Source organism: Campylobacter sp. W0014, from assembly GCF_020135975.1.
Taxonomy (GTDB): domain Bacteria; phylum Campylobacterota; class Campylobacteria; order Campylobacterales; family Campylobacteraceae; genus Campylobacter_D.
Genome location: NZ_JACHTR010000008.1, coordinates 1 through 57671, shown reverse-complemented (window position 1 = coordinate 57671; position 57671 = coordinate 1). Strand labels below are relative to the sequence as shown.

At 31.1% G+C, this 57671-nt stretch carries 57 protein-coding genes, 4 tRNA genes and 2 pseudogenes (1 of these 63 running past the window's edge); 42 read left to right on the top strand and 21 right to left on the bottom strand.

Going from position 1 to position 57671, the window contains the following annotated elements; all coding sequences use genetic code 11:
- Positions 1–658: the 5' portion of a UDP-3-O-acyl-N-acetylglucosamine deacetylase gene (gene lpxC / locus H2277_RS04085; RefSeq protein WP_137623901.1), read on the bottom strand. 227 nt of this gene lie to the left of the window's left edge; 658 of the gene's 885 nt are visible here — the first part of the coding sequence; it begins with the start codon at positions 656–658; its stop codon lies beyond the left edge, outside the window.
- Entirely contained in the window at positions 655–2025 is a 1371-nt protein-coding gene (locus tag H2277_RS04080; RefSeq protein ID WP_337201095.1) for a M23 family metallopeptidase, read from the bottom strand. The genes lpxC and H2277_RS04080 overlap by 4 nt, the downstream gene beginning before the upstream one ends.
- Before the next feature lie 205 nt (positions 2026–2230).
- On the opposite strand from H2277_RS04080, the gene bamA reads away from it, so the two are divergent.
- From bamA to H2277_RS04050, 6 genes are all read left to right on the top strand, one after another.
- Complete coding sequence (gene bamA, locus H2277_RS04075; RefSeq protein ID WP_337201094.1) at positions 2231–4447, top strand: outer membrane protein assembly factor BamA; 2217 nt, start codon at positions 2231–2233, stop codon at positions 4445–4447.
- Positions 4448–4603: 156 nt separating this feature from the next.
- Positions 4604–5446 (top strand): acetyl-CoA carboxylase, carboxyltransferase subunit beta, encoded by an 843-nt coding sequence (accD, locus tag H2277_RS04070; RefSeq protein ID WP_337201093.1) that lies wholly within the window; start codon positions 4604–4606, stop codon positions 5444–5446.
- 1 nt (position 5447) lies between these two features.
- Positions 5448–5900: a 23S rRNA (pseudouridine(1915)-N(3))-methyltransferase RlmH gene (locus H2277_RS04065; RefSeq protein ID WP_337201092.1), complete on the top strand. Its 453-nt coding sequence runs from the start codon at positions 5448–5450 to the stop codon at positions 5898–5900.
- A 13-nt stretch (positions 5901–5913) separates the two neighbouring features.
- On the top strand, positions 5914–6270 hold the full coding sequence (dksA, locus tag H2277_RS04060) for an RNA polymerase-binding protein DksA (RefSeq protein WP_337201091.1): 357 nt from the start codon (positions 5914–5916) through the stop codon (positions 6268–6270).
- Complete coding sequence (locus H2277_RS04055; protein ID WP_337201090.1) at positions 6267–7253, top strand: hypothetical protein; 987 nt, start codon at positions 6267–6269, stop codon at positions 7251–7253. Before dksA ends, H2277_RS04055 begins: the two co-directional genes overlap by 4 nt.
- Positions 7250–8167: a tRNA-dihydrouridine synthase gene (locus H2277_RS04050; protein WP_337201089.1), complete on the top strand. Its 918-nt coding sequence runs from the start codon at positions 7250–7252 to the stop codon at positions 8165–8167. The genes H2277_RS04055 and H2277_RS04050 overlap by 4 nt, the downstream gene beginning before the upstream one ends.
- Positions 8168–8216: 49 nt before the next feature.
- On the opposite strand, the gene H2277_RS04045 is transcribed toward H2277_RS04050, so the two are convergent.
- Together H2277_RS04045 and purB are read right to left on the bottom strand one after the other, a co-directional pair.
- Positions 8217–10586 carry a ribonucleoside-diphosphate reductase subunit alpha gene (locus tag H2277_RS04045; protein ID WP_337201088.1) on the bottom strand — a complete coding sequence of 790 codons (2370 nt, stop codon included), beginning with the start codon at positions 10584–10586 and terminating at the stop codon, positions 8217–8219.
- A gap of 16 nt (positions 10587–10602) precedes the next feature.
- Positions 10603–11931: an adenylosuccinate lyase gene (gene purB, locus H2277_RS04040; RefSeq protein ID WP_337201087.1), complete on the bottom strand. Its 1329-nt coding sequence runs from the start codon at positions 11929–11931 to the stop codon at positions 10603–10605.
- A gap of 77 nt (positions 11932–12008) precedes the next feature.
- Here purB and H2277_RS04035 point away from each other — a divergent pair, with 77 nt between their 5' ends.
- From H2277_RS04035 to H2277_RS04015, 6 genes and pseudogenes are all read left to right on the top strand, one after another.
- On the top strand, positions 12009–12914 hold the full coding sequence (locus H2277_RS04035; protein ID WP_337201086.1) for an RluA family pseudouridine synthase: 906 nt from the start codon (positions 12009–12011) through the stop codon (positions 12912–12914).
- An 88-nt stretch (positions 12915–13002) separates the two neighbouring features.
- A complete protein-coding gene (locus H2277_RS04030) occupies positions 13003–13914 on the top strand; it encodes a cytochrome-c peroxidase (RefSeq protein WP_337201085.1) in 912 nt (303 codons plus the stop codon).
- Positions 13898–14581 (top strand): annotated as a pseudogene (locus H2277_RS09290) (DAHL domain-containing protein); the annotation flags it as partial. The gene H2277_RS04030 and the pseudogene H2277_RS09290, both read left to right, overlap by 17 nt.
- A 564-nt stretch (positions 14582–15145) precedes the next feature.
- Positions 15146–15688, top strand: coding sequence for a methyl-accepting chemotaxis protein (locus tag H2277_RS09285; RefSeq protein ID WP_407928557.1), 543 nt, complete (start codon positions 15146–15148; stop codon positions 15686–15688).
- A gap of 95 nt (positions 15689–15783) precedes the next feature.
- Positions 15784–15951 (top strand): dihydroneopterin aldolase, encoded by a 168-nt coding sequence (locus tag H2277_RS04020; RefSeq protein WP_137623888.1) that lies wholly within the window; start codon positions 15784–15786, stop codon positions 15949–15951.
- 12 nt (positions 15952–15963) lie between these two features.
- Positions 15964–17481, top strand: coding sequence for a disulfide bond formation protein B (locus tag H2277_RS04015; protein WP_337201083.1), 1518 nt, complete (start codon positions 15964–15966; stop codon positions 17479–17481).
- A gap of 19 nt (positions 17482–17500) precedes the next feature.
- Here the strand turns inward: H2277_RS04015 and H2277_RS04010 are convergent, their stop codons facing one another.
- Both H2277_RS04010 and queC read right to left on the bottom strand, forming a co-directional pair.
- A complete protein-coding gene (locus H2277_RS04010) occupies positions 17501–17929 on the bottom strand; it encodes a GNAT family N-acetyltransferase (protein ID WP_337201082.1) in 429 nt (142 codons plus the stop codon).
- A complete protein-coding gene (queC, locus tag H2277_RS04005; protein ID WP_337201081.1) occupies positions 17922–18602 on the bottom strand; it encodes a 7-cyano-7-deazaguanine synthase QueC in 681 nt (226 codons plus the stop codon). Before queC ends, H2277_RS04010 begins: the two co-directional genes overlap by 8 nt.
- A gap of 74 nt (positions 18603–18676) precedes the next feature.
- Between queC and H2277_RS04000 the strand changes: the two genes are divergently transcribed.
- The 4 genes and pseudogenes from H2277_RS04000 (at position 18677) to H2277_RS03985 (ending at position 21919) form a co-directional block, all read left to right on the top strand.
- Positions 18677–19903: an HD domain-containing protein gene (locus H2277_RS04000; protein ID WP_337201080.1), complete on the top strand. Its 1227-nt coding sequence runs from the start codon at positions 18677–18679 to the stop codon at positions 19901–19903.
- A gap of 73 nt (positions 19904–19976) precedes the next feature.
- A pseudogene (locus H2277_RS03995) lies at positions 19977–20496 on the top strand (YagU family protein).
- A gap of 121 nt (positions 20497–20617) precedes the next feature.
- Entirely contained in the window at positions 20618–21265 is a 648-nt protein-coding gene (locus tag H2277_RS03990) for a ferritin family protein (protein ID WP_200281489.1), read from the top strand.
- A gap of 75 nt (positions 21266–21340) precedes the next feature.
- Entirely contained in the window at positions 21341–21919 is a 579-nt protein-coding gene (locus tag H2277_RS03985) for a ribonuclease HII (protein WP_337201079.1), read from the top strand.
- A gap of 5 nt (positions 21920–21924) precedes the next feature.
- On the opposite strand, the gene gltB is transcribed toward H2277_RS03985, so the two are convergent.
- The gene (gene gltB / locus H2277_RS03980) at positions 21925–26352 is read right to left on the bottom strand and encodes a glutamate synthase large subunit (RefSeq protein WP_337201078.1); all 4428 of its coding nucleotides are present in this window, start codon (positions 26350–26352) and stop codon (positions 21925–21927) included.
- A 69-nt stretch (positions 26353–26421) separates the two neighbouring features.
- The gene (locus H2277_RS03975) at positions 26422–27723 is read right to left on the bottom strand and encodes a Na+/H+ antiporter NhaC family protein (protein ID WP_337201077.1); all 1302 of its coding nucleotides are present in this window, start codon (positions 27721–27723) and stop codon (positions 26422–26424) included.
- Positions 27724–27932: 209 nt separating this feature from the next.
- On the opposite strand from H2277_RS03975, the gene H2277_RS03970 reads away from it, so the two are divergent.
- Positions 27933–29174, top strand: coding sequence for a sulfite oxidase (locus H2277_RS03970; RefSeq protein ID WP_137623879.1), 1242 nt, complete (start codon positions 27933–27935; stop codon positions 29172–29174).
- Between the two features lie 2 nt (positions 29175–29176).
- Positions 29177–29515 (top strand): cytochrome C, encoded by a 339-nt coding sequence (locus tag H2277_RS03965; RefSeq protein WP_137623878.1) that lies wholly within the window; start codon positions 29177–29179, stop codon positions 29513–29515.
- A 47-nt stretch (positions 29516–29562) separates the two neighbouring features.
- On the opposite strand, the gene H2277_RS03960 is transcribed toward H2277_RS03965, so the two are convergent.
- The 4 genes from H2277_RS03960 to dnaA form a co-directional block, all read right to left on the bottom strand.
- Positions 29563–30522, bottom strand: a complete 960-nt coding sequence (locus H2277_RS03960) for an HTH domain-containing protein (protein WP_337201076.1) — start codon at positions 30520–30522, stop codon at positions 29563–29565.
- Between the two features lie 51 nt (positions 30523–30573).
- Positions 30574–32886: a DNA topoisomerase (ATP-hydrolyzing) subunit B gene (gene gyrB, locus H2277_RS03955; protein ID WP_337201075.1), complete on the bottom strand. Its 2313-nt coding sequence runs from the start codon at positions 32884–32886 to the stop codon at positions 30574–30576.
- A gap of 36 nt (positions 32887–32922) precedes the next feature.
- Positions 32923–33990: a DNA polymerase III subunit beta gene (gene dnaN / locus H2277_RS03950; RefSeq protein WP_337201074.1), complete on the bottom strand. Its 1068-nt coding sequence runs from the start codon at positions 33988–33990 to the stop codon at positions 32923–32925.
- Positions 33991–34151: 161 nt separating this feature from the next.
- Positions 34152–35474 carry a chromosomal replication initiator protein DnaA gene (gene dnaA / locus H2277_RS03945; RefSeq protein ID WP_337201073.1) on the bottom strand — a complete coding sequence of 441 codons (1323 nt, stop codon included), beginning with the start codon at positions 35472–35474 and terminating at the stop codon, positions 34152–34154.
- Positions 35475–35567: 93 nt separating this feature from the next.
- Between dnaA and ruvC the strand changes: the two genes are divergently transcribed.
- From ruvC to H2277_RS03920, 5 genes are all read left to right on the top strand, one after another.
- A complete protein-coding gene (ruvC, locus tag H2277_RS03940; protein ID WP_337201072.1) occupies positions 35568–36044 on the top strand; it encodes a crossover junction endodeoxyribonuclease RuvC in 477 nt (158 codons plus the stop codon).
- Between the two features lie 123 nt (positions 36045–36167).
- Positions 36168–38720, top strand: coding sequence for a flagellar hook protein FlgE (gene flgE / locus H2277_RS03935; protein WP_337201071.1), 2553 nt, complete (start codon positions 36168–36170; stop codon positions 38718–38720).
- Between the two features lie 302 nt (positions 38721–39022).
- Positions 39023–39406: a preQ(1) synthase gene (gene queF, locus H2277_RS03930; RefSeq protein WP_337195798.1), complete on the top strand. Its 384-nt coding sequence runs from the start codon at positions 39023–39025 to the stop codon at positions 39404–39406.
- A 128-nt stretch (positions 39407–39534) separates the two neighbouring features.
- Positions 39535–40185 carry an outer membrane beta-barrel protein gene (locus tag H2277_RS03925; protein ID WP_337201070.1) on the top strand — a complete coding sequence of 217 codons (651 nt, stop codon included), beginning with the start codon at positions 39535–39537 and terminating at the stop codon, positions 40183–40185.
- Positions 40167–41150, top strand: coding sequence for a Gfo/Idh/MocA family oxidoreductase (locus tag H2277_RS03920; protein ID WP_337201108.1), 984 nt, complete (start codon positions 40167–40169; stop codon positions 41148–41150). Before H2277_RS03925 ends, H2277_RS03920 begins: the two co-directional genes overlap by 19 nt.
- On the opposite strand, the gene H2277_RS03915 is transcribed toward H2277_RS03920, so the two are convergent.
- The 6 genes from H2277_RS03915 to H2277_RS03890 all read right to left on the bottom strand — a co-directional run bounded on the left by H2277_RS03915 (position 41151) and on the right by H2277_RS03890 (position 43270).
- Positions 41151–41780 carry a hypothetical protein gene (locus tag H2277_RS03915; RefSeq protein ID WP_337201069.1) on the bottom strand — a complete coding sequence of 210 codons (630 nt, stop codon included), beginning with the start codon at positions 41778–41780 and terminating at the stop codon, positions 41151–41153.
- Positions 41781–41964: 184 nt separating this feature from the next.
- Positions 41965–42040, bottom strand: a tRNA-Val gene (locus H2277_RS03910).
- Between the two features lies 1 nt (position 42041).
- Positions 42042–42117: transfer RNA gene (locus H2277_RS03905), tRNA-Ala, on the bottom strand.
- A gap of 83 nt (positions 42118–42200) precedes the next feature.
- Positions 42201–42506, bottom strand: a complete 306-nt coding sequence (locus H2277_RS03900) for a hypothetical protein (protein ID WP_337201068.1) — start codon at positions 42504–42506, stop codon at positions 42201–42203.
- A gap of 347 nt (positions 42507–42853) precedes the next feature.
- The gene (locus tag H2277_RS03895) at positions 42854–43156 is read right to left on the bottom strand and encodes a hypothetical protein (protein ID WP_337201067.1); all 303 of its coding nucleotides are present in this window, start codon (positions 43154–43156) and stop codon (positions 42854–42856) included.
- Positions 43157–43182: 26 nt separating this feature from the next.
- A tRNA-Ser gene (locus tag H2277_RS03890) sits at positions 43183–43270 on the bottom strand.
- An 83-nt stretch (positions 43271–43353) separates the two neighbouring features.
- On the opposite strand from H2277_RS03890, the gene H2277_RS03885 reads away from it, so the two are divergent.
- The 3 genes from H2277_RS03885 (at position 43354) to H2277_RS03875 (ending at position 44141) form a co-directional block, all read left to right on the top strand.
- Positions 43354–43430, top strand: a tRNA-Met gene (locus H2277_RS03885).
- Positions 43431–43538: 108 nt separating this feature from the next.
- A complete protein-coding gene (locus H2277_RS03880; protein ID WP_337201066.1) occupies positions 43539–43784 on the top strand; it encodes a hypothetical protein in 246 nt (81 codons plus the stop codon).
- Positions 43785–43865: 81 nt separating this feature from the next.
- Positions 43866–44141: a hypothetical protein gene (locus tag H2277_RS03875; protein WP_337201065.1), complete on the top strand. Its 276-nt coding sequence runs from the start codon at positions 43866–43868 to the stop codon at positions 44139–44141.
- 179 nt (positions 44142–44320) lie between these two features.
- Here the strand turns inward: H2277_RS03875 and rlmN are convergent, their stop codons facing one another.
- Both rlmN and H2277_RS03860 read right to left on the bottom strand, forming a co-directional pair.
- Positions 44321–45391, bottom strand: coding sequence for a 23S rRNA (adenine(2503)-C(2))-methyltransferase RlmN (gene rlmN, locus H2277_RS03865; RefSeq protein ID WP_337201063.1), 1071 nt, complete (start codon positions 45389–45391; stop codon positions 44321–44323).
- A 14-nt stretch (positions 45392–45405) separates the two neighbouring features.
- The gene (locus tag H2277_RS03860) at positions 45406–45951 is read right to left on the bottom strand and encodes a purine-nucleoside phosphorylase (RefSeq protein WP_337201062.1); all 546 of its coding nucleotides are present in this window, start codon (positions 45949–45951) and stop codon (positions 45406–45408) included.
- Between the two features lie 87 nt (positions 45952–46038).
- Here H2277_RS03860 and rsmA point away from each other — a divergent pair, with 87 nt between their 5' ends.
- The 3 genes from rsmA to H2277_RS03845 are packed head-to-tail and all read left to right on the top strand — an operon-like array spanning position 46039 to position 49564.
- Positions 46039–46827: a 16S rRNA (adenine(1518)-N(6)/adenine(1519)-N(6))-dimethyltransferase RsmA gene (gene rsmA, locus H2277_RS03855; protein WP_337201061.1), complete on the top strand. Its 789-nt coding sequence runs from the start codon at positions 46039–46041 to the stop codon at positions 46825–46827.
- Complete coding sequence (locus H2277_RS03850; RefSeq protein WP_337201060.1) at positions 46808–48799, top strand: ribonuclease J; 1992 nt, start codon at positions 46808–46810, stop codon at positions 48797–48799. Before rsmA ends, H2277_RS03850 begins: the two co-directional genes overlap by 20 nt.
- A 3-nt stretch (positions 48800–48802) precedes the next feature.
- The gene (locus H2277_RS03845; RefSeq protein WP_337201059.1) at positions 48803–49564 is read left to right on the top strand and encodes a pseudouridine synthase; all 762 of its coding nucleotides are present in this window, start codon (positions 48803–48805) and stop codon (positions 49562–49564) included.
- 26 nt (positions 49565–49590) lie between these two features.
- On the opposite strand, the gene H2277_RS03840 is transcribed toward H2277_RS03845, so the two are convergent.
- On the bottom strand, positions 49591–50598 hold the full coding sequence (locus H2277_RS03840; RefSeq protein WP_337201107.1) for a type II asparaginase: 1008 nt from the start codon (positions 50596–50598) through the stop codon (positions 49591–49593).
- 236 nt (positions 50599–50834) lie between these two features.
- On the opposite strand from H2277_RS03840, the gene H2277_RS03835 reads away from it, so the two are divergent.
- From H2277_RS03835 to rplN, 13 genes are all read left to right on the top strand, one after another.
- The gene (locus H2277_RS03835) at positions 50835–52217 is read left to right on the top strand and encodes a cation:dicarboxylate symporter family transporter (RefSeq protein ID WP_337201058.1); all 1383 of its coding nucleotides are present in this window, start codon (positions 50835–50837) and stop codon (positions 52215–52217) included.
- A 153-nt stretch (positions 52218–52370) separates the two neighbouring features.
- Entirely contained in the window at positions 52371–52682 is a 312-nt protein-coding gene (gene rpsJ / locus H2277_RS03830; RefSeq protein WP_002779353.1) for a 30S ribosomal protein S10, read from the top strand.
- A 10-nt stretch (positions 52683–52692) separates the two neighbouring features.
- The gene (gene rplC / locus H2277_RS03825) at positions 52693–53268 is read left to right on the top strand and encodes a 50S ribosomal protein L3 (protein ID WP_137623855.1); all 576 of its coding nucleotides are present in this window, start codon (positions 52693–52695) and stop codon (positions 53266–53268) included.
- Positions 53265–53879, top strand: coding sequence for a 50S ribosomal protein L4 (gene rplD / locus H2277_RS03820; RefSeq protein ID WP_337195808.1), 615 nt, complete (start codon positions 53265–53267; stop codon positions 53877–53879). Before rplC ends, rplD begins: the two co-directional genes overlap by 4 nt.
- A 2-nt stretch (positions 53880–53881) precedes the next feature.
- Positions 53882–54163 carry a 50S ribosomal protein L23 gene (locus tag H2277_RS03815; RefSeq protein WP_137623853.1) on the top strand — a complete coding sequence of 94 codons (282 nt, stop codon included), beginning with the start codon at positions 53882–53884 and terminating at the stop codon, positions 54161–54163.
- Between the two features lies 1 nt (position 54164).
- The gene (rplB, locus tag H2277_RS03810; protein WP_337195809.1) at positions 54165–54995 is read left to right on the top strand and encodes a 50S ribosomal protein L2; all 831 of its coding nucleotides are present in this window, start codon (positions 54165–54167) and stop codon (positions 54993–54995) included.
- Between the two features lies 1 nt (position 54996).
- Positions 54997–55278 carry a 30S ribosomal protein S19 gene (rpsS, locus tag H2277_RS03805; protein WP_337201057.1) on the top strand — a complete coding sequence of 94 codons (282 nt, stop codon included), beginning with the start codon at positions 54997–54999 and terminating at the stop codon, positions 55276–55278.
- 14 nt (positions 55279–55292) lie between these two features.
- A complete protein-coding gene (gene rplV, locus H2277_RS03800) occupies positions 55293–55715 on the top strand; it encodes a 50S ribosomal protein L22 (RefSeq protein ID WP_137623851.1) in 423 nt (140 codons plus the stop codon).
- Entirely contained in the window at positions 55715–56416 is a 702-nt protein-coding gene (gene rpsC / locus H2277_RS03795; RefSeq protein WP_137623850.1) for a 30S ribosomal protein S3, read from the top strand. Before rplV ends, rpsC begins: the two co-directional genes overlap by 1 nt.
- A 2-nt stretch (positions 56417–56418) precedes the next feature.
- Complete coding sequence (rplP, locus tag H2277_RS03790; protein WP_137623849.1) at positions 56419–56844, top strand: 50S ribosomal protein L16; 426 nt, start codon at positions 56419–56421, stop codon at positions 56842–56844.
- Positions 56831–57016, top strand: a complete 186-nt coding sequence (gene rpmC / locus H2277_RS03785) for a 50S ribosomal protein L29 (protein ID WP_337201056.1) — start codon at positions 56831–56833, stop codon at positions 57014–57016. The genes rplP and rpmC overlap by 14 nt, the downstream gene beginning before the upstream one ends.
- 9 nt (positions 57017–57025) lie before the next feature.
- A complete protein-coding gene (gene rpsQ / locus H2277_RS03780; RefSeq protein ID WP_337201055.1) occupies positions 57026–57277 on the top strand; it encodes a 30S ribosomal protein S17 in 252 nt (83 codons plus the stop codon).
- On the top strand, positions 57277–57645 hold the full coding sequence (gene rplN, locus H2277_RS03775; RefSeq protein WP_137623847.1) for a 50S ribosomal protein L14: 369 nt from the start codon (positions 57277–57279) through the stop codon (positions 57643–57645). Before rpsQ ends, rplN begins: the two co-directional genes overlap by 1 nt.
- Positions 57646–57671 lie beyond the last annotated feature (26 nt).

Here is a 57671-nt window from a genome sequence, read left to right as displayed (position 1 = left end):
GATTTAAAATTCGACTCTCATCTACAACTATAGTATTTTCCAAACTGCCGCCAAGCGCTAAATTTTTATCTCTAAGCATTTGAACATCTTTTAAAAAACCAAAAGTTCTAGCCCTTGCGATATTTTCTATATAATTTTTTTTACTGAATTCAAAATTATAAGTTTGCTCACCTATAACCGCATTATCAAATTTGATTGTATAATTAATTCTAGGCTCTTTAGTCGGTATCAATCTTACAAATTTATTCCCATCTCTTACTTCTATTGGTTTTTTAATAACCATAATTTTTTTAGGTGCATCCAGTTCTACAACTCCTGCCTCATCAAGCATCATGCAAAAACTAATACTTGATCCATCCATAACAGGAGCTTCGTTCGCATTTAAAACAATACGCACATTATCAATTCCATAGGCATTTATGGCACTCATTAAATGTTCTATCGTTGAAATAAAACCACGATCATCTCCTAAAACAGTGGCCATTTGAGTATTGATTACATTTTCAGGAATCGCTTTGTAACTTGCATTTAAATCACTTCTAAAAAAAACTATGCCGCTATCAGCCTCTAAAGGCTCAAGAGTAATTTCAATAGGTTCGCCTTTGTGTAGTCCTATTCCTACACCTTTTACTGATCTTGCTAAGGTCAATTGTTTCATTGTTTTTGTCCTAAAATTATTTTTTTTCCATTATTTAAAACTTTATAAATGTTTTCCTCGATCCATTTTCTATCTTGCCATTGCTCCGGACGTGTTTCTACTCCTTGAACCAAAACCCCAAAATGCAAATGATCTCCAAGAGCTAAACCACTTTTTCCTGTTCTTGCGATCACACTTTGACTGGCTATTTTTTCACCAACATCAATATCTTTAGATGAGCAATGTCCATAAAGACTATAAACACCAAAGCCATGATAAACAATCAAATTAAGCCCATAAATTCCATTTTTTTGTGCAAATACAACTTTTCCAGAATTATTGCTAAAGATTGGAGCTTCTCTAACACTAGCCAAATCTATACCCATATGGTAAGAATCGCTAACAAACTGACCATTATAAGAATAATATCTATGATCAGCAAAATCTCCAACTTTTAACGCATGCTTAAGCGGCAAAAACAAATTAAGAGAAAAATCATTAATTTTATCTTCTAAAACATTTGAAGTGATTTCATGTATAAGTTTTTCATTATCATTTCTTAAAGTTTCATTGACGAATTTAAATTTATCAAAACGCGTAAAATTATTATCTTTTGGAGCGTATTCTTGAGCCAAATTTTTAATTTTACCATCTAAGAAACTATCTGTAAGATTAATATTAGAGACTTTATACTTTCTATTTAAAAAATAATACCTTATGCGCTCTTTGGAAGTATTTCCAGCCTTATCCGTTGCAACCACATAAGCCCTAAATTCATCATCCCTTGCATCCCAAGCAATAAGGGATGCATAATAACCATCTTTAACATAAGGAGTTACTTTAAAGATCTTTCCTCTATTTGTCTCGATATAAACTTGGTCTAAGTTAGCATCTTTTGCAGAAAATACAACACTAGCTGTCCCGCCTTGCTCAATTTGGTAAGAATTGCTTAAAATATTTATTTTAGGAGAAGCATTATCGACTATAATCGCGATTTGTTTTTTTGCTTTATCTTTATCAAAGATATTCCAAAAACAATCATTTTTAGCAATAATTTCCATGATAAAAGACTTTGACTTTTCGCTATTTTTTGGCAAATCAACTTGCAAAGTAATATCATTTAATTTTTGTATCTTTTCATCCGCGATTAACGTTCCAGAATCTTGATCATCTTTTTTTAAGATAATTTTCACATTTTCAATAGAATGATTCTTGTCTTTAATATGAACAAAAATAGGTTTTTCAAGATTGGTATAGATAATATCAGGCATAAGAATTTGAGGTAAGCTTTTTCTAACCATATCCTCTTTTTTTATAACAAAAAAAGCTATCAAAACAATAAAAATTAAAAAATACAGATAAAAAGCTCTTTTCTTTCTTCTTGCCATTTTTCTTTCCTAAAAAATTAAATCTTAATTACAGTTTTTAAAAATTTTATAAAAATATGGTAAACACTAAATATAAGATAGATTAAAAATCTTATAAGAAGTTTGACTGAGCTAAAAACAATAATTAATACATCATTTTTGTTAAAATTTTTCTGATATAATCATAATTTTGTAATTTAAAGCTTATTTTTTAGGTAAAAAATCAATGAAAAAAATTATCAGTGTTTGTTTGTTGGCTACTTTAAGTAGCGCTACTGTTGTAAAAGAAATTAAATTCACCGGTTTAAATCATCTTTCAAATACAAGTGCGCTTAATCTTACTGGTTTAAAAATTGGAGAAAAGCTAGATCTTTCTAAAGTTAATCAAGCTATACTCAATCTTTATAAGCAAAATTATTTCGATAATATTGCCGTAGAAGAAAATAATGGCATTTTAAACATTATTGTTACGGAAAAACCAAGTATTGCTAAAATCACAGTTACAGGGATTGCTTCTAATGATCGTAAACAAATTGAAAGCATGCTTGGAATTAAAAAGGGAAATTTATTTGATGAATCAAGTGCTAAAGAAGCATGCGAACGCATTAAAAACTACTATGAAGCAAGAAGTTATTTTGACACCATTGTAGAATATAAAACAAAAACCCTAAACAATACAGACGGTTTAGAACTTGAATTTATAGTAAATCGCGGAGAAAATATTATTATTGATAATGTTTATTTAAGCGGAGCTAAAAAGCTATCTTACTCTGATATAGAACCTGCTGTTATCAACAAAGAAAAAGAATTTATGGGCTGGATGTGGGGAAGAAATGACGGAAAGCTTAAAATATTTGAATTAAACAATGATAGCGCAAGAATCAGCGATGAATACATGAAAAAAGGATATTTGGATGTACAAGTTTCAGCCCCTTATCTAAAAACTTATACAGATTTATATCAAGCTGATTTAACTTATTTTATCAAAGAAGGTAAACCGTATAAAATTAAAAATATCTCTATAGAAAATCCTTTATTTGAAGAGAAACAGAATTTAAAAACAGTTAAAAATCTGCGCTCTAGTGTTGGTAAAATTATCAATATCGAAGATGTTAGAAAAGATGTAAAAACTTTAGAAACACAAAGTGCTGATTTAGGTTATGCTTTTGTTGAAGTTTATCCAGATATCCAAAAAAATGATGAAACCCATGAAGTTACAATTAATTTTAAAGTTATTCCTCATGAAAAAGTTTATATTAGAAATGTAATTATTGCAAATAATTCTCGCACAGTTGATCGTGTTATACGTAGAGAATTATATGTCACTGAAGGCGATTTATATAATAGAACAGATCTAAGTGAATCTAAAAATGCCCTAAAAAGAACTTCATACTTTGATGATGTTAATATTAAAGAAAAAAAGGTTGATGATACACACATCGATCTTATTGTTGATATCAAAGAAGCTTCAACCGGTGCAATTTCTGGGGGTATAGGATATGGATCAAGCGATGGACTACTCTTAAATGCTTCTCTTTCTGATACAAATATTTTTGGATCAGGAATTAAAAGTTCGGTAAGCGTGGATAAAAGCGATGATACACTATCAGGAAGAATTAGCTTAATTGATCCAAGGGTTCTTGATAGTCAATATAGTTTAGGGGGAACTCTTTATTCTAATGATTATGAATGGGATAATTATTCAGAAAAAAATTATGGATTTGATATTACTGTAGGGCGTCAGTTTGCAAGATATTTTAACGCAAGTTTAACTTACAATTTAGAGCAAAGTGATATTTACCATCTTAGCCCAACTCTTTTAAGAACAGGTTATGATCTTGGAAAAAGTATCAAAAGCTCCATAGCTCCCGCTCTTTCATTTAATAATACAGATGATTATTATCTACCAAGATCAGGAATCATTACTTCAACAAGTCTTGAGTATGCTGGAATCGGAGGAGATCAAAAATTTCTATCCTCAAGTACTAGATTTAATTTTTATCAAGGCTTGCAAGATTATATAGGTTATGATCTTATTTATCGCTATAAAGCAAGTTTTTATAAAGTTTGGAATAGAGGTTATTTGCCAATTAATCAAAGAATTTATTTGGGCGGCATTCGCTCAATTCGTGGTTTTGAAAGCAGAACCGTAAGCCCTAAAAATGAATGGGGTGATGAAGTAGGTGGAACTATAGCTTTTGCTAATTCCGTAGAGCTTAGTTTTCCATTGATAGACAGAATCAAACTTCGTGGAAGTATGTTTTTTGATTATGGTATGATAGGACGTAAAAATTTAGATGAAATCAAAAGAATGAGTACGGGTGTTGGTTTAGAATGGATCACTCCTATAGGGCCTTTGCAACTTATCTTTGCTAAACCGTTAAATAAGAAAAAAGGCGATGATACAAGTACTTTTGAATTCAATCTAGGAACTCGTTTTTAATATTTTTAGATGTCTTAATCATCTAAAAATTTAAACGCTTACTGCAAATAAAATTCATTTCATAAAAATTTATACTAAAAAATACTTTTTGCAAGAAAAGCTAAGAAATTTTTGATATAATTCTTAAATTTTTTAAATCTAATTTAGGTGATTTATATGAATTTTGCAGATATTTTTTCAAAAATTAGAAGACAACAACCTAGCGTAAAAGAAGCACCAAATCACTGGGTAAAATGCCCGAGCTGTCATGCTTTAATGTATTATAAAGAAATAGAATCTTGTTTTAATGTATGCCCTAAATGTTCTCATCATATGAGAATTGCTCCCATAGAAAGAATCAATCTTTTAAGCGATGAAAATAGTTTTGTAGAATTTGATGCTAATTTAGAAGCCATCGATCCTCTTAAATTTGTTGATAGTAAATCCTATAAAAAAAGATTGATCGAAAATCAAAGTAAAACAGGTAAAAAATCTGCAGTTGTAAGCGGGGAATGTACAATTGATGGGATTAAAACTCAACTAGTTGTGTTTGATTTTTCTTTTATGGGAGGTTCTTTAGGATCAGTAGAAGGTGAAAAAATAGTTCGAGCCATACAAAGAGCCATCAGCAATAAAAACCCTTTAGTAATTGTAAGTGCGAGCGGGGGTGCCAGAATGCAAGAAAGCACCTATTCTTTAATGCAAATGAGTAAAACAAGTACTGCTTTAAAACTCCTAAGCAAAGAAAAAATTCCTTATATAAGCATCTTAACAGATCCAACCATGGGAGGCGTGAGTGCTTCTTTTGCTTGGCTTGGAGACTTAGTGATTGCCGAACCGGGAGCTTTGGTAGGCTTTGCAGGTGAAAGAGTTATAAAACAAACCATAGGAGCTGATTTACCACAAGGTTTTCAAAGAGCCGAATTTTTGCTAGAACACGGTCTTATAGATGCTATAATTGAACGATCTGAAATGAAAAAATATCTTAGCGATGTGCTTAAGTTTTTTTATGGAAACTGATTTGCAGATTAATATTTTTTATATACAAAAAAGCGATGAATTTGAAATTCTAGATAAAAAATATTTTAAATTAATATCTAAATTTGCTACGATCAAAGAATACAATCTTTTTAATAAAAAAATAGCCAACGCGCAAAATCTCAACAATCCAGAACTAGCAAAGAAAAGTTATGAAGAGGTATTTAATACTTATAAAAAAGGCTTTAATATAGCCCTTGATGAAAAAGGCAAAGAGCTAACAAGTTTGGAATTTGCTAAAATAATACAAGATAAAATTGAATTAAGTTTTTTTATAGGTGGGGCTTATGGACTGAGAAAAGAATTTACAGAAAAATTAGATTTTAGTCTTTCGTTGAGTAAATTGACTTTGGCGCATTATTTTGCCAAAACTTTGCTTTTAGAGCAAATTTATCGCGCCTTTTGCATTAACTCTAATCACCCTTACCATAAATGAATTAGGAAACTTCATGAAAAAAAACGACTTAAACTTTTTTAAAGATAATCTAGAGCAAAGAAAAAAAAATATAAAAGAAGATTTGCAAAGTAATTCCAGAGAAATTGAAGCTTTACACAATAGTGTTCCTAGTGATAGTGTTGATTTTTCAGTGATAGAAACAAATTCTCAAATTGATCTTGCTATAAGTGCTAATTTAAAACAAGAATTAAAAGAAATTGAGGAATCTCTTGATAAAATTAAAAATAATAATTATGGCATTTGCGAATTCTGCGAAGAAGAAATTGCGATTGAGAGACTTAAGATAAAACCTCATGCAAAATACTGCATCACTTGTCATGAAAATTTAGAAAAAAGGGAAAATCTATGAAAATTAAGCTATTTTTGGGAGCTAGTTTTATTTATACTCTTATAATTTTTACATTTGCTTGGTATTTAAAACTTGGTAGCTATAGTCTAAATTTTAGCACTTATAATTTTGAACTTCCGATTATGATTTGGTTGATTTTGCCTTTAATCCCTTTAATCATTTTTGCTACCTTTCACATGATTTTTTACCATTTTTTGCTAACTCTTAAGTTCAAACATTTCTTCAAAGACTCTGCTAAATTCGAAAACTATATCCAAAATTTGCTTTTAGAAAAAGACTTAAATACAAGCTTTTATACTCAAGAATTTAGAAAAGTGGCACAACTAGCAAAAATTGTAAAAACCCATGAAAAAATTCCAAACGAAACCAAAATCAATGAAATTTTAGACCTTATTGATGCTTTAAATAATCAAGAATGTGCTAATATTTCTAAATTCAAACTCCCAAATAACAATATTTTATTTTTAAAGAATGAACAAAATCGCATTCAAAATGATGTAAATTATGCCTATTCTAAAATAAAAAACATCACTGAAATCAAAGATGAATTTGAGGAATTAGCCTTTAATACTCTTCTTAAAAAAGGCAATTATGAACAAATCAAAAATATTAAAATTTCTAAAAATTCTCATCAAATTTTAAATCTAATAAAACGCTTTAAAGATGGAAATATTGAACTTAATACCGCTGAATTTGAAGTTTTACTCACCCACTCTCTCTTAAATGAAAAAGAATATTTAAGCATTGCAAAAATGAGCACTCAATTTTTTAATCCAGATGCAATACTAGGAATTTTTTCTAAAATAAAAAATGAAAAAAATGAAGCATTGAAAGCGTACTTATACTTACTTGCTGAATTTGGGCTTTTAGATGAACTAAGAGAGCAAATTAGAAAAGATGAAAAAAAATTTAGCGATTTTAAAGCCTTTTTAATCCTTAAAGAAAATAACATAAAATTTGATTTAAATCACCTCATACAATGATAGATTTTACCAATAAACCCTTGTTTCTGGCTCCAATGGCAGGTTTTTCAGACTTGCCATTTAGAAATGTGGTTAAAAAATTTGGAGCTGATGTAACTATCAGTGAAATGATAAGCTCTAATGCTTTAGTGTATGAAAACTCTAAAACTTTGCACATGCTAGAGCGTTCAGAACTTGAAAAACCTTATATTGTACAAATTGCTGGAGGAGACAAAGAAGTACTTAAAAAGGCTATTGAATTTCTTAATCGAATCGATTTTATAGATGGCATAGATTTTAACTGCGGCTGTCCTGTAAATAAAGTAGTTAAGCAATGTGCTGGTAGCGCCTTATTAAATGATTTAGAGCTTTTTAAAACTTTAGTAGGAGTGATCAAACAAACCAATAAAAAAAGATTAACAAGTGTCAAATTTAGATTAGGATTTAATGAAAAATATCCTGAAAAAATGGCTAAAATTTGTGAAAATTTAGGCGTTGATTTTGTAAGCATTCATGGACGAACAAGAAAACAACTTTATAGCGGAAAGTCTGATTATGACTCTATAGCCTTTGCTAAAGCAAGTGTAAAAATTCCTGTCATTGCTAATGGAGATATTAATGCAAATAACGCGTTTGAGGTTTATAATATCACAAAATGCGATGGATTAATGATAGGAAGAGCAAGTATAGGTAATCCTTGGATCTTTTATGAAATAAAACACAATAAAAAAGTTGAAGAAAGCTTAAAAAAAGAAATCATATTAACCCATTTTGAAGAAATGTTAAAGCATTATAAAAATCAAGCCGTAAGTATATTTCGCAAACATTTACATGAGTATTCTAAAGGATATCAAGAAGCTTCAGCCTTTAGAGATGAAGTTAATCGCATCAATGATGCAAAAAAAATGAAGAAAAAAATAGAATCATTTTTCTAATCAATTTGAATTTGAAGTTTTTAAAAGATTAAAAACTTCAATAATTTTTTTACTGACATCCCTCGCACTCTATACTGCGATCAGCTACATTGACTTTTTCGCTATTAGGACTTTCGCTTCTTAAATAATATGTAGATTTAACGCCAAGCTCCCAAGCAAGTTGGTAAATTTCATTAAGATAGCCTCCACTTGCCTTATCTAGCGATAAAAAGATATTTAAGCTTTGACCTTGATCGATCCACTTTCCACGTATGGCAGCTGCTTTTACTAAAATTCTTTGATCAAGCTCATAAGCTGGAGTGTAATATTCCCAAGTTTCAAGACTTAAATTTGGAACAACAACAGGTATCATACCGCTTAAATTCTGCTCAAACCACTTACGCTTATAAACAGGCTCTATAGTTTGAGTGGTTCCCACCAAAATAGATATAGAAGAAGTAGGAGCAATTGCCATTAAATACCCATTTCTCATACCATCTTTTCTTACTTTTTCCCTAAGTTTATTCCAATCACAATCACTTTGATTAAATAAACCTTCTCTTAAAGTTAGAGCTTTAGCTTGTTCATTAGCAACATCAATAGGGAAAATTCCTTTGCTCCAATTTGATCCTTGAAAATCAGGATAAGATCCTTTTTCTATGGATAAATTAGAACTTGCATTTATAGCTTCAAAACTAATTTTTTCCATAATTCTATCAATCATTTCAAAATGCTCTTCGCTTCCCCAATGAATTCTAGCTTCAGCAAGCATTTGTGCTTCTCCCATAACTCCAAGCCCTATAGAACGTGATTTTAAATTTGTATCTTTTACTTTTCTATGAGGATAGAAATTTAAATCAATCACATTATCAAGCATACGTATAGCCGTAGGCACAACACGTTCTATATCTTCCTTAGAATGCACTTTACTTAAATTGACACTTGCCAAATTACACACAGCGGTTTTACCGTCATTTTTATATTTTTCAACTATATAAACTTTGTTACCATCAATACTATCTAAAGTCGAAATTTTCTTAGCTGATTTTTCATGGCCACCATCTATAATAACACGCTCTTCTTCATCATAATGTCTCTCATCACCATTTTCAAAAACAACTTTAATTTGATAATAATTAGGATTGGTATTTTGAAAAATTTCAGTACATAAATTTGAACTTCTAATGATTCCAACGTGAGAGTTTGGATTGGCCTTATTAGCAGTATCTTTAAAGCATAAAAATGGCAAACCTGTCTCAAAATAATTTAACAATATTTTTTTCCAAAGCTCTTTGGCTTCTACGATTTCTTTAACTATATTTTCATCTTTTTCATATTCTTTATAGCGTTTTTCAAATTCTTCACCATACAAATCGCACAAATCGGCTGTATCAGCAGGATCAAAAAGCGTCCATTTGTCATTAGCTCTAACCCTTTTCATAAAAAGATCATTGATCCATAAAGCAGGAAAAAGTTCATGCGCTCTACGTCTTTCCTCTCCGGAATTTTTTCTTAAATCTATAAAATCACCTATATCCATATGCCAAGGCTCTATATAAACCGCAATAGCACCTTTTCTAGTTCCAAGTTGATCTACAGCCACCGCAATATCATTTGTAATTTTTAAAAAAGGAATGATTCCCCCAGCTGCATTTTTATGTCCGTCTATACTTCCACCCATAGCACGAACTTTAGACCAATCCCAACCTATACCACCGCCAAATTTAGATAAAAGTGCCATTTCTTGATAAGAATCAAAAATGCCTTCAATATTATCAGGAGTACTTCCTATATAACAAGAACTGAGTTGATGTCTAGTGGTTCTAGCATTCGAAAGAGTCGGAGTAGCAAGCATAATTTCAAATTTAGAAATCAAATCATAAAATTTCTTAGCCCATTCTCCAGGATTAAATTCATTTTGTGCTAAAAACATGGCTATAGCCATAAACATTTGCTGTGGAAGTTCTATAGGCATACCCTTGCTATCTTTAATCAAATAACGATCATATAAAGTTTTAACACCCAAATAAGTAAATTGCATATCGCGCTCAGGCTTGATATAATCATTTAAATCATCTAGATCATATTTTTCTTTTAAGCCCAGTAAAATTCTTCCTTCTTTTTCTCCTCTTTCAAAATAATCACGTAAATGATTATAACGATTCATTCCATTAACTTTTTTATACAAATCAAACAAAAAAAGTCTAGCAGCAACAAAAGTCCAATTTGGACAATCAATATCTATCTTATCTACAGCCGTTTTAATAAGAGTTTTTTGAATTTCTTCGGTTGAAATTCCATCTCTAAACTGAATTTTTGCATCAAGTTCTAATTCGCTTAGGCTCACACCTTCTAGGTCTCTCACAGCATCAGAAGTGCATTTTTTAATTTTAGAAATATCTAATTCTTCTGTTCGGCCATTTCTTTTTATAACTTTCATTGTTTCCCTTGCTTAATTATTTAAATGTTCTTGCAAAAATAGCATCAATATTTTTTGTATAGTAATCATAATTAAAACATTTACGTATATCTTCCTCGCTTAAACTTTTTCTTAAATCTTCATCATTTAAAAGTGCGATTAAAAATAAACTTTCATTTTTATTATTGATCGCCTCTTTGCCATTTTGTAAATCAGCCCATACCTTCATAGCATTTCTTTGAACGATTTTATAAGCTTCTTCACGACTAATTCCTTTAAAAGGAAGTTCTAGTAAAACACGTTGAGAAAAAACAAGTCCTCCTGTAAGATTTAAATTTTTCATCATATTTTCTGGATAAACTAAAAGATTTTCGATCAAATTCGTAAGACGTGCAAGCATAAAATCTGCTGTTATAAAAGCATCAGGTAAAATAAATCTCTCTACACTAGAATGAGAAATATCTCTTTCATGCCAAAGTGCAACATTTTCCAATGCCGGTGTAACAAAAGATCGAATAACTCTACAAAGCCCTGTAATATTTTCACTCAAAACTGGATTTCTCTTATGTGGCATTGCTGAACTTCCTTTTTGCCCTGCACTAAAAAATTCTTCAGCCTCATAAACTTCCGTTCTTTGAAAATGTCTTATTGCTACAGCAATTTGCTCACAAGATGAAGCTAAAATAGCAATTGCTGAAATTACTTGTGCGTAACGATCTCTTTGGATAACCTGATTAGAAACTGGAGCAGGTTTAAGATCTAAATTTTTGCAAACCTCTTCTTCAAATTCCAAAGGAGCGTGAGCGAAATTTCCCATTGCGCCACTGATTTTTCCATAACTAATCACTTCTTTAGCGTGCTCTATAAGATCTTTAGCGTGTAAAATTTCATCATACCAAATTGCCATAACCAAACCAAAAGTTATAGGTTCGCCATGAATTCCATGGCTTCTTCCGACCATTAAGGTATTTTTATGTTCCATGGCGCGTTTTTTTATAGCTTCCAAAAGTAAAGAGATATCCTCTAGAATAAGCTCTAAACTTTCTTTGATTTGCAAAGCAACCGCAGTATCAATACAATCAGAACTCGTCATTGCATAATGCACAAAACGACTCTCTTCTCCTAAACTTTCACTCACGCTTGTAAGAAAAGCTATAACATCATGTTTAGTTGTTTTTTCAATTTCATCAATTCTATCGATATCAAATTTTGCATTTTTTAAGATTTTTTCACAATCAGTATCGTTAATAAGATCTAATTTATTCCAAGCTTTTACAGCCGCTAATTCTACCTTTAGCCATGCATCATATTTGGCTTTAATATCCCATTTTTTAGCCATAATTTCTCTGCTATATCTTGCAACCATGCTTTTAAACCTTTTTAGCTATAATTTTAAAATGAAAAAATGGAATTCTATCTAAAAAATTCTAAGAAAGAAGTTAAATGCCCTATATCAAAACAAAACTACCCAATAATGGAAAAAAGGCATTTCAAGTCCTTATGGAAGCCTTGAAAATTCCCATAAATGAGGCGCAAAGACTGATCGATAAAAAAAGACTTTTTTGCGATGGAAAATTAGTTGAAGAAAAAAATAAAATTTTAAATGGAACCGTAGAATTAATTGTTTATGAAACCCATCCAAAGGGAGTGGAGATTGTATTTGAAAATGAAGATTTTGCCGTACTTGAAAAACCAAGTGGCGTTCTTAGCCATCCCAATGGAAGACATTGTCAATACAGTCTTAGTGATGAAATTTGGCATTTATGGGGAAAACAAGCCTCTATAGCTCATCGTCTTGATAAAGAAACGAGTGGGTTAATTCTTGTTGCAAAAAATAAACACGCTCAAATTCAATTTAAAACCATGTTTGAAAAAAAACAAATTCAAAAAGAGTATCTAGCTTTGGTTTCGGGAAAAATAGAAAAAAATTTTAAAATTAATGCTCGCATAAATTTAGTCAAAAATTATCACGATGTAAAAACCAGAATGCAAATTTGTGAAAAAGGAAAAAAAGCTTTGACTGAATTTGAAATTTTGAATTTTTTTCCTAAGTACAATTGCACACTTTTACTTTGCAAACCTCTAACAGGAAGACAACACCAAATAAGAATTCATTTATATCATGCAAAACATCCTATATTGGGTGATCCGCTTTATGGTTTAAAAAAAGAAGAGATTGAAGCGATATTAGATAGAAAAATAAATCTAGAAGAAAGAATTCATCTAACAGGAGCAAAACGCTTATGTTTGCACGCCAAATCTTTAAAATTTACTTTTAAAGATTGCCAGTTTATCGTTAATTCTAAAAAAAATATTGAAAATGAATTTATCAAAGCTTTACATATCTAAGCAAAATACTTTTAAAATTTATTATTAATTAATAAATTTTACATTATGATTATAAAACTTTATAATAAAATTAAGGAAATTAGAACCAATGAAAATATTTTATACAATACTACTTTTAATAACAACATCATTTGCAATCGATATGGTTGATCCGCTTCCAGATAAAATACCTTATGATAAACAAAAAGCTATTCTTGGAAAAAAATTATATATGGATACTTCTTTATCCAAAGATGGAAAAGTATCTTGCAATACCTGCCATAATATTAATAATTATGGAGTTGATAATACCGTAAATTCAAATGGGGTAAATAATCAATTAGATACGCCTTTTAATACACCAACCACTTTTAATTCTGTATTTAATTTTGTTCAATTTTGGAATGGGCGAGCGCAGAATTTACAAGATCAAGCAAAGGTGCCTTTATTTAATCCTAAGGAAATGGGCTTAACTCCAGAATTTCTTTTAAAACAAATTAATGCGAACGCTGATTATGTAAAAAGTTTTGAAGATATTTATGGAGAGGTTAGCGTAGATAATATAGCTGATGCAATTGCAGAATTTGAAAAAACACTTATCACCCCAAATTCTCCTTTCGATAAATATTTAAAGGGGGATGAGAATGCGATTTCCGAAAAAGCAAAAAGAGGCTACGAAGAATTTAAAGCTCAAGGTTGTATTTCTTGCCACCAAGGACAAAATATAGGTGGCAATATGTTTCAAAAAATTGGTATTTTTCAAGAATATCCTAATCAAGAAGACTTAGGACGCTATGAGATAACAAAAAAAGAGAGCGATAAGATGGTATTTAAGGTACCAAGTCTTAGAAATATAGCTAAAACAGCTCCTTATTATCATGATGGAAGTATACCAACTTTAGATGCTTGTGTTCAATTTATGGCTTACTATCAACTTGGAAAGTTTTTAACCCAAGAAACCGTAGATAATATAGTAGCTTTTCTAGAAAGCCTAACAGGAGAATATGATGACAACATCTAATAAAAAAATTTCTTTTTTATATCAGTTTATTTTTTTAGCAATTTGTACATTAATTGCTATTTTTATATTATTAGGAATTATTTTTAATAATTACACTTCAAGTAAAAATTCTAAAGAAATTATAAATACTCTACAAACTCTTCAAATCTTAAATACACGCATCGATAAAGTTTTTCAAAATAGCTTTGATTTTATCAATTACGATGAAAGTGTTGTAGCAATTAAACAAATGAAAGATATGCTAAAAAAACTAAAAAAACTAGGGATTGATGATTCTTATGTTGAAACTATTTTTAAAGAAAAATTAGCGCAACTAGATCATTTTAAGTCAGCTAATTCTATCGCGGTCAATTCTAAATTTTATCTTTTTGAATTAGCTAAAGATTATTTTGATGAAACTGAAAATAACTTAAGTAAAAAAGATTCTAAAAATTTAAAAACAATAAATTCTATCCTTAGAATTATTGCAACAGAAAATGTTTTAGAAAAAAGTACTTTAAAGCATTTAGATGCCTTGATACAAAATTTATCATTGATGAAAAATAATGACACTTTAGAGCTTTTCGCAACCCATTACAAAATGATTTTAAAACAAATTCAAATTATGCAGGGTGATTCAACTATTTATTCTAATAATACACTGGCTAAAGAGCTTGATCGCCTTAATCAAATCACACAGTCAAATATTGATAAAATCAATATACAAAAACTATACGTAGCGATTGGAGTTTTTGCTTTGGTTTTTGTTTTGCTGATTTTGTTTATTTCTATTACTTTGAAAAAAATTATTATTCCTGTGAGAATTTTAGAAAAACTAAGCACCAATCTAGCCAGCGAAGAGGCAAATTTATCCTCTCGTTTAAATATAGATCCAAAAAGCGAATTAGGACAAAGTGCGGCACATATTAACACCTTTATTTCGGTTGTACAAAATTCTGTACTTGAAGCTATCGAAAATGCAGAAGCTAACTATAAAAATTCTAAACAATTAAAAAATAATGCTGATACCCTTGAAGAGAGTTCAACTTCTCAAAATAATCAAATTGAAAATGTGAAAGAAATCACTAATGTTTTAGATGATCACATCGCATTAGCTGGAAATTTAGCACAAGAAAGCGTTGATAATATGCAAGATATGCATTTACTCATGAATAAAGTAGGAGATACCCTTACTCAACTTGTTGATCTTATTTACGAAAATAACGCAAAAGAACAAAATGTTGTTGTCAATATGGATAATTTAACTCAAAGTGCTGACAATATCATCGAAATTACTAATTCTGTTAGAGATATAGCCGATCAAACCAATCTACTTGCTCTTAATGCAGCTGTTGAAGCAGCTAGAGCGGGAGAGCATGGACGAGGATTTGCTGTTGTTGCTGATGAGGTTGGAAAACTTGCTGATAAAACAAGTAAATCTCTTTTAAGTATCAATGCCACTGTTAATACTATCGTTCAGCAAATCAATGATAACAAATCTTTAATGGATCTCATTCATGAATCTATGAAAGAAACTTCAGAGAAAACCAATAGTTTGCAACAAGAACTTATTAACTCTATGCACAAGCTGGAAAGCTCTATAAAATCGACTCAAGTTATGAAAGATAAAAGCACAGAGGTGCAAGAAAAAATGTTTATTTTAAGAGACAGCGTCGATAAAGTAAATGAACTTGCTAATCTTATTAAGGATCTTTCCTGCGAAGTTAATAATATTTCTAGCAATGTCTTTAATGGAGCTTCTAAACTTTCACAAAAACTTAATAATTTCAAATAATTTAATCCGTATTTTATAAATATGGATTAAATATTTTATGTTTATTTTATTTTAATGAGGTACAATTTAATAACTTTACCTAAAAAGGAGTTACTATGGAGTTTTTGGAACTTTTATTAATTTTTGTTGCCTTAATACTCATCATTAAAAAACCAGAAAAAGAAAATTTGGCTTTTAGCTTAGTGATGATAGCTTGGCTTATGATGATTGTTTTTTATGTTGGTCACAAATCAACTGGACTTTTAACCATAATGAATTTGTAAAAAGGATAAAAAATGAATGAAATTAATAAAGCAAAAAAATTTTATACCTTAATGTGCCTAGCAGGTTTTTTAATCATACTTTTACCTGTAGGAACTGCAAATATTATTTTTGGTTATTTTTTAGCTGACAGCCCTTGTGTGCTTTGCTGGGGACAAAGAGAAGCGATGATTTTTATCGGGGTAATGGCTCTTTTTATAGTTCGTTATGGAATGAAAGGAAAATATCTAGCCGCTCTTTTAATCATGACTGCAGCAGGTCTTTACCAGTCTTTTGCTCATTACGGAAACCACGCTATGGAAGATTTGGATCAAGGTTTTGGCTTACCTGTTTTTGGAATTCATACCTATTTTTGGGCTGAAGTTGTATTTTGGGCAGTTGTATTGCTTTTAGGCTTAATTTTCATTTTTGCACCAAAATTCAGTGCTTTTGATAAAGAATTAAATGGCGAAAAATTTAGAAAATACACTAGCTTCTCACTTGCTGCTGTTGTTATTAGCGCTATTATTGTAGCCTCAAATGTTTTTCAAGCCTTTGTTGGAACTGGTATATTTCCTTATGTAGGTCAAGGAGATCCTGTAAGATTTACTCTTAATCCAAAATATATAATTTGGAGTACAGATAGCTGGAATGGATTGTGGCAAAACATCTCTTTCTTGGGAAAACGTGATGTTAAAGCTCCTGATTATGCTTTTGCGCCAGCAAGCGATAAACTAGGAGTCAAATTTGACAATGATGTTAATAATTCTCCATTTGCAAAAATTGATGAAAATCTTAAAATATTAGATGAACAAACTATCAATTTAAACAAAGCAATTAATACTTTAGATTTTATCAATAATGAATTTGTAGCAAGTTCTAAATGGGATGTTTATTTCTTAGATAACAATTTCACCACAAAAGATAGTTTTGAACTTGATCCTTATTTTTCAGCAAGTATCGACCCTATCATGGGAATTATTCCTTACATGAATGATAAATTTATCCTTATGGGTTCTAACAAAACTCTTTTAAGATTTAAGAAAAATCCAAACGCAAATGATGCTTTACAGTATGCTGATTTTGTAAAGGGGGCTAATCATTTTGAAGGTCAAGGAAAAGATTTGGGTCGTGCAAGATTAAGCACTATAAGATCTAAATTTAATCACGTAGCAAGCATGACTACAGATGATCGATATTTTTATCTTGCTACAGTTCCAAACAATAAAGATGCTAAAACCTTTGTTATCTCTAAATACTCTTTAAAAGATCTTATTTTATCTGCAGAATTTACACCAAAAGCAGATCTTAAAGAAGGTAAAACTTTAGGGGATCTTTATATCACTTCAATGACTGATAAAGATGGAAAAATATACGCTTTAAGTAAAAATCATAATGTTATAGCAGTGATTGATCCAGTTAAAGAAGAAGTTGTCAAAACTCTATCTTTTCCAAATACTATAACTAATGCAAGAAGTATTTTCTTTAAAGATGGAAAAATCAATATTCTTTCTTATCAAGATGGAGCTAATAAACTCTTTACTCTAAATTAAAACTCAAGTCCTAGTTAAACTAGGACTTTTGCATTTTTAAAAGCTTAAATCCAAAATCATCTTGATATTCCTCTACAATCTGAAAGCCAAATTTTTGATAAAATTTTAAAGCTTTTTTATTGTCAAAATTAACTTCTACTTTATTTAACTTAAAATCCTGCATCGCCTTTTTTAAAAGTTGAGATCCAAAACCTCGATTAAAAAACAAAGGGTGTATAAAAAGCATTTGAATTTCTTCTTGATGAAAACCTAAAAAACCTGTCAATTCATCTTTTTCATAAGCAAATAAAAATTCTAATTTTTTAAAATCAAAATCCATTAAATATTTTTTAATAATTTTAAAATTCTTTTCATCTAAGAAATCATGACTTGCTTTAACACTTTCTTCCCAAAGCCCTAAAAGATTTTCTATTTGAGTTTTGCTTAATTCTTTATAGTGTCTAATCATTTTTATATTTAATCCTATCTTTTACTCCTGCTTTTTTAAAGCCTTTTAAACGAAGCAAACAGCTATCACATTCTCCACAAGCTTCATCATTGCTTTCATAACAAGACCAAGTAAGCTCCAAAGGCACATTTTCTTTTAAAGCTAACTCAACGATTTGCCCTTTGTTGAGATTTATAAGCGGGGTTTTTAAAGAGATTTTAAAATTTTTACTCGTTCCATTATTGATAAAACTCTCTGCTTTTTCTATAAATTCACAAGTACAATCAGGATAACCGCTGCCATCTTCTTCCACAACCCCTATAAAAATACTTTCACAATTTTCTTTTTCGGCTAAAGATCCTGCAATGCTTAAAAAAATTCCATTGCGAAAAGGAACGTAGGTTATAGGTGGAGTGTCGCTATTTAAAAGAAGTTCATTTTTAGGTATATTTAAATCCTTATTGGTTAAAGCATTTCCTCCTATAATTTTAATAAAACTTACATCCAAAATATAAGATTTTTCAACTTTTAAAGCTTGGCAAATTTTTTCAAAACATTCTCTTTCTTTTTCTTGAGTTCTTTGCTCATAATCAAAATGCAAAGCTACGATCTCATAACCTTCTTTTTTTGCCAAATAAGCACACAAAGTGCTGTCCATTCCACCACTGATTATGCAAAGTGCTTTTTTACTCATTTTTATCCTTAATTTGTTATAATTTTTGTAATTTTAACGAATTTTTTAATCTAAAATTATAAAAAGGCAATTTTATGATAAATATAAAACTCATAGAACATATTTTTAAAGCCGCTTCTATTAGTCGCTGGAATGATTATCCAAGAATGGCAAATTTAGTTGAGCTTGATAAGCAAGCGCATAAATTTATTATTGCTTATTTTATTGCCAAAATGGAAAAAGATGTGGATATGAAAATGATCATAGAAGGAGGTATTTTTGAATTTTTAAGTCGCGTTGTGGTTACTGATATACGCCCTGATGTTTATCATGAAATCGTACGTCAAAAAAAAGATGAGGTTAACGCTTGGGTTTTAAGTAAAATCGAGCCCATGATAGCAGATATTGAAGATGGGAATTTTCTTAAACGTTTTGAAAATTATCTTAATAATAATTCCTATGCTAAAGAAAGACTCATTTTAAAGGCCGCTTCTTATTTTGCTACTAGATGGGAATTTAATATCGTTTATCAAACCTCAGCTTTTTTAAATGATATTGATGATATTAAAAACAAAGTTGAAGAAGAATTGGAAGATTATTACGAGTTAATAGGAGCTAGAAAAATCGCTTTAAATCAAAAAATAGCGAAAATAATCGATCTTAGCGGGAGGTTACGCTTTCAAAAACGTTGGGCACAAACTCCAAGAATTCCAGAAACTGCAGTACTTGGACATATGCTAGTGGTTGCCATTTTGGGTTATTTTTATTCTTTAAAAATCAAAGCTTGTGATAAAAGATTGGAAAATAATTTTTATTGCGCTTTATTCCACGACTTGCCAGAAAGCCTTACAAGAGATATTATTAGTCCTGTTAAATATGGCATAGAAGGTCTTCATGAAATTATAAATGATTATGAAATGAAACTAATCAATGAAAAAATTCTTCCTTTTGTACCTGAAAATTTAAGAGCGGAATTTTCTTTTATATTAGGCATTAGAGAAGGAAGAGCTGGAGAACCTAATTTTGTAAAAAACGAATTTGAAAATCGCACCTATAAAAATAAAAAAATAGAACTTTGTAGCGGAAGCTTGAGTTCTTTTAATGAAAATGATTTTGGTGCAATTGATGGAAAAGCTTTAAAATACTGCGATAAACTCGCTGCTTTTATAGAAGCAGGACTTAGCATAAGTTATGGTGTTAAATCCAAAGAGCTTGAAGGTGGTTTTTTAGGAATGTATGAATTTTTCGAAAAAAACCGCACTATAGATGGAGTCAATTTTTTCGAAATATGTACAAAACTTAAAGAATACTTTAAAATTTAAAATAAATTTATTGACAAAATATATTGAATGCAGTAGAATGAAATTGTAATCAAAAATCTAAAAAGGAGGGACTATGAAAACTGATAGAAAATACACTCTAGCATTTTTTATAGGGATTTTAGCAGGTGTTTTTGGTGCAATTGTAAAATGGGGATGGGAAAGTGCCTTTTCCTCCACGAAATCCTAATGTATTTTGGCCAATAGATACATTAGAACGCGTAACTCCGCCTAAAATTTTTCTAGAGCAATTAGGATTGCCTACAGATTGGACTTATACATTTTCAGGTATGCAAATGCCTTTGTCAATTTTTATAGTCCATGTGGGATTTTCTATTGTATTTGCAATCACATATTGTATGATAGCAGAAAAATGGCATAAAATCACAATGTATCAAGGAGCTGTTTTTGGATTTTTTGTTTATCTTTTTGCCCATGTGATTGTTATGCCTTTAATTGCAGAAGTTCCACCGCTTTCAGAAATTCCTTTTGATGAACATTTATCTGAAATTTTTGGACACATAGTTTGGCTTTGGGGTATAGAAATCGTGCGTCGAGATATAAGAAATCGCATCACGAAAGAAGTTGAAATATAAAAGCATCTTTAACTAGATGCTTTGAATTTTCATCAAATATTTATAATTGATAAAAATTATCAATTGACAAAAATATTTTTTTATAATACAATACGCACTCATATTTAAATAAGGAGTCTAAATGAGACAATACGAAACTTATAAATGCTCAAAATGCGGCAATGAAGTCGAAATTCAAGTTGTAGGTGGAGGAAAACTTACCTGTTGTGGCGAAGAAATGCAATGCATTACAACAGATTTGACAGCTGTAAATCTCATGAAAGCTTTTGCGGGTGAATCTATGGCTAGAAACAAATACGACTTATTTGCTGATGTTGCAGAAGAAGAAGGATGGCATGCAGTTGCTAGACATTTTAGAGAAGCTGCCGAAAATGAAAAATGGCACGCAAGAGCTGAATTTAAAGCTTATCATGAAATCGTAGATGGCAAACCTTTAGAAGTGACAACAAAAAATCTTGTAACCGCAGCAGAAGGTGAAAATTACGAACATACAACTATGTATCCAAATTTTGCAAAAATTGCAGAAGATGAAGGTAAAAAAGCTATAGCAAGATTGTTTACTGCTATTGGAAAAGTAGAAATTGAACATGAAAGAGAATATCTAGCTCTTAAAAAAATGCTTGAAGAAGAAGAATTTTTTAATAGCGAAGAAGAAGATTTGTGGGTTTGCGAAGTTTGCGGACATATCCATCGTGGCAAAAAAGCTCCTGCTGCTTGTCCTTTATGTAAAGCTCCAAGAGAATATTTTAAAAGAGAATTTTTAGGTTAATTAAACAAGCCTTATATTAAGGCTTGTAAAACTCCTCATAAATACAATTTGATATAAATTTAGTAAAATATCTCTATGAAACTTTTATTTTCAAAAAATGAACTTTTACCTAGGTATGATGAAAATTTAATAGGCATAGATGAAGCAGGACGCGGAGCTTTAGCAGGTCCTATGATGATGGCAGCTTGCAAGCTTAATAAAAAAATAGACGGACTTTGCGATTCTAAAAAACTCAGCGAAAAAAAACGCGAAGAACTTTATGAGATTATCATACAAAATTCAAACTATCTCATCTTAGCTTTTTCATCTGAACAAATCGATACTCTAGGGCTTAGCACTTGTTTAAAAACAGGCTTGATGCTTATAAAAAGGCATTTTAAAATATATTCTCATTTTTTATACGATGGCAATACAAATTTTGGAATTAGTGGTATTAAAACTCTAGTTAAGGCAGACGCTAAAATTTTACAAGTAAGCGCAGCTAGCATACTTGCAAAAGTAAGTAAAGATAGAGTTATGAATTTTTTGGCTAAAGAATTCCCCTATTATGAATTTGAAAAAAATAAAGCCTATGGCACCAAAACTCATAGAGAATTAATAGCCAAATTTGGAACTTGCAAACTACATAGAAAAAGTTTTAAACTAACATTTTAGTTTATTTACTTTTGTGTAATTTTCAAAAAAGCTGCCAAATCTGGATCTTTTTCATGCTTACAAATTTCAAGAATTTTTAGCATTTTTTCATAATCCCTTGGCATAATCTTAAAAAAATCTTTCTTATCAAATTTATCTAGTACATCCTTAGCTTTTTTTGAATCAGTATAAAAAACATGTTTTTCTATCATCTTTTTTAATTCTTTTTCGTCTTTAGCGTTTAAATCTTTAATATCCACAAGCTCCGTATTAACATGAACTTCATTGTGCCTTCCTAGTATGTAAGCAACACCTCCACTCATTCCAGCTGCAAAATTAGCGCCCACATCACCAAGCACGACTACAAGCCCACCTGTCATATACTCACATCCATGAATTCCCATTCCTAAAACCACAGCTTTAGCTCCTGAATTTCTCACACAAAATCTCTCTCCAGCTATACCATCAAGATAAACTTCGCCTTCAGTTGCACCATACAAACAAGCATTTCCAGCGATGATATTTTCCTCAGGTGAAAAAGTCGCCTCATCTGAAATTTTAGCAATGATTTTTCCACCGCTTAAGCCTTTACCTAAATAATCATTGCTATCTCCGATAATCTCAAGCTTGATCCCTTTGATCAAAAAAGCCCCAAAACTATTTCCAGCATTTCCTATAGCTTTAATATGAATATTATCTTCCATTAAAGCATCTTTTCCATAAGTTTTTAAAATTTCACTTGAGAGCATAGTAGCAAAAGTCCTGCTTTGATTGCCCACTTCTAAAGAAAGTTTGATCGGTTCTTTTATAGCATTTTTACAAAGTGGGAGTAAAATTCTATAATCAATCGTTTTTTCAAGTTTATTATCTTTATAATCTTTAAAATGCACTGCGGTTTTATTGTAAGTGGATAAAGATTTTAAAATTTTATCTAAATTAATTTTTCCTGCTTTAGCTTGCGCGCTTTTTTGATGAAGTTTATCCACACGACCTATCATATCATCTAAGCGTTTAAAACCTAATTTAGCCATGTATTCTCTTAATTCTTCGGCTATAAAATACATAAAATTAACAACCTCATCTATCTTACCTTTAAAGTTTTTTCTAAGCTTTGCATCTTGAGTAGCGATTCCAACTGGACAAGTATTAAGATGACAAACCTTATTCATACTACAACCCATTACAATCATAACTACTGTTGCAAAGCCAAATTCTTCAGCTCCTAAAAGCGCTGCTATGGCTAAATCTCTTCCGGTCATAAGTTTGCCATCAACTGCTAATTTTATTCTATCTCTAAGTTTATTTAAAATAAGGGTTTGGTGTGCCTCAGCAAGCCCTAATTCCCAAGGAATTCCAGCATGCGAAATTGAAGTTCTAGTGCTTGCTCCTGTTCCTCCATCATAACCTGAAATTAAAATAGAATTAGCTCCTGATTTTGCAACACCTGCAGCAACGGTTCCTATACCATTTGCACTGACGAGTTTGACTGAAATTTTCGCGTCTTTATTTGCATTTTTTAAATCATAAATAAGCTGAGCCAAATCTTCAATAGAATAAATATCATGGTGTGGTGGCGGAGAAATAAGCGTAACAGCTGGAGTAGAATGTCTAGCTTTTGCGATCCAAGGATAAACCTTAAAACCTAACAATTGCCCTCCTTCTCCAGGTTTTGCACCTTGGGCAACTTTAATTTGAATTTCTTTTGCATGGATTAAATAATTTAAATCCACTCCAAAACGGCCACTTGCAACTTGTTTTATAGCGGAATTTTTATCGCTTTCATAACGTTCTTCATCTTCTCCACCCTCACCTGAATTTGACTTTGCGCCTATTTTATTCATCGCCATAGCCAAACACTCATGAGCTTCTTTAGAAATTGATCCATAGCTTATTGCACCGGTTCTAAAACGTTTTACTATGCTTTCTACACTTTCTACTTTATCGATGCTGATAGCTTCATTAAAATCAAATTCCATTAAAGAACGCAATGTTACTTGTTTTTCATCAACCAAAGAAGAATATTTTTTAAAAATTTTATAATCATTATTTTGACACGCTTTTTGAAGATTAAAAACAATCATAGGATCAATTAAATGCTCCTCTTTAAAAGTTTGCTCATTGAAAGCATTTTTATAAAAATGAAGAAATTCTTTTTCAAAATCATGCAAACTAATACCCTCTATACGAGAGATGGTAGAGCCAAAATATTTATCAATCATTTTAGAATTTAATCCCAAGCATTCAAAAAGTGCCGATCCATTATAACTTTGCAAAGTAGAAACACCCATTTTAGAGGCGATTTTTACTATACCATTTGAACTTGCATGGATAAAATTTTCCACCGCTTTTTCATAACTTAAATCAAGTTCTTTATCTTGAATGAGTTTATAAATACTTTCATAGACCAAATAAGGATTAATCACAGTAGCACCATAACCCAAAAGACAAGCAAAATGATGAATTTCTCTAGGTTCTGCACTTTCTATAATGATACTTGTATGGGTTCTTAAATTTTTTCTCACTAAATAATTATGCACCCCAGAAACCGCAAGTAAAGCAGGGATATAAGCATTATTTTCATCGGCTCCTTTATCGCTTAAAATCACGATAGAAGTTCCTTTTTTTATCTCTTTTTCTATTTCTATAAAAAGATTATCCAAAGCTTTTTCTAAATTCATCTTAGAATAATCATAAAGTATGGAAAATTCTTTCACCTTAAAATTTTTCAAAGATTTAATTTTAAATAATTCTTCATTACTGATAATTGGTAAAGAAATTTTCACGCGCTTAGCATTCTTTTCATCAGGCTTTAACAAATTTCCTTCGCAACCTAAATAAATTCTTGTAGAGGTTACAATTTCTTCTCGTATATAATCAAGTGGAGGATTAGTCACTTGCGCACAAAGCTGTTTAAAATAATTATATAAAGGTTGATAGTTTTTAGATAAAACGGCTAAAGGTGTATCAACTCCAGTAGAAATAATCTCTTCTTTAGCATTTTGCGCCATAGTCTTAATACTAAATTTGGTTTCATCCCAACCAAAAATTTTTTGAAGTTTAAAAATTTCATCTTGCTTTAAAAATTTATGCTCATAAACTCCACCATCTTGTTTTTCAAGATCGATCAAATTTGTAAGCCATTTTTGATAAGGTTTAGCATTGGCATAATGTTCTTTAATTTCATGATCAGTTACTACTCTACCCCTTGCAGTATCGACAAGTAAAAGTTTTCCTGGCTCTAAACGTTTTTTAGCTTTGATATTTTGTTCATCGATTTTTAGAGCCCCTGTCTCACTAGAAAGTATCAACATATCATCTTTTGTAAGGTAATACCTTGAAGGACGAAAACCATTTCTATCTAAACTCGCCCCCATAATCACACCATCTGTAAAAACTATGGCTGCAGGACCGTCCCAAGGCTCCATCAATAAAGAATGATACTCATAAAATGCACGTTTATGACTTTGCATATTTTCATTTTTATGCCAAGGTTCAGGTACCATCATCATAAAAGCTTCTTCTAAAGTTCTACCATTTAAAGCCAAAAATTCTAAAGTATTATCAAACATAGCAGAATCACTGCTTTCTTTAGCAATGATTGGAAAAATTTCATCCAAATTTTCAAAATAATCACTTTGCATCAAATCTTGTCTTGATCTGATGCCATCAACATTACCTCGTATAGTATTGATCTCACCATTATGCACCATATAACGATTTGGATGTGCTCTTTCCCAGCTTGGAAAAGTATTGGTAGAAAAACGAGAATGCACTAAAGCTATGGCTGATTTCATATTGACATCTTTAAAATCAAGATAAAAATCACTCAATTGTGTAGAAAGTAACATTCCTTTATAAACAATAGTCCTAGAAGAAAAGCTTGAAAAATAAAATTTAGGTACATGTAAAGCCCTTTTTTCTATAAGACGACGACAACTATAAAGCACTCTTTCAAATTCAATTCCTGCATTGATTTCATCAGGCTTTTTGACAAAGGCTTGTAAAAAATAAGGCATAGCCCTTAAAGCACTCTCTCCTATATCGCTAGGATTAAAAGGAACCTCTCTAAAACCTAAAAATTCAAGATTTTTATCTTTTAAACCTTGTAAAAATATAGCCTTAGCTTCCTCTTTAGCCTCTAAATTAGGTGACAAAAACATTTGTGCAACGGCATAATCACCTTTTTTTGGAAGCTTAAAGCCTAATTCTTGAGTTTTAAAAAAATCGTGTGGAATTTGGATTAAAATTCCAGCTCCATCTCCTGAATTTTCTTCAGCTCCAAAACCTCCCCTATGCTCAAGATTCATCAAAATTTCTAAAGCATTACAAATAACTTTATAAGAAGCAATGCCACGTATATTAGCTACAGCAGCAATCCCACAAGCATCATGCTCATTTTTAGAATCATAAAGTCCTATGCTTTGATTTTTTTCTAAAATATCCTCTAAATTCATTTTTACTCCTTATAAATTGATTTCACTATTTATAAGGATTATAACATAAATAAAAATACAAACTAGACACTATAAAAACATAGCAATAATACTTCCTAAAATCAACAAAGGGCCGTTATAAAAAATAAAAGTTGGTATACAAGTATCCTTAATATGATCGTGCTGTTTGTCAGCGTTTAAACCCACAGTTGTTCCCATTGTGGTTTCACTAGCAGGACTTCCAGCATCTCCTAAGGCTCCAGCTACCCCTAAAATAAAAATCGTCAAAGGGATACTAAAACCAAGCTCTATACAAATAGGACAAAAAAGCGTAGCAATGATAGGAATCGTTCCAAAAGAAGTTCCTATGCCCATAGTTACGACAAGTCCGATTAAAAGCATTAAAAAAATGGCTAAAAATTTGCTTTGTTTTATCCATGGAATCACAAAATTAACAAGTTCTTGCACCGCTCCACCATGTCTTAAAACTTCTCCATAACCCGCCGCTACAAGAATAACGAAGGCGATAAATCCCATTGTCTTAAGCCCATTATCAAAAATCTCATTAACATTGCTATACTTTACCCCGCCTAAAACAACCATTAAAATAAAGCCTAAAAGTCCTGATAAAGGCAAGTTCATAGTGATAATTTGTAAAATTAAAGTTAAAATCAATCCGGCTAAAACACCCCATTCTTTACGCGTCATTTGCAAATTTTCTAAGTCGATTTTAGCTAATTCTATTTCTTTATATTCCTTTGGTTTGCGATAAAAAACAAAAATCGCTAAAAAAAGCCCAGTAATCATGCAAATAGCTGCAAAATACATCGTATGAGTAACATCATTTAAAGTTACATTAACGCCGTTTTTTACAAGATTATCTTTTAAAAGATCTTGGAAAGTCAAACCAAATCCGACAGGCAAAACCATATAAGGAGTTGTAAGACCAAAAGTTAATGCACAAGCAACTGCTCTACGATCTATCTTTAAGCGATTAAACAAACTTAAAAGTGGGGGTATAAGCAAAGGAATAAAAGCCACGTGAATAGGGATTAAATTCTGAGAAAAACAAGAAATTATAGCAATAGATAAAATCAATAAATATTTTTTATGAGAAATGAAATGACTTACTATTTTAATCAAATATGCTGTTAAGTGAGTGCGAGAAATGGCTGCAGCGATCGCGCCCAAAATAACATAACTTAAAGCCGTTTTTAAATTGCCTTGCATACCATCAATCAAAACGTCCATACTCTCTGTTAATGGCATATGATCTAGCATTCCTGCTACAAGTGCTGAAATTAAAAGACTTAAAAGCACATTGAAACGAAACAAACAAAGTAAGCTCATCAATAAAACGCTTACTATAACTGGATTTGTAAGTAAAGTCAATTTTTTTCCTTCATTATTAAATTTTTGATTTTATAAAAAATCATAGAGATATTATTTTATTATAAAATACTTATTTTTAAATCATTTTTTTTACATTATTATTTTAAAATAATAATTTTTTTTAATTAAAAACATTAATATTATAAATTATTTAGATTATTTAAATTATACTAAAATTATCGTATTAAAAAAATCAAAAGGAAGTTACAATGAAAAAAACTGATCACAATGAAGAAAATAGAAGAGATTTTCTAAAAAATTTAGGAGTTAGTTTGCTTGGTATAAGCGTATTGTCTAGCTTTTCTTTTAAAAATTTTTTAGGCAGTAAAGCTTTAGCAAAAGAATTACCAAATTTTAAATTAGAAGGAAAAAAAGATTTGATCTATCATGGTGATAGACCAATGACTGCAGAAACAGAAATTTATGCTCTTGATAGCGACTTTACAAAACCTGAAAATTTCTTTGTTAGAAATAACGGTGTTCCACCAACTCTAGAAACCATCAAAGCAAGATTAAAAAAAGGTTGGACTTTAGAAATCGGTGGCGAAAGTGTTGTGAATTCTAAAACTTATACTTTAGATGAATTAAAAAAGAAATTTAAAACTTATACTTATGCCTTAACTGTTGAATGTGGCGGAAACGGAAGAGCAGAAGTTTTACCTAGCACTAAAGGAACTCAATGGGGTTATGGTGCTGTGGCTTGTGGTAGATGGACTGGAGTAAGATTAAAAGATATTTTAGAAGATTGTGGTCTTAAAAAAGACGCTGTTTATATTGGATATTATGGAATAGACACTAAATTAAATGGTGAAGAAAGCGCTCCTATTAGTCGTGGTGTTCCTATTTCTAAAGCTTTACAAGATGAAACCTTAGTCGCTTGGGCTTATGAGGGAAAAGACATCCCACTATACAATGGTTATCCTTTACGTTTAGTTTGTGGAGGTTATCCTGCAAGCACAAGTGGAAAATGGCTAAGCAAAATCGTTGTAAGAAATAAAGTTCATGATGGTGAAAAAATGGAAGGATCTTATAGAGTTCCTGTAACTCCGGTTAAGCCAGGTGATTTTAGCTACAAAGGCGAAACAAAAATCATAGAATCAATGCCAGTAAGATCTGTAATCACCAATGTAAAAAACGGCACTCAAGTAAAAGTCAATAAAAAATTTGAAGTTAGAGGAAAAGCTTGGGCGGGAGAATTGTTTGTAAAAGATGTTTTTGTAAGTTGTGATTATGGTGTAACTTGGATTAAGGCTAAAGTAGAAAAACCACTTAATCGTTTAGCATGGCAAAAATGGAGTGCTGAAGTTTCCATCCCAACAAAAGGATATTATGAAATTTGGGCTAGAGCAGTCGATAGTGAAAATAAAAGCCAACCTATGGTTTTAGCACAATGGAATCCAGGCGGTTATTTAAATAATGCTTGCCATAGAGTGAATGTATATGGAGTTTGATCATGTTTAAAAAAATTTTATTTTTACTCACTTTAAGCTTGAGTTTTTCCCTTGCTCAAGATTATAAAGTCAATCCAGAAACAGGTTTGATCATCGATCCTGTTTCACCTTTAGTGGAAGCTAATTGTCTTGCTTGTCATAATTCAGGACTCATTACAAATATGCACGCGAACAAACAAGCTTGGTTAGCTGCTATTAGATGGATGCAAGCAGAAGAAGGCTTATGGGAAATTCCAGCTGAAGATGAAGAAAAGATTTTAAATTATCTTGAAAAATACTACGGAGAACAATACAACACTAGAAGAAGAGTTCCTTTGGCTGTTCTTTTAGAAAATAAATAATTTTAATTTTATCAAAAAAAGTAAATTTCTTTTTTTGATAAAAATCTTTAAATGATTTTTTTATCTTTCAAATATTTTTGCATTTTTTCATCATTATAAATTTCATCATAAAATTTATATCCTATTCTTTCAATATCTGATATATTAATATCCTTGTTTAGGTTTTGTATAAATTCATTAAAATCTTTATTTTTATTTACCAACAAATCTAAAGTAATAAGATCTAAATTTGATTTTTCCCTAGCCTTAATGATCACTTTAGAATCGTTAATATCTCTAACATCAAGCTTGATAAAACCGATTCCAAAAGCATTGTTTAATCTCCAAAGCTCATTCATAATCTCATCATCAAATTCCAAAGCAACCAAATAACCTTCATTGGCCCAGCTAGAATTACTCACGGCTTGAAAATAACTTTGTCTTAAATTTGAAAAATCAAGTTTTATTTTAAGCTCAAAACTATAAATTTTGTAAGAAATTTGATTTAAATTCCTGCAAAGTTTAAAAGTTTCATCTTCATAATCTTTGAAAGGAAAATGCACACCTACTATATCAGGATGAATCCATTCATTTTCACCACTTTTTCCTTTATGAGACTTTTCATGAAAAATAGTCTTAGAATAAAGATTAAAATCAGGACTTTCAAATAAAAACTTGACCACTAAAGGATGTAAATCTCTTTCTCTAAATTTACTTTCTTCTTTTTGAATTTCTATATTTTTTGATTTTGCAAGATTGAGTTCATTTTCTCTTTCTTTTAGCCAAAATTTCGTTGGATTTTTAGAAACAACTAAAAATAAAGAGTCTTTGCCGTTTAAATTAACATAAATTTTAGCAGCTAAACTTGCAACAGGAGTTTTAGTTAAAGTTCCATTTTGGTAACTTTGGAGTTTTTTATCAAAATTTTTATTTAAAGCGTATTGCCAAATTTCATTCGCACTTAAAGGAATTTCACTCTCTTTTAAAACTTCTATAATCAAATCTAAAAAACTATATTTTTTCATCAAATTATCTTTAAATTATTTTAAAATAAAGAAGAAAAAATCTTCTTTATTTATTCACACATCCAAATGCTTCACATCCTTAGCGTGCGCTTGGATATAATCGCGTCTTGGCTCTACCTCATCACCCATGAAAAGATTAAAGGTATCATTAGCGCTTTGTGCGTCTTCTATGGTGATTTTAAGAAGTCTTCTTATGCTTGGATCCATAGTCGTTTCCCAAAGTTGTTCAGGATTCATCTCACCTAAACCTTTATAACGTTGGATATAAGCTCCTTTTTTAGCATTTTTCTCAACTTCATCTAAAATTTCTAAGATATCTTTTTCAAAAGTTAAATCGCGTTCTTTGATTTTACTAAAGATATAATTTGCTTCTTCATAAAGTGGATGTGCAAATAAATCATCATTGATGATTAGCTCTTCTAAACCATTTTCAGTTTGTATATACATACGAATTTCATTTTCATTAATGTAATGATTTAAGATATTGTGGCCTTGTTTATCTAAAAATGCTTTGATGATTTTAAAAAGTTCTTCATTGTTTTCTTTGATAAAATCAGGATTTTCTATAAGATAACGGATCACAGAAATCACATTAAAACGTTTTTTTAGATCATTTAAAACCGATCTATAAGCGGCAACGATTTTTAAAAAGTCTTTAAGATCATTTAATCCTATACCTTCATAATTAGAACTTTCAATTCCTGTCTCGATCAAATAATCATTTAAAGCTTTCTCATCTTTAAGATAAATTTCTTTTTTTTGCCCTTTTTTATAACGATAAAGTGGTGGTTGAGCAAGATAAATATGTCCATTAGCCACAAGTTCATTCATAAAACGGAAGAAGAAGGTTAAAAGCAAGGTTTGTATGTGTGATCCATCCACATCCGCATCCGTCATAATGATGATCTTATGATATCTTAATTTTGAAATGTCAAAATCATCACCTATACCACAACCAAAAGCAGTGATCATATTTTGGATTTGTTCTGATTTTAAAATTTTATCCAGTCTTGCTTTTTCAACATTAAGAATTTTACCACGCAAAGGCAAGATCGCTTGAAAAGATCTTTCGCGTCCTTGTTTTGCAGAACCACCCGCAGAGTCACCCTCAACAAGATAAATTTCACTTTCACTTGGATCCTTACTTTGACAATCAGCCAATTTTCCTGGCAAAGTTCCAACGCTTAGACTTTCTTTTTTACGGGTTAATTCTCTAGCTTTTTTAGCCGCTTCTCTACCACGTGCAGCCATTAAAGCTTTATTCATAATGGCTTTTGCTTCGATAGGATTTTCTTCAAAATATTTAGTCAAATATTCAAAACTAGCTTTTGAAACAATAGGACGCACATAAGAAGATCCTAATTTTCCTTTAGTTTGTCCTTCAAATTGCGGTTCAGGTACCTTCACACTTACAACAGCTATAAGGCCTTCCCTTACATCTTCACCGGTGATTTTATTATCCTTTTCTCTAGCATTAGCATTAGCTTCGATGTAATTGCTGATCACACGAGTTAAACCCATCCTAAAACCGGCTTCATGAGTTCCGCCATCTGGAGTTTTGATATTATTGACAAAAGAGAGTAAATTTTCACTATAAGTATCATTATAAAGTAAAGCAACTTCTACATTAACATCTTCTTCATCTACGCTAAAGAAAATCGGTTTTGTTAAAGCTTCTTTTTTATTCATATCGCTTACAAATTGTGAAATTCCACCTTCAAAATGAAAACTTTCACTTTTTCCTACACGATTATCTTTAAAATTAATCGTAATTTTTGGATTTAAATACGCAAGTTCTCTAAATCTTTTTGCCAAAATTTCATAATCAAATTCAGTTACTTCAAAAATGGTATTATCAGGCCAAAATTCAATTGTCGTTCCTGTTTTTTTACTTTTTCCTATGACGCCAAATTCGCTTGTCACTTTACCTTCTGAAAATTCTTGACGATAAATTTCTCCATTTCTTTCAACTGTAGCTACAAGTTTTTTAGAAAGGGCATTGACAACAGAAACCCCAACTCCGTGCAAACCACCTGAAACTTTATAGGTATCTTTATCGAATTTACCTCCTGCGTGAAGAACGGTTAAAACAACAGTTAAAGTAGGCATATTTTCCGTTGGATGCATATCTACAGGGATACCACGTCCATTATCACTTACGATACAGCTTCCTTCAGTGGTAATTTCTACATCGATAGTATCGCAATGTCCAGCCATAGCTTCATCGATAGAATTATCCACTACTTCATAAATCATATGATGAAGTCCGCCTATATTAGTATCTCCTATATACATACCAGGGCGTTTTCTAACAGCTTCTAAGCCTTTTAAAACTTTAATATTACTTCCGCCGTAATTTTCTTGCATATCTTTCCTTTTTTATCTAACTTTTTAAAAAATTTCTTACAAAATCATAGGCATAATGATCATAGATAAACCTTGAGATTTAACTACGAAAGCTAGATTAGATTCATTAACATTTAAATTGAATTTTTCTTCTTCTATAGACATTAGAAAATCAAGTAAATATTTTATTTTTATAGTTAAAGTGAATTCTTCATTTACACCTGTTTGAATTTCAAGTTCAGTTTTTGCTTCCATATTGTCTAAGCTGATACCTTCAAAGATGATTTTATCTTTATTGAAATGAAGTTTCATTTTTTCAGTTACGACACTGATTTTTTTAAGACTATCTATAAAATCTTCAGTTGAAAATTCAAGAGTTTGTTTGAATTCTTTTGGAATGACTTTTTCATAATCTGGGAATTTATCGTTGATAAGTTTAGTAAAGAATTCAAAATTATCATTTTTAGCGATAAGCATATTTTGATCATAATAAATTTCTATTTTTTCATAGAAAAGTTTTTGCATTTCCATAATAGCTTTTTTAGGAATGCTTATAGAAAATTCTTGAGGATTAGTTTTATCAAGAGTATAAACAGCAAGGCGTCTAGTATCAGTTCCAACGAAATTGATTTTATCAGTTTTGATATCTAAAAAAGCACCATTTAAAGAATATTTTGGATTATTAGTATCGATGCTTGGTAATATTTTTTTAAGAGAACGACTCAAATCACTTGAATCAATATCAAATTGATTTTTCCCTTCTGTTTTTGGAAAATCTGGAAAATCTTCATAATTAAACATAGGCAATTTATATTTTGTTCTTTTTTGTCTTATAAACAAGAAATTATCAATAGTTTCTAAGATAACTTCTTCATTGTTTAAACTTTTAACAACATCAGCTATATTTTTTGCATTTGCAGTTGCAAAACCACTGCTTTCAACGCGAATTTTTCTTATTTTATAATTAATTCCTATTTCAAAATCACTCGCTTTGATGATGAGTTTATCTTCTTCAGCTTGAAAAAGTAAGTGTGAAGTGATGGTGCTAGAGTCTTTTTTTTCAACGTAAGCATTACATAAAAGTATAGCTGACTCAAGTGTATTTTTGTTAATACTGAGTTTCATTTTTTCTCCTTGCTTATATTTAATTTTAAATTCGTCGTAATAATAGGGCTGTTGAAATTGTGAAATTTTTCAGCAAAAAATCATTAAATTTGTATTTTATCATACTTTGCTTAATTCTATTTTTTTCACATACCCTTTTTATTTTTTTCACCTTTTTTCACTTAAATTTGACTTTTGGCTAAGACTTTATTTTTTAATTCTTCTATTTTGATTTTTGTTTCGCTATTTTCTTCCATCAATTCTTTGATTTTTTTCACATTATGTGAAATAGCCGTATGATCTTTCATCACGAAAAAATTGGCTAATTGTGAAAAAGTAAGGCTAGTAAGTTCCCTTGCTAGGTAGATCGCAACGCGTCTAGCTGTGACTACATTTTGTTTTTTATTGTTTGATTTCACATCGCTTGGCTTGATGTTAAATTCTTTACAAACTAAGGCTAAGATATCTTCTATACTGATATTTTCTTTTTTTTCTTTGATATGATCTTTCATAACACTTTTTGCAAGTTCAAGCGTGATTTCTTGTCCGACTATATTTGCATAAGCGTTTAAGCTGATGATGATCCCTTCAATTTCTCTTATATTATCCCCTAAAGAAGTAGCGATGTAATTTATGATGTCATTAGAAAGATTGATATCATTAAATTCACATTTTTTTCTTATGATAGCGATTTTAGTATCAAGTTGAGGTGGAGTGATATCAGCGATGATCCCATGTGCAAAACGGCTTTTTAAGCGTTCTGTGATGCCTTTTAACATATTGGGTGGATTATCTGAAGTCATGATAATTTGACCATTGTTATTTTTGATTTCATTAAATATAAAGAAAAATTCTTCTTGAATTTTATCTGTTTTGCCTAAAAATTGCACATCATCTATGAGTAAAACATCGCAATTTCTATATTTTTCATGAAATTTATCTAAAGAGCCATTTTTTAAATTTGAAGTGAATTCATTGACAAAATTTTCACTCGTTGCATAGATCACTTTTTTACCCATTTCCAAACTTGCATTGCCCACAGCCTGAAGTAAGTGAGTTTTTCCAAGTCCTGTTGGCCCATAGATAAATATAGGATTATAAAGTTTGCCGAGTTTATCTTTATGAGTGATGGCCTTACAAGCTCCATAAGCGTATTTATTAGAATCCCCAACCACAAAACTTTCAAAAGTAAAAGAAGGATTTAAAATCGTACTTTGCTCTTTAGTGTTTGCGATATCGATTTTAGTTGTATTTTTACTATGTTTTTGATTTTGGGCTTGAATTTTGATATTGGCTTTTATCCCGCTTTGCACTTCGTAAAAATGTGAAATTTGATGGGCGTATTTTGTTTGTATGAATTTAGCGATAAGTTCATTTGGTGCGTTAAAAACTAAAAGATCAGCTTTGCTTAGTTTTTCATTGAATTTTAAGATCGATATATAATTTTCGTATTCGTTTTCGCTTAATTCTTTTTTTAAAGCTAGGAGTATCTCGCTTGGGTTCATAATCTCTCTTTTAGAATTTTTAATTGTATAAATTTTATCTTAAATTTTATAAAAAAAGGTTAAAATCCTTTTTTATCTTTAATAAGGCTAGTTATGAAAATTTTAGGGATTGATCCAGGTTCAAGAAATTGCGGTTATGCTATTATTGAGGCGGATAAAAATAAAAATGTATTGATAGAAGCAGGACTCATTAAAATCAAGCCTAGCACCTTACAGTATCAAATCACAGAGCTTTGTGAAGGTTTGGATCTGATCTTTAAAGCACATCAATTTGATGAGGTAGCCATAGAAGATATCTTTTTCGCTTATAATCCAAAAACCGTTTTAAAACTTGCGCAATTTCGCGGAGCTTTGAGTTTAAAAATTCTACAAATTCACGGAGACTTTGCAGAATACACCCCTTTACAAGTTAAAAAAGCCGTTACAGGAAAAGCAAAAGCGACAAAAGAACAAGTTGCTTTTATGGTAAAAAGACTTTTAGGACTAAGCAAAGAAATCAAACCTTTAGACATCACAGACGCTATAGCAGTAGCTTTAACTCACGCTGCAAATTTAAGAGTGCGTGTTTGATCAAAAATTTCTAAAAAATTCTTATTTTCTACTCAAAAATTCAAAAGTTGGAACAAAACTTGCTTATAAAATTGCATAAAACGCTAATGCGTTAAAAAGCAATATTTTATAAAGGATTCAACCATGATGAGATCACTTTGGTCCGGAGTGAGCGGACTTCAAGCACATCAAACAGCAATGGATGTTGAAGGTAATAACATTTCTAACGTTAATACGACAGGTTTTAAATATTCTCGTGCTGACTTTGGAACAATGTTTAGTCAAACGGTTAAGATCGCTACAGCGCCAACTGATGGTAGAGGTGGACAAAATCCACTTCAAATTGGACTCGGTGTTTCTGTAAGTTCAACCACAAGAATTCATTCTCAAGGATCGATTCAAACTACCGATAAAAATACCGACGTTGCGATCAATGGTGATGGTTTTTTTATGGTAAGTGATAATGGAGGTTTGACAAATTATCTTACAAGAAGTGGGGATTTCAAACTTGACGCTTATGGAAATTTTGTCAATAACGCAGGTTATGTTGTCCAAGGTTGGAATATCGACTGGGATACTCAAAGCATCGATTCTTCAAGAAGTCCTCAAAATATTTTTATCGATCCAGGTATGCACATCCCTGCGGCAAAATCAACCGAAGTTGCCATTAAAGCCAACCTAAACAGCGGTTTAAACATAGGCACAGCCAGTAGGCCTTTGTATTCTTTAGATTCTATCCATGGTTACAATAAAAAAACCGGTGAAACCAAAGATGAAAACGATACAGGTACAACCCAATTTTACACCACTTCTAAAAACGCTATCGATGTAACTGAAAAAGGGGTGGATTGTGCTTCTTTATTTAATGGAAGTGGTCAAGGACTAAATTTACGAGAAGGCCAAGGTATATGGGTATCTTATGCTGATGCAAAATACCAAACCAATAAATTAGGTGTAAGTGCTTTTGATGCAAATAATCATATCAATCAAACAAATATTTTTTGGGGTGATGAAAATACAAAAACTAAATTAAGCATAGTTTTAAATGGTGTTAAAATTGAAAATGAAGATATTAAAAGTATCGATGAAGCAGTAAATTATATCAACACCTTTACTGTGGCTAATGACAGCAGACCAGGTACAGGAGTAAAGGCTGTTAAAAACAAAGATGGTAGCGGTATAGAATTTGTTAATGATAACTCAAATGGCACCACTGACAATATGAAAAATATTAATTTGGTGGTAAATAGAGAAAATACAGCAGGTGAAGTTTGGACTTCAAATTGGACAGATGGACAAGATGGTGCTGAAGGTAGGTTTACACATACAATTGTAACACAAAATAATGCTTCTGTATGGACAGCTACTGGAGGAACTGCTGGTCAAGAAAATCAATTAACAGGTGGTCGTAATGCAGAAGTTATCACAGCTCATAAATACATCTATAGCTCTTCAGCTCAAGATCTCCCTCCTATGTATAATCCTGATGGAGGAGCGAATTATGTTCCAGGAGCTACTAATCAAGCACCTAATGATCCAGCTTCAAAGAATTATTATGAGGCAGTTCATGATGGATCCTTATTAAATACTGATGAGAGGGTATTTCATTCTACAGAAGATTTAAGAGAGCTTTTGCAAAGAGACGCTAGATATGGGGTTGATTATGATGGTAGTGGAAAATTTACCGCAGGGGATGTTAATGAAGGTGTTAAAGTAGTGATCAATGACTCAGGTGCCTTTTCTATCACCAATCCTAATGAAACTAGCAAAAGTCCAACTTTATCTCAAGGTGGTCCAACTTTAGATTTTAGTGCTCACAATATGAGCTTTAATGTTACCTCTTACACAGACAGCCTAGGTAAAGTAAGTACCAATGATGCCTTTACTAAAATCTTTAAAGGTCTTGATGGAGTTTTCCCTGCAGGAAATCAAGTCAAACAAAGCGAACTTTTAAAATTAAGCTCTTTCTCAGCCGGACTTGAAATTTATGATTCTTTAGGTTCTAAACATACCTTAGAGGTGCAATTTGTAAAACAAAGCACCACTCAAGATGGAGGAAACGAATGGCAAATGATCATCCGCGTTCCAGAACCTGCAGAAATCAACACCACAGGTGAAGGTCCAAGCAATATCGTTGTAGGAACAGCAAGATTTAACAATGATGGATCTTTATCCTCATACAATCCTAGAACTTTAAATTTCTCACCAAACAACGGTGCAGCACCAAACCAACAAATCAAGCTTAGCTTTGGAACAAGTGGAGGCAACGACGGACTTGTAAGTTCAAACTCAGCTTCAGCACTCACAAGTCAAGCAACCGATGGTTATCCTTCAGGAAACCTAAAACCAGACGCTATACGTGTGGATGATAAAGGAAATATCTTAGGTGAATTTACCAACGGAAAAACCTTTGCTGTGGCAAAAATGGCTATGGCTTCAGTGGCAAATAACTCAGGTCTTGAAGAAATCGGCGGCAATCTTTTCAAAGTGACTGCTAACTCTGGTAACATAGTCGTAGGCGAAGCAGGAACAGGTGGCCGTGGAGATATGAAAACTTCAGCACTTGAAATGTCAAATGTGGATTTGAGTCGTTCTTTGACAGAACTTATCATCATCCAAAGAGGTTATCAAGCAAACTCTAAAACGATTTCAACTAGTGATCAAATGCTTCAAACTTTGATCCAATTGAAACAATAATTTTTTGATCTTTTGATTCTTTATAAAATTTTTCCCACTTTTGTGGGAAACTAATCTTGCTTTACAAGTCTATTTTCTGGTAGATTTGTAATACTGGATTAGACTTGGTTGCCTTCAAGATTATTGCTAACTCGCTCTTTTTAGAGTGAGTTGCAAATAATTTTGAAAATGATTAAATTTAGAATTATCTTTTTTAGAATTTATCCTCAAAAACCATCCTTTACTTAATATAAGATTTTAAATTTTTGCAAGAATGAAATTTGGTATAATTTGAATTTTAAATTTATCACAAGGAAAAACAAATGCGTTATGGTGAAAAAGAAATCAAAGAATTTAATGTAGATAATATGGAAATTTGGCCAAATGATGCTAAAAATGACTATATCATAAAGATCACTTTACCTGAATTTATGTGTTGTTGTCCTAGGAGTGGTTATCCTGACTTTGCAACGATATATCTTGAGTATATACCGGATCAATTTGTCGTCGAGCTTAAGGCTATAAAACTTTATATCAATACTTTCATGTATAGAAATGTTTCACATGAAGCAAGTATCAATGAAATTTACAATACTCTAAAAGACAAACTCAAGCCAAAATGGATCAAAGTTGTAGGGGATTTTAATCCACGCGGAAATGTCCATACGGTTATAGAATGTCGTAGCGATATGGTAGTGCCTAAGTGAGTAGAATATTCCCATTTTTTAATAAAAATTTAAAATTTTTCCAAAATAAATATGATATTAAATATTAAAATTATATAATTTAAAAATCTAAAAATTTTTAGATTGGATTAAAATTTTAAGGAAAAAATATGAACAAGAGATTATTGAGCGTAGCTGTTGGCGCTTGTTTATTTGCAAATTTTGCTTTAGCGGATGAAAAATCAGGATTTTTTATAGGTGCTGATGCTGCTTTAATGAATGCTAAAGTAAATGCTAATCTTAAGCATAGTAATAAAGGTAAAAATTCGACTTTTAATGGTGACATTTCACAAACAATTCCTGTTTTAGATTTCAAATTAGGATATCGTTTCAATGAGTCGCATAGGGTTTATTTTACTTATGCTGGATCAGATGATTTTAACGATTTTATAAAAACATCTGTTCTTTCTATAGAGGGTGATTTTTCTACACAAAAGTTTTTATTGGGCTATGATTTTACTCCAAAACTTTTTAGAAATACAAGAGCGGTTTTGGGTGTGTATTCTGGTTATGCAAAAACCGATGTTGATTTAAAAACCTCATTTTTGACTTTATCTCAAAATTATGATGGTTTTGTTTATGGAGCGAAATTGGGTGCGATCTATGAAATCACTCCACATAATGAAATAGAATTAGGTGTTAAAGCAGAGCAAATACGCTATAGCTCTAAGAATTTTTATCAAATTCAAGCAGGATCAAATATATACAATCCTAAAGAAACAAATTATAGCGCTTATTTAGGATATGCTTACAAATTCTAAGCGAAAAAATATCGCTTTTTTTAGGTGCTGGATCTATAGCAAATAAAATCGCACCGATGTTAAAACAAGCAGGATTCCACCCTTATGCGGCGGGATCTTTAAGCCATGCAAAAAATTTTGCTTTGATGTATGGTTTTGAAAAATTTTATACTGATTATGAAAAATTACTCAAAGATCAAAATATCGATCTTGTTTATATCAATACCCCGCATTCTTTACACTATGATCATATTAAAATTTGTCTTGAAAATAACAAAAATGTTCTTTGTGAAAAATCTTTCACTTTAAATTTCAAACAGGCTAAAGAGCTTGTGGAATTAGCAAAAACTAAAAATGTGTTTTTAGCTGAAGGCATTTGGACGCGTTATATGCCTTATATAGACATCATCAAAGATTTTTTAGCAAAAGATTTAATCGGCAAAATAGTTAGCATAGAAGCGAATTTAGCCTATAATGTCATACATAAAAACCGCATAACCAGCTTAGAGCTTGGCGGTGGCGTTTTGCTTGATGTAGGAATTTATACGCTTAATTTTGCTCTTAGTTTTTTAAAAGATGAAATTAAAAATATTATTGCAACTTGTAAAAAAATGCCTAGTGGTGTAGATGAAAGCAACGGGATCATCTTGGAATTTAAAAAGGGTGCTTTTGCTTTTTTAAATTCAAGCGTAGCTGCTATTAGTGATAGAAAAGGCGTTATCAATGGAACAAAGGGTTATATTTGCATTGATAATATCAACAATCCAAGCTCCATAAAGGCTTACGATAAAGAAAGAAAGCTTATAAAAGATTGTCTCGTGCCAAAACAAATCAATGGCTTTGAATACGAATTTCAAGCTTGTTTTAAAGCTTTAGAGCAAAATAAAATAGAATGCGATGAAATGAATCATGAAGAAATCTTAAAAATGATGAATTTGATGGATAGAGTGCGTGAAAAAATGGGAGTAAAATTTATCGGCGAATGATCAGCCTCCCCCGATAAAATATTTTTCAACATCATCGAGCAATTTTTCGCAAATTCTTGACTCTGTATTCTTATCTACAACAAGATTAATCGCGGTTTTTGTATCTCTAAAACTTCCAGCAGATTTTGAATTGTCACGCGAAAGCTTTTGATTATCTCTAGTGTATTCTATGGTGATATTAAATTTAAGTGCAGCGCTAGCTTCACCTAGATTAGTTTTGATTAAAACATTCATTTGAGAAGCTTTGGCTAAAGTGGCTTGAGTTTTATTGATAATTTCTTTGAAACGTTGACAATGACGGATCAAGGAAGAAATAAATGTATTATCAAGTCCTTCATAAGCAACTTTGAGTTTATTTTTAATATCTTTTGTACTTTCTTTTTCTGGAGCGACAAAAACCATATAAAAACCATTTTTTATTTGAACATTATCGCTCTTTGTGTCACGCCCACTTGACATCACTTTAACATAAATAGCATTATCAAGATATACGCGATCAACCATAGGGCCGTAAATTTCGTATTCTTTTCTACGAACGATAACTTCTCTTGCTAAGACATTAAGTTTGACATTAGCTTCATGAATAATTGGCTCCATTTCCTTTTTAATTTCAAGTAATTCTTTTAACATAAAAATCCTTTTCTTGTTAAAGGGTTGATTTTGAAAATTTTTAAAATATCAAATTTAGTTTTTACATTTTACTAAATTAAAAATTATATCATAACTAATTTACTATATCGTTTTAATGAGAATTTATTTTAATCTATTTTATATCAGAATGACCAAATTTAAGATTATTAAAAGTTTTAAAAAATGGTGGCTCCGATTGGACTTGAACCAACGACCACTACCATGTCAAGGTAGTGCTCTACCAACTGAGCTACGGAACCATGGTGGAGCATAGCGGGTTCGAACCGCTGACCCCAACGCTGCCAGCGTTGTGCTCTCCCAGCTGAGCTAATGCCCCTTGTTTTAAGAAATTTGAATTTTAATAAAACATTACTTTTTTTTGCCTGAAAATTTTAAGTAAAAATTAAATTTTTTGCAATTTTATTGGAATATTTGCAAAATTTCTTTTTGATTGATCTCTAATTGATTGGAATAATAAAAATATTTGGCTAAAACTAATATGCCAATATGAAATTCTTTTTTTCTATTTAAAAATTGATTGATATGATGGTGAGCATTATTTATGATTTCAATTGCTTGTTTTGGGTGTTGTTTAAAATAATTTATAGTATCTAATAAATTTTCATTATCTATTAAAACAAAATGTTCATTAGCTTTTAATTTTCCTTCCATAAACCAAGTTTCACAAGTCATTTTTGTAGATAATACCAAAGAATTTGAACTCATTGCTCATTTTAAATTCGTTGCGACATCATTTCCTTCTAAAGAGATAATGAATTTGTATTTAGTTTGTTCTTTTTTGTTTAAGAAATTTTTCTTATAGGGGCTATTGTGCTTTCCAGTATCTCCTATATCGCAAAAATTTGCATTAAAATAGCTTTAAAAAATTCTTTTTTATGCTCTTGATATACCGCTCCTCTATAGATGGCTATATCTTTTTTTCTTTAAATTTTAAAGGATCTTTATAAATACAAAATGTCTATTTTTGTCAAGATTAAGTAAAATATTGTTAGAACTTTCTTTTATAGGTCTTGATTTGCAAATTGTAGGATTTGAAAAAGTATAATTAACATCTAAAAATTTTTTATTCCATAAAAAATTATCTTTAAAATATTTGCTAATTTCATAAGCATCATACGCATAAGATGTATTTTAAAAGGTAATTTTCCTATTTTGTTTTCTTTGTGATTTTCAATGCTAAAATAATTTTTTATTTGGTTGTAGTAATTAACTCTAGTAGCTATATATTCTAATTCGGAATCTTTGTATTTTAAAATTTCATTAAAAATTTTATCTAATTTTTTTTGAAATATAAATCTCGGAATGAAAGCGTTTGAAATTCCTTTTAAATTCATAAATAATCTAGATTTAAACATATTTTTTCTTAATATTTTTTAATCAATGGCAGACAGGAAGGGATTCGAACCCTCGAAAGCTTACACTTTACACGCGTTCCAGGCGTGCTCCTTCAACCGCTCGGACACCTGTCTAAAATCGTTATTATAGCTAAAATTTTTCAGAATAAAGAAAAATTTTAGAAAAAAAAGCTATAATTTTAACTTAAAAACTTTTTGTCAGGGTAGCTCAGCTGGTTAGAGCGCTGGTCTCATAAGCCGGAGGTCGGGAGTTCAAGTCTCCCCCTTGACACCATTTCTTCAAATTTATCTCAATATAATTTAATAAATTTTTAAATTTTTGTTTTGCAATCATTAATTTATTCAAAGAGTTCTTATAATTTTGCTAATTTTTAAGTAATTTATGCTAAAAATGAGCTATGGAAAAAATATTATTTTAGAAAATAATTCATATTTGGAAAAATTTTTTTCACATTTAAAAATGGATAAAAAATCAGTTTGTGAAATCATTTGTGAAAATACAAAAACTTTTATCAATCAAGCTCCGCATAAAATAAAACAAGTTAAGGGCTATAAATGCAAAGATAAAACTATTTATGAATATAAGCAAAATTACCTAAGTAAGCTTACCGTTGGTGTATATTTTTGATAGAGATGATATTGGGATTTTTTATATTTCTAAGACTTTGGTTAAGGTTGATTTTACAAAATAAATAGCCAAAGTAGTGTAATGATACAAAATAAAGATTTTATTCAAATTTGTTTTAAAAATTTAAAGCAAATCAATACTTTGGATATTTTGATTTTTCAAACTTCAAAAAAAGATAGGGCTATAAAAGTTCAAAAAATATTAGATGAAAGATTCAATGTTTTTGAGGAAGGTTTCTTTTGTAAAGAATTTTTAGATTTAGATGATAAAGAACTCAAAAAAATTCTAAAACAACTTCAAAAAATAGAATTTCCAAGATCAAATCAGCTTTGGTTTAAAATAGTTAAAAATAAATGATTGCTTTTATCATTTATTTTTTGTTCGGATCAAAAGCGGTGTATTATACTAAGTTGGTAAATTTGAAAGATAGAATTAGCTTTTATTTGTTTTGTCTTTAAAAATAACCCAAGCCATTCCACAAAAACCAACAATTACCACTGCTGATACAAAAATAATTTCAAAAATATCTAAACTTGTCACGGTGTTTTTACCCTTTCTTTTAATTGCCCACAAGCGGCAGAAATATCAAGTCCTTTGCTTTCTCTTATGGTGCAGGTTACACCTTTTTGGCTGAGTAAGTCTTGAAATTTGATAGCATTTTCTAATTTAGGGCGTTGATATAAACTTCCTTCGTGAGGATTGAAAAGTATCAAATTTACTTTAGCCTTGATACCATTTAAAAGTTTAACAAGCTCTTTGGCATGTTCTATTTTATCATTTACATTATCAATCAATAAATACTCAAACATCACTCGTTTTCTTTGATCTATAGGGAATTCCTTGACAGCTTCCATGATAGCAGCGATATTGTAGGCTTTGTTGATCGGCATTAATTCTGTGCGAAGTTCATCATTTACCGCATGAAGTGATATGGCAAGAAGTACCCCCAAATTCATTTTTCCTAATTTTTTTATTTGTTTAGCTAAGCCACTTGTGCTGATGGTTTGTCTGCGAGGGCTGATAGCTAGGCCATCGTTACAAGAGAGTATTTTAACTGCTTTGGCTACATTTTTAAGATTATCAAGGGGTTCACCCATACCCATATAAACTATATTGATTCTTCTTTCATAAGGGATTTGGTTATCTTTTTTAATATAGAGAATTTGTGCAACAATTTCTCCAGCGCTAAGATTTCTTTTAAGGCCACCTTTTGCAGTCAAGCAAAAACTACATCCGCTTTTACATCCTACTTGAGATGATACGCAGATTGTAAATTTTGCATGAGCTATTCTTTTGCCTTCTTCATCAAATTTTTCTTTTTTCATTGGCAATAAAACGCTTTCTATGCGTAAGCCATCTTTTAATTCAAAAAGATACTTTATGCTTTCATCTTTACTTTTTTCTTTAAAGACACATTTTAGAGCATCGAAATAATATTCTTTATTTAATTCTTCTCTTAAATTTTTAGGTAAAGAACTCATTTCTAAAAAGTTATCAGCATATTTTTGATAGATCCATTGATAAATTTGTTTCACGCGAAACGTTGGTTGAATTTTGTCTTCTAATTCTTCTGGAAGAAAATCTAAAATATTAATAGGTTTGTTCAAATAATCTTCCTTAATTAAATATAGTTGTGTTCTTTTAAATAGTTTTCTAATTTTTCTTTAGCTTTTTTGTGATTTTTTAGAAAATCTTCATGTGCGTTTTCATTGCAAAAATTTGTTGCGCATAAAATACATTTTGCTTTAATATTAAATTTTTTTGCAACACTAAAGACGGAAAAAACTTCCATATTTTCAAAATCTAATCCAAATTCAGCCAATTTTTTAGCTGCAGAAGCATTTTGGCAGATATAATTTGAAGAATTGATTTTATAAGATGTTTCCTGTGAAACATTTTCAATTTTAGGATTAAAATGAATTTCATTAAGTGTTGGTGTATAAAAATTTTCACTGATTTGAGAATATTCTATATTGAAAACATGGGAGCTTTCATAAATTCCAAAAATTTCGCCCTTATCATAAATTCCACAACTTCCTATAAAAATTAGATTTTTAGGTTTTTCTTTTAAACAAAGTTCTGTTAAATTAATACCCGATTCTATAAGGCCAACTCCTATGCTTTTAGCAAAAGAAAAATTTTCATTACCACCAGCACAAATAATCATAAAGTTCTCCTAAATATATTTTTAGTATAATTTTAGCTAAATAAGACTTAAAATTAAGAATTTTTAGCTAAAATAAAAAGTTCAATCATGGTAAAAGCAAAAAAACATTACGGACAAAATTTTTTAAATGATAAAAGCATATTAAATAAAATCATCCAAGCCATACCCAATGGTGTAAAAAATATAGTAGAAATTGGGCCTGGCTTAGGTGATTTAACGCAAGAACTTTTGAAAATTTCTAATGTAAAGGCGTATGAGATTGATTTAGATCTTATTCCTATTTTGCAAAATAAATTTCAAAAAGAATTAGAGTGCGGAAGGCTTAATTTAATTCATAAGGATGCGAGTGAAATTGCATGCCTAGATGAAAAGAAGTATTTTTTAGTTGCCAATTTGCCTTACTATATAGCGAGTCATTTGATTTTGAAAGTTTTAGAAGATGAAAATTGCTCAGGCTTAATAGTAATGGTGCAAAAAGAAATGGCGTTGAAATTTTGTGCCAAGCATGGAGAGAAAGATTTTTCAGCTTTGGGAATTTTAAGTGCTGTCATTTGTGATTGCGAAATGCTTTTTGATGTTAGTCCTGAATATTTTTCTCCGCCACCTAAGGTGATGTCAGCGGTGATAAAAATGACTAAATTTAGGGAATACAAAGATTTTTGCCATATCGACACTTTTAAGAGATTTTTAAAAGAATGTTTCAAATCTCCAAGAAAACAGCTTATGGGGAATTTAAAAAACCACAAGATAAAATTGGAAGAGATTTTTAAAGAGTTGGAAATTAAATTAAACTCAAGACCACATGAAATTTGCGTTGATTCATACCTTAAAATTTACGAAAGAGTAAAGGAAGATTATGAACGAAAACAACAATGAAAACACTGAAAATTCTGTAAAAACAAAGAAAAATAGATTTTATAATAAATTTAAAAATCGCAAGAAAAAAACAACAGATTCTGATAATGAAGCACCTGGTCAAGCGAATTTGAAAAATTCAAATGAAAAAGCCAATGCCAATTTTAAAAATACCGATGAAGAATCTAAAGAAAAAAGAAAAAAAAGAAATCGCAATTTACCTTCCAAGCTTAGCGGAAATGAAGATTGGCAAATAGCTCTTGCAGAATGTATAGAAGCTAATCGTGTTTCACATGAAAACCGTTTACACCCTTTAAAATACAATAATTCTAGTGAACACAAAATTCGCGTTATTCCTCTTGGAGGACTCGGTGAAATTGGTGGAAATATCACTGTTTTTGAAACTAATAATGAAGCAATTATTGTAGATATCGGTATGAGTTTTCCAGATGGGACTATGCACGGGGTAGATATTATCATACCTGATTTTAGTTATATCAGAAAAATTAAAGATAAAATAAAAGGTATTGTTATCACTCATGCACATGAGGATCATATAGGAGCTGTGCCGTATTTTTTCAAAGAATTTCAATTTCCTATTTACGCTACGCCTTTAGCTCTTGGAATGATTTCAAATAAATTTGAAGAACACAATCTTAAAGCTGAAAGAAAATGGTTTAGACCGGTTGAGAAAAGAAAAGTTTATGAAATAGGTGAATTTAGCGTAGAATGGATCCATATTACACATTCTGTGATCGATGCTTCAGCTTTGGCGATTAAAACCAATGCAGGAACGATCATCCATACAGGAGATTTTAAAATAGATCAAACTCCAATCGATGGTTATCCTAGTGATTTAAACCGTTTGGCTTATTATGGAGAAGAGGGTGTTTTATGCCTTTTAAGTGATAGTACTAATTCTTACAAAGAAGGTTATACTAAAAGCGAAAGTTCAGTAGGACCAACTTTTGATCAAATTTTTTCCAAGACTAAAGGTAGAGTGATAATGAGTACTTTTAGTTCAAATATACACCGTGTTTTTCAAGCGATCAGCTATGGGTTAAAATATGGAAGAAAAGTTTGTGTAATAGGCCGTTCTATGGAAAGAAATCTTTATACGGCTATGGAGCTTGGTTATATTAAACTTGATCGTAAAATTTTTATCGATGCGGATGAGGTGAATAAATTTAAAGACAATGAAGTTTTGATCGTAACTACAGGCAGTCAAGGTGAAACTATGAGTGCACTTTATAGAATGGCAACGGATGAGCATAAATTTATCAAAATCAAACCTACAGATCAAGTCATTATTTCTGCCAAGGCAATTCCAGGTAACGAAGCCAATGTTTCTGCAGTGCTTGATTATCTTTTAAAAGCAGGAGCTAAGGTTGCGTATCAAGAATTCAGTGAAATTCACGTAAGTGGCCATGCGAGCATAGAAGAGCAAAAATTAATGCTAACGCTTGTAAAACCTAAATTTTTCTTGCCAGTGCATGGAGAATATAATCATATTTTAAAGCATAAAGAAACGGCTATGAAATGTGGAATTCCAGAAAGAAATATTTATCTTATGAGCGATGGGGATCAGGTTGAAATTTGCCAAAAATATATCAAGCGTGTTAAAACGGTTAAAACTGGTAAAGTTTTTGTAGATAATCAGATCAATAAGCAAATTGCCGATGATGTTGTAATCGATCGTCAAAATTTAGCAGATAATGGTATAGTTGTGATCATCGCTCAGCTTGATAAGACAACAAAAACTCTTATAAATAAACCTAGAGTTTTTAGTTATGGACTTGTAGCTGATAAGCATGATCATGCTTTTTCCAAAGAAATGGCAGATGTTTTGAGTCAATTTTTTGCTAATGTAAAAGATGAAATTTTAAATGATCCAAGATTTTTAGAAAATCAAATTCGTCAAGTCCTTAGAAAGCATATTTTTAGAAAAATTAAAAAATATCCAACTATAGTTCCAACTATTTTTGTGATGTGATCAATGAGAATCAATAAATTTATATCGCACAATAGCCGTTATTCACGTCGCGAAGCTGATGAACTGATTAAACAGGGCTTAGTAAAAATCAACAATAAAATAGCCCTTTTAAGTGATGAGGTTAAATTTGATGACAAGGTTTTTTTAAAAGGAAAAAGGCTACAAAAAAGAACGCAATTTAGTGTCATCATTTATCATAAACAAAAAGGTGAAATAGTCAGCAAAAAAGACGATCGTGGAAGAAAGACGATTTATGATACTTTGCCAAGGCAATTTAATACTTGGCTTAGCGTAGGAAGGCTTGATTTTGCAAGCGAAGGTTTGCTTTTGCTAACGGATTCTCCTGTTATAGCTGATGCTTTAATGCATAGTGATTTAGAACGTGAATATTATCTTAAAGTTAAAGGCGTGGTAAATAAGCAAGTCATAGAAGCTATGCAAAATGGCTTAGAGATAAAAAATGAAAAAAAAGGCGCTCATGTAAAAACTAAAATTACCTCTATGACATTTTCTCCTTTTTTGGATTTTGAAATTTTTGGCTCTAGTGGAGGTTATACCAAATTAAGAGTAGTGATCAATGAAGGTAAAAATAGAGAACTCAGACGATTTTTTGGACATTTTGATTTAGAAGTGATGGATCTTAAGCGCGTAGCTTTTGGAGCTTTAGATCTAGGTGTTTTAAAAGCTGGAAAATATCGCTATTTAGAAAATGGAGAATATGATAAATTGCGAGATTTTTTAAAAGCCAATGAAATCAAATATTAAAAAGCCCTTTCGGACTTTTTAATATTTTAGTATTTTTCAAAATATTTTTGAATTTTGGCACTATCATGAGTTTTTGTAAGAGCTAACATCAAAAGGACTCTTGCTTTTTGTGGATTTAAATTTTGAGCACTGATAAAACCTAAATTTTGATCATCTTTGCTTACCGCTACAGAACCTGCGACTACTCTAGTGCTTACAGCTACTTTTAATCCTTTTTTCATTAAATCTTTTAAGACCTCTTTTTGATTTTCATGGATACTTCCAGCTCCACTTCCTGCTACAACCAAACCTTGAGTTCCATTATCAAATAAAGCTTTAGCTGCAACACCGCTTCCATCATTGGAATAAGTATAAAGTATATCAACTTTTGGCAAAGTTTTTAGCTTGCTAACATCAAAAGGAGTTTTTGTGGTATGATCCTTTGAAATTGTATTATAGAAAAAGACTCTTCCATCAACTATATAACCTAAATTTCCAAAATCAGGTGAAGTAAAGGCGTCAACATTAAGAGCATGGGTTTTAACTGCTCCTCTTGCGCCTAGTATTTTATCATCCATTGCGATCATCACGCCTTTATTTTTTGCATTTTTGTTAGCCGCTAGAGCTACAGCATTGTAAAGATTTTTTGGACCATCCGCACTCATAGCAGTTGCTGGGCGCATAGCACCGACTAAGACAACAGGTTTATTACTTTTTATGGTTAAATTTAAAAAATAAGCTGTTTCCTCCATGGTATCAGTTCCGTGAGTGATTACAATACCATCTACATCTTTTTTAAGCAACTCATTGATTTTTTTGGCTAGTTTTAGCCAAATTTCATCATTCATATTAGAACTATCGATATTAGCAATTTGCTCTCCGCTTACTTGTGCGATATCTTTGATTTGAGGAACAGCTTTGATTAGGGTTTCTACGCCTATAACCCCGGCTTTATATCCTGTTGTTTCAAGTTCACTATCAATCGAACCAGCTATAGTTCCACCAGTCGCTAAAATCACAATTTTCGGCTTAGCTTCTAAGCAACTAACACTCAATAGTAAAAATACTATTAATGAAATAATATTTTTCACACCTTCCTCCTTTTTTAAATATTTAAAAATTATAATATAATTTAAATAAAAATAAATAAAATTTAAATTAAATATTTTAAAAATAAAAAAGCATTTTTACTCATTTATAAAAAATAATAAAATTGATTTTTAAATTTTTAATGCTATAATTTGCCCCTTTAAGTTTGCAGGTTGCAAAATAACATTTTTAGAGGTTTTTTATGGAAAATTTTTTAACTAATTTTTTTCATTTATCCCAAATTAAAAGTTTTTTACTCATTATTTTAATCGCTTGTCTTTTTGCCTTGATCAAATTTTTCAAAAAAAGACTAAAATTTTATTTGATCATGGTCATTTCTTTAATTTTTGGTTTCACTTTAGGGTATTTTTTACTTTATTTGGCAGGTTTTCCTAATGAAGAAATATCCAAATTTAGTTCTTCAAATTCTTTACGTTGGTTTTATGAAATTCATGTTTGGATGAATTTTTTAAACACTTTATATATAAGCATTTTAAGGCTTTTAGTCATTCCCTTGGTATTTATTTCTTTAATCCATGTTTTGATGCACTTAGATGAAAAGATTCAAATAAAAGCTTTGTTTTCTCGCGCTTTTTTTTGGTTTTTATTTTCAACGGGCATTTCAGCTTGTATTGGAATTTGTATTGCAATGGTTGCAAATCTTGGAAATAATATAGCTTTTGCATCAAATTCAAAAAATCTTCACGAACTTAAAGGTTTAGATGAGATCATTTTAAATTTAATTCCAAATAATATCATCAGCGCTATGAATTCAAACAATATTTTAGGGGTGATTATCTTTGCTTTTATTTTATCTTTTGGCGCAAGAAGTCTAAAAGAAAATCGTGGATTTAGAATTTTTTCTTTATTGATTAGTTTTTTACATAAAGTTATTATGAAGATTAGTCTTCATGTGATAAAAATCATACCTTATTTTATCATTACAATGATTGCTAATGCCTTGATTTTAAATGGCTATAGGGTGCTTATTGATTCAATTTATTTTATAGCTTTACTTTATGTTTCTTTTATGGCTGTTTTTATTTTGCATGCGTTATTATTATTGCTTCACGGGTTAAATCCTTTTATGTATTATAAAAAGGCTTTACCAGCTTTATTGATGGCTTTTAGCTCAAGAAGTTCGGCAGGAACTTTGCCAATTACCATTTCTACTTTAACTCAAAATTTAGGCGTTACTCATACTAATGCTTCTTTTATTGCAAGTCTTGGAACAACTATGGGAATGAATGGTTGTGCTGGATATTATGCAGGAATGATTGCTGTTTTTATGTTTCATGCCTTAAATATACCTATAGGTGTGAGTGAAATATTAACAACGATTGCTTTATGTATCATTGCTTCTTTTGGTATCGCTGGAATTCCAGGTATCACGATAATGATCATCTCTGTTATGCTTTCAGGGCTTGGAATGCAAAGTCATTTTGCCTTACTGGCTATCATTTTAGCTATAGATCCTATACTTGATATGGCAAGAACTTGTAGCAATGTTTCAGGAGCTATGGTTGTAAGTCTTATAACAGATAAAGAAATGAAAATTTTAGATATAAAAAAATACAAACAATAAAATAAGAAATAAATTATATTTTTATCCTTTTAAAAAGGAAAAAAATATAATTTTTTATCAAATTTTCTTGACTTTTGAAAGCCAAATTTACTATACTCTCATTTTTATTTTTGGTTAGTTTGAAACTAACGAGTTCTTTTTAAAGGAAATATCATGGAAAGAATTAGGCTTAAGCTTAAAGCTTATGACCATCGAGTACTAGACAGAACAGTTGCAGCAATTGTAGAAGCTGTCAAAAGAACAGGTGCGGATATTAGAGGTCCAATACCAATGCCTACAAAAATCAAACGCTATACAGTTTTAAAATCTCCACATATTAATAAAGATTCTCGTGAGCAGTTTGAAATCAGAATTCACGCTCGTATGCTAGATATTGTAGCAGCGACTCCAGATACAGTTGATTCTTTAACTAAGCTTGATTTGGCGCCAGAAGTAAGCGTTGAAGTTAGAGCCATGGGTAAATAAAGGATAGAATATGGAATACATTGTAGAAAAAATTGGAATGAGTAGAACTATCAATAGTCCAAGTATCGCTGTAACTTTGCTAAGAGTTGTTAATGCAAAAGTATGCGAAGTTGAGAATGGAAAAGCGATAGTAGCATATTCAAAAGGTAAAACAAATAATAAATGTATCGCAGGGCAACAAAAAAAATACAATCTTTCTGCTGAATTTAATCGTTTTGCAACTTTGGAAGTAGCAAATACTGAAGCAGGTGATTTAGATGAAACTCCATTGAGTGAAGCTAAAATTCTAAAAGTAAGTTTCAACTCTAAGGGTAGAGGTTATAGCGGTGTTATGAAAAGACATAATTTCGCTGGGGGTCCGGCAAGTCATGGTTCAAGATTTCATAGACGCCATGGTTCTATAGGTAATAGAGAATGGCCAGGTCGTGTTCAACCAGGTATGAAAATGGCTGGACATTATGGAAATACAAAAATAACTGTTAAAAACGAAGTTGTGTCTTATGATAGTGAAAATAAGATTTTGGTTGTTAAAGGTGCAGTTCCAGGGTATAATGGAGCTATGGGTAAAATAAGGATTGCAAAATGAGTAAAGTAACCGTTTTAAATGATAAACTAGAAAAAGCAGGTGAACTTGATTTACCTTCAAAATATGCAGAAGTAAATCCACATAACCTTTACTTATATGTAAAATCTTACCTTGCTAGTCTTAGAGCAAATACAGCTCACACTAAAGGTAGAAGTGATGTAAGTGGTGGGGGTAAAAAACCTTGGAGGCAAAAAGGTCGCGGCGGTGCTCGTGCAGGTTCAACTAGAACAAATGTTTGGGTAGGCGGTGCTGTTGCTTTTGGTCCAACTAATGAAAGAAATTATTTTCAAAAAGTAAATAAAAAACAAAAAAGATTAGCACTTGAAAGAGCTTTGGCAGATAAAGCAGCTAAAGGTGCTTTATTTACTGCAGATTCTTTGGCTATAGAAAGCGGTAAAACTAAAGATGCAAATGCTGTTATTAAAAAGCTTGGTGTAAAAGATGCTTTAATTGTTAAAGATTTACTAGATGAAAAAACACTTTTAGCTTACAGAAATTTAGCAAATTGCTATGTTGTAGATGTAACCGAAGTTAATGCTTATTTGGTATCTGTGTTTAATGCTGTTATTATGGAAAAATCAGCGTTAGAATCTATTACAAAAGAAGGATAATTATGGCAGATATTACTGATATTAAAACAATACTTTATACAGAAAAAAGTTTGAATTTGCAAGAGCAAGGTGTCGTAGTTATTCAAACTTCTCCAAAAATGACTAAAACAAGTTTAAAAGCTGTTTTAAAAGAGTATTTTGGCGTAACTCCACAAAGTATTAATTCTTTAAGAATGAGTGGAAAGGTTAAACGCTTTAGAGGTCGTTTAGGACAAAGAAACGATTATAAAAAATTCTATGTTAAGCTACCTGAAGGTGTTAGCTTAGAAAATGTGGAGGCTTAAGATGGCAATTAAAACTTATAAACCATATACTCCAAGTAGAAGATATATCACTGGTTTAAGCTCAGAGGATATTACAGCAAAACCAAGTGTTCGCTCACTACTTGTTAAACTTCCATCTCATGCGGGACGCAATAGTTATGGAAGAATTACAAGTCGCCATAAAGAAGCTGGCGCTAAAAAACTTTATAGAATCATAGACTTTAAGCGTCGTAAATTTGGTATCGAGGGTAAAGTAGAAGCAATCGAGTACGATCCATATAGAAATTGTAGAATTGCTCTTATTTCCTATAGAGATGGTGAAAAAAGATACATTATCCAACCACGTGGATTAGGCGTAGGTGATATTGTTGCTGCAGCAGAAGGCGGACTTGATATTAAACCAGGTAATGCAATGAAGCTTAAAAATATTCCTGTGGGCACCATTGTTCATAATATTGAATTAAAGCCAGGAAAAGGCGGTCAAATGATCCGTTCAGCAGGTGCTTATGCCCAACTTATGGGTAAAGAAGAAAAATATGTTATCTTAAGACTTGCAAGTGGAGAAATGAGACAAGTTTTAGCTGAATGTATGGCTAGTATTGGTGAAGTAGGCAATGAAGAATGGTCTAACATCACTATAGGTAAAGCGGGTAGAAATCGCCATAGAGGTATCCGTCCTCAAACTCGTGGTTCTGCGATGAATCCAGTTGATCACCCACACGGAGGGGGAGAAGGTAAGAAGAATTCTGGACGCCATCCAGTAACTCCATGGGGTAAACCGACTAAAGGTGCAAAAACTCGCCGTAAAAAAGCTAGTGATAAACTAATAATTTCAAGAAGAAAAGGAAAGTAAGATGGCTAGATCACTAAAAAAAGGTCCTTTTGTTGATGATCATGTAATGAAAAAAGTCATCGCTGCTAAAAAGGCTAATGATAATAAACCTATAAAAACTTGGTCTCGTAGAAGCACTATCATTCCTGATATGATAGGTTTAACTTTTAATGTTCATAATGGAAAAAGTTTTATCCCAGTTTATGTGACTGAAAATCATATCGGTTATAAACTTGGAGAATTTGCTCCGACTAGAACATTTAAAGGCCATAAAGGTTCTGTTCAGAAAAAGATAGGTAAATAAGGAGAGGTGTATTTATGAGTAAAGCTTTAATTAAATTCATAAGATTATCTCCGACTAAAGCAAGACTTATTGCTAGAGAAGTTCAGGGGATGAATGCAGAACTTGCAATGGCTAGTTTAAAATTTATGCCAAATAAAGGAGCAAAATATATTGCAAACGCAATTTCAAGTGCGGTAGCAAATGGCGGTTTTGAAGCAAATGAAGTGATTGTAAAAAGTTGTCGCGTGGATGCAGGTGCTGTCTTAAAAAGATTTAGACCGCGTGCTAGAGGAAGTGCAAGTCGTATAAGAAAACCTACTTCACATATTTTAGTAGAAGTAGCAAAAGTAGAAACAAAAATTGAAGAGAAAGCAACTAAAAAAGCTTCTGAAAAAAAAGCGACTACAACAGCTAAAAAAACAAGCACTAAAAAAGTAACAGCGAAAAAGGAAAGCTAATGGGACAAAAAGTAAATCCAATTGGTCTAAGACTAGGAATCAATAGAAATTGGGAGTCAAGATGGTTTCCAACTAAAGCTAATTTGGTAGAAAATATTGGCGAAGATTATAAGATAAGAGCTTTCTTAAAAAGAAAACTTTATTATGCAGGAATCAGTCAAATTTTGATCGAAAGAACTGCTAAAAAGCTTCGTGTAACTGTAGTTGCAGCAAGACCAGGTATTATTATCGGTAAAAAAGGTAGCGATGTTGATAATTTAAGAAAAGAATTACAAGATCTTATCGGAAAAGATGTCAATATCAATATCAAAGAAGAAAGAAGAGCAGGAGCTTCTGCACAGCTTGCAGCTGAAAGCGTAGCAACTCAACTTGAAAAAAGAATTGCTTTTAGAAGAGCAATGAAAAAAGTAATCCAAGGAGCACAAAAAGCGGGTGCCAAAGGAATTAAAGTTTCAGTTTCTGGCCGTTTGGGTGGTGCTGAAATGGCAAGAACAGAATGGTATCTTGAAGGACGCGTGCCACTTCATACTTTAAGAGCAAAAATCGATTATGGTTTTGCTGAAGCTAGAACTACTTATGGTAACATAGGCGTTAAAGTTTGGATCTTTAAAGGCGAAGTATTACAAAAAGGTTTGCAGGCTGAAAAAACCGAAGAAAATGCTCCAGCTAAAAAACCAAGACGCACAAGAAGGAGTAAGTAATCATGTTAATGCCAAAAAGAACAAAATATCGTAAAATGATGAAAGGGCGTAACAGAGGTTATGCTAATCGTGGGACTGAATTTACTTTTGGCGAATTTGCTTTAAAAGCAACTGAAGCAGGAAGAATTAATTCACGTCAAATTGAAGCGGCTCGTATCGCTTTAACTCGTTTTGTTAAAAGACAAGGTAAGACTTGGATTAGAGTTTTCCCTGATAAACCTTTAACTAAAAAGCCTTTAGAAACTCGTATGGGTAAAGGTAAAGGTGCTGTTGAAGAATGGGTAATGAATATCAAACCAGGTCGTATTATTTATGAAATGGCAGGAGTAAGTGAAGAAATGGCTAAAGAAGCATTAACTTTAGCAATGCATAAATTGCCATTTAAAACTAAGTTTGTTACAAGAGAGAGCCAAAATGAAATATACTGAGATCAAAGATAAAACAGCAGCTGAGCTTGCAACAATGCTAAAAGAAAAAAAGTTGCTTTTATTCACTTTAAAACAAAAGCTAAAAACAATGCAGCTAGCTAATCCTAAAGAAGTTAGTGAAGTTAAAAAAGACATTGCTAGAATCAATACAGCAATTAACGCTTTAAAATAAGGATAACAAATGGCATTTAAAAGAGAAATTCAAGGCGTTGTTGTGAAAATTGCTGGAGAAAAAACAGCAAGTATTTTGGTTGAAAGAAAGGTTGTTCATCCAAGATATAGAAAAATCGTAAAACGCTTTAAAAAATATCTAATTCATGATGAAAGAAATGAAGTTAAAGTTGGTGATATTATTGTTGCTGTAGAATGCAGACCAATTTCTAAAAGAAAATCATTTCGCTTAAAATCTGTATTAGCAACAGGAGTTGAGTAATGATTCAAAGTTTTACAAGACTTGCAGTAGCTGATAATAGCGGTGCAAAAGAACTTATGTGTATTAAGGTTTTAGGTGGTAGCAAAAGAAGATATGCTACTGTGGGTGATGTTATCGTTGCATCTGTAAAAAAAGCTTTGCCAAATGGTAAAGTGAAAAAAGGTCAAGTCGTAAAAGCAGTTATCGTTAGAACTAAAAAAGAAATTCATAGAGATAATGGTTCCTTAATTCGTTTTGATGAAAATGCTGCAGTAATTCTTGATAATAAAAGAGAGCCTATAGGAACTCGTATTTTTGGACCAATAGGTAGAGAAGTTAGATATGGTGGCTTTATGAAAATTGTTTCACTAGCACCGGAGGTATTATAATGGCGGTTAAATTAAAAATAAAAAAA

Excerpts from the sequence above, each read along its gene's own strand:
- H2277_RS04080 (WP_337201095.1), bottom strand. The coding sequence starts at position 2,025 with ATGGCAAGAAGAAAGAAAAGAGCTTTTTATCTGTATTTTTTAATTTTT.
- bamA (WP_337201094.1), top strand. The coding sequence starts at position 2,231 with ATGAAAAAAATTATCAGTGTTTGTTTGTTGGCTACTTTAAGTAGCGCT.
- accD (WP_337201093.1), top strand. The coding sequence starts at position 4,604 with ATGAATTTTGCAGATATTTTTTCAAAAATTAGAAGACAACAACCTAGC.
- dksA (WP_337201091.1), top strand. The coding sequence starts at position 5,914 with ATGAAAAAAAACGACTTAAACTTTTTTAAAGATAATCTAGAGCAAAGA.
- H2277_RS04055 (WP_337201090.1), top strand. The coding sequence starts at position 6,267 with ATGAAAATTAAGCTATTTTTGGGAGCTAGTTTTATTTATACTCTTATA.
- H2277_RS04050 (WP_337201089.1), top strand. The coding sequence starts at position 7,250 with ATGATAGATTTTACCAATAAACCCTTGTTTCTGGCTCCAATGGCAGGT.
- H2277_RS04045 (WP_337201088.1), bottom strand. The coding sequence starts at position 10,586 with ATGAAAGTTATAAAAAGAAATGGCCGAACAGAAGAATTAGATATTTCT.
- purB (WP_337201087.1), bottom strand. The coding sequence starts at position 11,931 with ATGGTTGCAAGATATAGCAGAGAAATTATGGCTAAAAAATGGGATATT.
- H2277_RS04035 (WP_337201086.1), top strand. The coding sequence starts at position 12,009 with ATGCCCTATATCAAAACAAAACTACCCAATAATGGAAAAAAGGCATTT.
- H2277_RS04030 (WP_337201085.1), top strand. The coding sequence starts at position 13,003 with ATGAAAATATTTTATACAATACTACTTTTAATAACAACATCATTTGCA.
- H2277_RS09285 (WP_407928557.1), top strand. The coding sequence starts at position 15,146 with ATGGATAATTTAACTCAAAGTGCTGACAATATCATCGAAATTACTAAT.
- H2277_RS04020 (WP_137623888.1), top strand. The coding sequence starts at position 15,784 with ATGGAGTTTTTGGAACTTTTATTAATTTTTGTTGCCTTAATACTCATC.
- H2277_RS04015 (WP_337201083.1), top strand. The coding sequence starts at position 15,964 with ATGAATGAAATTAATAAAGCAAAAAAATTTTATACCTTAATGTGCCTA.
- H2277_RS04010 (WP_337201082.1), bottom strand. The coding sequence starts at position 17,929 with ATGATTAGACACTATAAAGAATTAAGCAAAACTCAAATAGAAAATCTT.
- queC (WP_337201081.1), bottom strand. The coding sequence starts at position 18,602 with ATGAGTAAAAAAGCACTTTGCATAATCAGTGGTGGAATGGACAGCACT.
- H2277_RS04000 (WP_337201080.1), top strand. The coding sequence starts at position 18,677 with ATGATAAATATAAAACTCATAGAACATATTTTTAAAGCCGCTTCTATT.
- H2277_RS03990 (WP_200281489.1), top strand. The coding sequence starts at position 20,618 with ATGAGACAATACGAAACTTATAAATGCTCAAAATGCGGCAATGAAGTC.
- H2277_RS03985 (WP_337201079.1), top strand. The coding sequence starts at position 21,341 with ATGAAACTTTTATTTTCAAAAAATGAACTTTTACCTAGGTATGATGAA.
- gltB (WP_337201078.1), bottom strand. The coding sequence starts at position 26,352 with ATGAATTTAGAGGATATTTTAGAAAAAAATCAAAGCATAGGACTTTAT.
- H2277_RS03970 (WP_137623879.1), top strand. The coding sequence starts at position 27,933 with ATGAAAAAAACTGATCACAATGAAGAAAATAGAAGAGATTTTCTAAAA.
- H2277_RS03965 (WP_137623878.1), top strand. The coding sequence starts at position 29,177 with ATGTTTAAAAAAATTTTATTTTTACTCACTTTAAGCTTGAGTTTTTCC.
- gyrB (WP_337201075.1), bottom strand. The coding sequence starts at position 32,886 with ATGCAAGAAAATTACGGCGGAAGTAATATTAAAGTTTTAAAAGGCTTA.
- dnaN (WP_337201074.1), bottom strand. The coding sequence starts at position 33,990 with ATGAAACTCAGTATTAACAAAAATACACTTGAGTCAGCTATACTTTTA.
- dnaA (WP_337201073.1), bottom strand. The coding sequence starts at position 35,474 with ATGAACCCAAGCGAGATACTCCTAGCTTTAAAAAAAGAATTAAGCGAA.
- ruvC (WP_337201072.1), top strand. The coding sequence starts at position 35,568 with ATGAAAATTTTAGGGATTGATCCAGGTTCAAGAAATTGCGGTTATGCT.
- flgE (WP_337201071.1), top strand. The coding sequence starts at position 36,168 with ATGATGAGATCACTTTGGTCCGGAGTGAGCGGACTTCAAGCACATCAA.
- queF (WP_337195798.1), top strand. The coding sequence starts at position 39,023 with ATGCGTTATGGTGAAAAAGAAATCAAAGAATTTAATGTAGATAATATG.
- H2277_RS03925 (WP_337201070.1), top strand. The coding sequence starts at position 39,535 with ATGAACAAGAGATTATTGAGCGTAGCTGTTGGCGCTTGTTTATTTGCA.
- H2277_RS03915 (WP_337201069.1), bottom strand. The coding sequence starts at position 41,780 with ATGTTAAAAGAATTACTTGAAATTAAAAAGGAAATGGAGCCAATTATT.
- H2277_RS03900 (WP_337201068.1), bottom strand. The coding sequence starts at position 42,506 with ATGAGTTCAAATTCTTTGGTATTATCTACAAAAATGACTTGTGAAACT.
- H2277_RS03895 (WP_337201067.1), bottom strand. The coding sequence starts at position 43,156 with ATGTTTAAATCTAGATTATTTATGAATTTAAAAGGAATTTCAAACGCT.
- H2277_RS03880 (WP_337201066.1), top strand. The coding sequence starts at position 43,539 with ATGCTAAAAATGAGCTATGGAAAAAATATTATTTTAGAAAATAATTCA.
- H2277_RS03875 (WP_337201065.1), top strand. The coding sequence starts at position 43,866 with ATGATACAAAATAAAGATTTTATTCAAATTTGTTTTAAAAATTTAAAG.
- H2277_RS03860 (WP_337201062.1), bottom strand. The coding sequence starts at position 45,951 with ATGATTATTTGTGCTGGTGGTAATGAAAATTTTTCTTTTGCTAAAAGC.
- rsmA (WP_337201061.1), top strand. The coding sequence starts at position 46,039 with ATGGTAAAAGCAAAAAAACATTACGGACAAAATTTTTTAAATGATAAA.
- H2277_RS03850 (WP_337201060.1), top strand. The coding sequence starts at position 46,808 with ATGAACGAAAACAACAATGAAAACACTGAAAATTCTGTAAAAACAAAG.
- H2277_RS03845 (WP_337201059.1), top strand. The coding sequence starts at position 48,803 with ATGAGAATCAATAAATTTATATCGCACAATAGCCGTTATTCACGTCGC.
- H2277_RS03835 (WP_337201058.1), top strand. The coding sequence starts at position 50,835 with ATGGAAAATTTTTTAACTAATTTTTTTCATTTATCCCAAATTAAAAGT.
- rpsJ (WP_002779353.1), top strand. The coding sequence starts at position 52,371 with ATGGAAAGAATTAGGCTTAAGCTTAAAGCTTATGACCATCGAGTACTA.
- rplC (WP_137623855.1), top strand. The coding sequence starts at position 52,693 with ATGGAATACATTGTAGAAAAAATTGGAATGAGTAGAACTATCAATAGT.
- rplD (WP_337195808.1), top strand. The coding sequence starts at position 53,265 with ATGAGTAAAGTAACCGTTTTAAATGATAAACTAGAAAAAGCAGGTGAA.
- H2277_RS03815 (WP_137623853.1), top strand. The coding sequence starts at position 53,882 with ATGGCAGATATTACTGATATTAAAACAATACTTTATACAGAAAAAAGT.
- rplB (WP_337195809.1), top strand. The coding sequence starts at position 54,165 with ATGGCAATTAAAACTTATAAACCATATACTCCAAGTAGAAGATATATC.
- rpsS (WP_337201057.1), top strand. The coding sequence starts at position 54,997 with ATGGCTAGATCACTAAAAAAAGGTCCTTTTGTTGATGATCATGTAATG.
- rplV (WP_137623851.1), top strand. The coding sequence starts at position 55,293 with ATGAGTAAAGCTTTAATTAAATTCATAAGATTATCTCCGACTAAAGCA.
- rpsC (WP_137623850.1), top strand. The coding sequence starts at position 55,715 with ATGGGACAAAAAGTAAATCCAATTGGTCTAAGACTAGGAATCAATAGA.
- rplP (WP_137623849.1), top strand. The coding sequence starts at position 56,419 with ATGTTAATGCCAAAAAGAACAAAATATCGTAAAATGATGAAAGGGCGT.
- rpmC (WP_337201056.1), top strand. The coding sequence starts at position 56,831 with ATGAAATATACTGAGATCAAAGATAAAACAGCAGCTGAGCTTGCAACA.
- rpsQ (WP_337201055.1), top strand. The coding sequence starts at position 57,026 with ATGGCATTTAAAAGAGAAATTCAAGGCGTTGTTGTGAAAATTGCTGGA.
- rplN (WP_137623847.1), top strand. The coding sequence starts at position 57,277 with ATGATTCAAAGTTTTACAAGACTTGCAGTAGCTGATAATAGCGGTGCA.